We start from the raw sequence: 44,860 nt of genomic DNA, 5'->3' as shown, positions 1-44,860 counted from the left end.
CGGCATCTTGCTGGAGTCGGTCGCAGCTTCAAGTCCGGAATATTTGCTGGGCTGGCGCGGTTGTACCACTAGGACAGGGCTATTGGACGAAAGGTGCCACGGTGGGCGGGGAATTCAGCTTCGATCTTCAGCAGGTTGTCGCTTCGGACATGGTGTGCGCCGACGGCGTGTGCTTCGTGCCTCCTACGGAGCAGACAGCTGATCCAGCAGATAGTCACGCAACACCACCGCGTGATTAGCCTGCTCATCCTTCGCTCCGTAGACGAAGGTGACCACTGGATGCTGGGAGAGTAATTCCAGGAAATCGTCGACCGCGGGATTCTGGTTCAGTTCGGTACGGTAGTGCTGCGCGAATTCATCAAAGCGGGCGGGGTCATGATCCCAGCCCTTGCGCAGCTCGGTGCTCGGCGCAATGCCCTTGGCCCAGTGATCGAGCTGGAGTACCGCCTTGCTTTGCCCGCGGGGCCAGAGCCTGTCAACCAGAATCCTGTACCCGTCCTCGGCGCTGGGCGTTGCGTATGCCCGCTTGAGCAGTATTTTCGTCATGATTCACCTGAAAGTTCCTGATATGGCCTTGCATCGATTTCATCTGTGCGAAAAGATCGAAGTGTTGGCGATCCCAGTGCATCTTCTTCTCTAATGGCATCATGCCACACTGGCCATCCTGCGCATCGGAAAATATGTACTTTCTGTTATCACTTGGGCAGTGAGTAGGCTAATCTGTAAATAGTTTGGTAATACTGACTGTGCCAACGTAGAACACAAGGTCGTCACGCACGAACTGTAAGCAGAATTTTCTGGAGGACCCCACAATGTCGGAACATCGGCCGGTTGACCCGCACAACGAGTCTGCCTCTGAGACGACCAATATCGCTCTTCCTGGGGCGCACAAGGGTGCTGAACCTTCGGTCATCTACACCCTGAGTGAAGATGAGAAAAACGCAGTTAACGCCCTTCCAGCTGGTTCTGCGCTGCTTATCGCCCATTCAGGACCGAATAAGGGCGCACGTTTCCTGCTGGACACCGACGAGAGCATCGCAGGCCGGCATCCGAACGCCGATATCTTCCTGGATGACGTAACCGTTTCGCGTCGTCACGCCAAGTTCTCCCGTACTGGCGAGCGCTTCACCCTCAGCGACATCGGATCGCTCAACGGCACCTACATCAACGGCGACCGCATCGATGAAATCCCTTTGAGCACCGGCGTGCAAGTTCAGATTGGCAAATTCCGCCTGAATTTCTACCAAAGCGTTCCCAACCTTTAAACTGGTAGAGTTCGAGGTTTTGTCCGCCGGCGTCTAGCACGCCGACATATCCATACATCCGAGGTGTAGACCCTTTGCCGATCTTTGACGCAGCCCGCAGCCCACGACTCGAGGCACCACGCCACGAGACCGTCCGGCAGGCCGCGCTGAATATCGGCGAAGTGCTCTCGGAACTCAAGGATGAATTCCCGCGCGTCACCGCTTCCAAGATCCGTTTCCTGGAAGACAAGGGTTTGATCATCCCGCAACGCACCTCAGCCGGATACCGGAAGTACTCCGCGTCGGACGTGAGCCGCTTGCGTTTCATCCTGTCCGTGCAACGCGACCAGTACCTGCCTTTGAAGGTCATCAAGGACCACCTTGACTCGGTGGACCGCGGTGAAGCACCGGCGGCATTGCCTGGGGGAGCCCCGGTGGCCCCCAAGGCAGTCAACAACGACATGGCCGAGGCCGTGGAGCGAAAGGCCCGTTCGGTCTCCATGGCTGAGCTGCAGGGGCTGACCGGTGCCAGCGAGGATCTCATCGGCGAATTGATCAAGTATGGCTTGATCGAACCGTTGGCTGGCCTGTTCGACGCCAGCAGCATCAAGGTCACCAAGTCGGCGGTACAGCTGGCCGGTCATGGCGTCGAGCCCCGCCATCTGCGGCAGTTCCGCACCGCGGCCGATCGCGAGTTCTCGCTGATCGAATCGATTGTCGGCAACGAACTGAAAAAGCCGGAAGTTTCCGCCCGCGCCCGTGCCGCGGAAGAGGCCCAGGAAATCTCCCGCCAGTGCCTGGAAATTCACGAAGCCCTAATGCAACGTGCTATTTCCCAACTAGATCGCTAGGCTGAATTCCAACAGGAAACCAGAACTCTAAGGGGCTAGTATGCTGGAACTGGAGTTTGCCGGGATCCGTATTCAACTGCCGGCGAATCAGCCGCTGCTGCTGCTCAAGTATCCAGAGCGGAATCTCTACCTGCCGCTGTGGATTGGCGCGCCCGAGGCTTCGGCCATTGCCATGTCCGAGCAAGGGCTCACACCGCCGCGTCCGATGACTCACGACCTGTTGATCAGCGTCATTGAAAGCATGGGCGTGAAACTTGAACGGATCGAAATCGTCTCGGTGCACAACGCCGTATTCGTCGCCGAACTCGTCCTCTCCAACGGCAAACGCGTGGATTCGCGTTCCTCTGATGCGGTGGCGCTGGCCGTGCGCGCGCAGTGCCCCATCATGTGCGCCGAGGATGTCCTGGAGGAAGCAGGAGTGGCGATCGAAAACGAGTCAGACGGCGAAGAAGCGCCCGAAGAGCAAATGCGGGAATTCCGGGAATTCTTGGACAACATTGATCCAGAAGATTTCTCCTCATAGAAATCGGACGTTTGGTTTCAGCGGAATACAGGCCTTGAATTGGGTAATTCCCGAAGCTCGCGCGACACGCCTTAAAGTTAAGCTTGAAGGTCTTTGACCATTAGGCATTATCGCCGTACCGTCTTTTCATAGGGACATTTAAATAGAGCTGTATTTTGATAGTCATCACTCGCATCTGCGCGGTTCTTATTCGGTCCCTGGATACTCGTTTAGGAACGTGCTGACACGCAAGGAGCAATTGGATGGAGTCTCGCCAGACTGGACCTCACTATGGGGTCGATGGTGGCACCAAGCAATCCAGTACCCAAGGATTGCTCTTCACCGATGACCTGCCTGAGCTGGACGAGCATGCAGGCTACCGTGGTCCGATTGTGTGCAAGGCGGCAGGCATCACCTACCGCCAGCTCGACTACTGGGCACGTACCGGCTTGGTGGAGCCAGCAGTGCGCGGAGCCAAGGGCTCTGGCAGCCACCGGCTCTACTCCTTCCGGGACATCCTCGTGCTCAAGGTCGTCAAGCGGTTGCTGGACACCGGAGTATCACTGCAGCAGATCCGTTCGGCTGTTTTGCATCTGCGTGAACGCGGTGTCGAGGATCTTGCCCAGATCACCCTGATGAGCGATGGCGCTTCGGTCTACGAATGCACGAGCGCCGATGAGGTCATCGACCTCGTCCAGAAGGGCCAAGGCGTGTTCGGCATCGCCGTGGGCCGTGTCTGGCGCGAGGTCGAAGGATCGCTGGCCCAGCTGCCATCTGAGAGCTCTGCGCAGCAGACCCTGCCTGAAGACGAGCTGGCTGCCCGTCGTGCCGCCAAGGCCGCTCGCAACGTCGGCTAAGCTCGGGACTGGAAACCAATACTTAAACTACTGGCCGGATCTTCCTTCGTGGAAGATCCGGCCAGTAGTTTAAGTTCCAATTTCTCCAGATATCGTCCGGAGATCCTAGGTGTTGTTCGGGCCTGCGGCAGACATGACTTCCTTGAGCAAGGCGTCGAACTGGGCCAGCATCGGGGCGGTGGCTTTCGAAGGCCACTGGTGCACCGAATACGCGGCGCCCTGGATCTGCTGCCACTCCGGGTGCTCGGGAATTTCGGGCTTGACCATGGAATCGCCGAACATCTGGCGCATTTCGCCCAAGCGGAAGGTGTGCTCTGCAGAATCCTTGCGGACCCGGTTGGCGACGACGTGTACCGGTCCCAAGGAGGGAGCGAACTCGCGGCGGAACAGTTCCAATGCGCGCTGGGTGCGCTCGGTGCCGGCGACGGAGAACAGGCTGGGTTCTGCGACCAGCAGGAGCTGATCCGATGCGCTCCATGCCATGCGGGTCAGGCCGTTGAGCGATGGCGGGCAGTCGATGAGCACCAGCTGGTAACCGCTGGTGCGGCTCAGGAGCTGGGAGAGGCGGCGCAGGTCGCGGGTGCGCAGATCAGGGCGATCGTAGATTCCGGTGAAGGCGTCGCCAACAGCAACGTCGAGCACTGGAATGCGGGTGCGGGATTTCTTCTCTGCTGCCTTGGACTGCCAGGCGCTGGCGACAACCTGATCCTGCAGGCGGGCACGGCGAGCGTTCTTGAGCATCTGCCCAATTGGCTGCTTTCCGTTAGCCCGGACTCCGAGGCCAGTGCTGGCATCCGCATGGGGATCCAGGTCAATGACGAGAGTCGGAATGCCGGCGGCAAGTGCTGCTGAAGCCAATCCGAGTGTCACGGAGGTTTTTCCTACGCCACCCTTGAGGCTGCTGATGCTCACTACGTGCACGGACCAGACCACGCCTTTCACTGTTCGTTAGTTTAAACGTCCCACCGAATTTTTAGTCTCTCATCATCATAGTGTGCCGACCGGCGTTTCTCCGACTTCGCAACGTGAGTTTTTGCCATTAGGCACAAGTTAGTGATTAAAACTTCACAGCTCCAATTATTTCATGTGGTCTGACCATAGGATGAAATGTTTGGACGTTCTGGAGATTCCCCGTGTAGGGTATTTCACAGAAGTGGTAAATGCTTGCCGCTTTTCGAGACCCGACACGCTGGTATGGCGGGCAAGCACCTGGCGGAAACAGTCCCGAGGGTGCCGTTGTGCCAGCGTGTAATGATTCGATGTAGGGACACTATGTTTGAAAAGATCTTGGTCGCCAACCGCGGTGAGATTGCAATTCGTGCCTTCCGTGCCGGCTACGAGCTGGGCGCAAAGACCGTTGCTGTCTACCCACATGAAGATCGCAATTCGATCCACCGCCAGAAGGCCGCAGAGGCCTACCAGATCGGCGAAGAGGGCCATCCGGTCCGAGCCTACCTGGATATAGACGAGATTATCCGCGTTGCCAAAGAAGCCGGCGCGGACGCAATTTACCCGGGCTACGGATTCCTCTCGGAGAACCCCGACCTCGCCCGCGCTGCCGAAGCAGAAGGCATCAAGTTCATCGGTCCAAAGGCCGACGTGCTTGAACTGGCCGGCAACAAAGTCGCGGCACTGAAAGCAGCCCGCGAAGCAGGCATTCCGGTACTGGAATCCTCCGAGCCAAGCGACGACGTCGACTACCTGATCGCCGAGGCCGATCGCATCGGCTTCCCGATCTTCGTCAAGGCAGTAGCCGGCGGCGGCGGGCGCGGCATGCGCCGCGTCGACAAGCGCGAAGACCTGCCGGAACTGATGGGGGCGGCCATGCGCGAAGCCGGCACCGCCTTCGGCGACCCAACCGTCTTCCTGGAGCAGGCAGTGCTGCGTCCGCGCCACATCGAGGTGCAGATCCTCGCCGACGAGCAAGGCAACATCGTCCACCTGCATGAGCGCGACTGCTCGCTGCAGCGCCGCCACCAGAAGGTTGTCGAGATCGCTCCGGCACCGAACCTGGACGAGTCGATCCGCCAGGCATTGTTCCGCGACGCCGTGAAGTTTGCCCAAACCCTGGGCTACCAGAACGCCGGTACCGTCGAATTCCTCGTCGATACCGTGGGCGAGCGCGCCGGTCAGCACGTCTTCATCGAAATGAACCCGCGCATCCAGGTGGAGCACACGGTGACCGAAGAAGTCACCGACATCGATCTGGTCCAGGCGCAGATGCGCATCGCCTCCGGCGAATCGCTGAAGGACCTGGGCATCAGCCAGGACGCAGTCCAGGTGCGTGGCTGGGCACTGCAGTCCCGCATCACCACCGAAGATCCGGCCAACGGCTTCCGTCCGGATGTCGGAACCATTACGGTGTACCGTTCGGCCGGCGGCTCGGGCGTACGCCTGGATGGCGGCACGATCTACACCGGTGCGGAGGTCTCGCCGCACTTCGACTCGATGCTGGTCAAGCTCACCTGCCGCGGCCGCGACTACGCCACCGCCGTGGCCCGCGCCCGCCGTGCGCTGGCCGAGTTCCGCGTGCGCGGCGTGGCCACCAACATCCCGTTCATCCAGAATGTGCTCAGCGACCCGCAGTTCCTGGCCGGTGATGTCGCTACCAACTTCATCGATTCCCGTCCGGATCTGCTTACCGGCAACGAGTCCCAGGACCGCGGCACCAAGGCGCTGAACTACCTGGCCCATGTCACGGTGAACCAGCCCAATGGCAGCCGTGTCGAGGGCATCGACCCGCGCAAGAAGCTTCCCGCGTTCCCGGGCGACAAGTCCGACGAGCCGGAGCGTTCGCCATTCGACGGCCCGTCGAAGTCTGCCGCACCGGTTGATGGCTGGCGCCAGAAGCTGCTGGAGCTGGGCCCCGAGGGCTTTGCCAAGGCGCTGCGCGACTCGAAGGCGGTGGGCATCACCGATACCACCTTCCGCGACGCGCACCAGTCGCTGCTGGCCACCCGCGTGCGTACCCGCGACCTGCTCGCCGCCGCTCCGGCCTACGCGCACAACGTGCCGCAGCTGTTCTCCATGGAGGTCTGGGGCGGTGCCACTTACGATGTGTCCCTGCGATTCCTGGGCGAGGATCCATGGAAGCGCCTGGAGCTGCTGCGCGCCGAGCTGCCGAACATCCCGCTGCAGATGCTGCTGCGCGGACGCAACACCGTGGGCTACACCCCTTACCCGACCGAGGTAACCGACGCATTCGTGAAGGAAGCAGCCTCCGCCGGCATCGACATCTTCCGCATCTTCGACGCGCTGAACGATGTGTCGCAGATGGCCCCGGCCATCAAGGCAGTGCGCGAAACCGGCACCGCGGTCGCCGAAGTGGCCCTGTGCTACACCGGCAACCTGCTGGATGCCAACGAGAAGCTGTACACCCTGGACTACTACCTGGACCTGGCCCAGCAGATCGTCGATGCCGGTGCGCACATCATCGCGATCAAGGACATGGCAGGCCTGCTGCGCCCGGCCGCTGCCACCAAGCTGGTGACCGCCCTGCGCGAGCGCTTCGACCTGCCGGTGCACCTGCACACCCACGACACCTCCGGCGGCCAGCTGGCAACCCTGATGGCTGCCATCGATGCCGGCGTCGACGCCGTGGACGTGGCCAGCGCGGCCATGGCGGGCACCACCTCGCAGCCTTCGGCGTCCGCACTGGTTGCGGCGCTGGAATTCACCGAACGCGATCCGGGCCTGTCGCTGGATGCCGTGGCGTCGCTCGAACCGTACTGGGAAGCAGTGCGCGCGATGTACAGGCCATTCGAATCCGGACTGCCGGCGCCGACCGGCCGTGTCTACCAGCATGAGATTCCTGGCGGCCAGCTTTCGAACCTGCGCCAGCAGGCCATCGCGCTGGGCCTGGGCGAGCGTTTCGAAGCCATCGAGTCGATGTACGCTTCGGTCAACGACATGCTCGGCAACGTGGTGAAGGTTACCCCGTCATCCAAGGTCGTCGGCGACCTGGCCCTGCAGCTGGTCGGCTCCGGCGTGCCCGCCGCGGACTTCGAAGCGAACCCGCAGAACTACGACATCCCGGATTCGGTCATCCAGTTCCTCTCGGGCGAGCTGGGCAACCCTCCAGGCGGATGGCCAGAGCCATTCCGCACGAAGGCGCTGCAGGGACGCAACGTCAAGGCCCGTATCGAGGACCTCTCGGCGGAAGACGCGGCGGCGCTGAAGTCGGATTCGGAGACGATCCGCGGCACCCTGAACCGGCTGCTCTTCGCAGGCCCAACCCGCGACTTCGAGAAGTCGGTGGAGAACTACGGCGATTTGTCCGTGCTGCACACCCGCGACTACCTCTACGGCCTGGTTCCAGGCATCGAGCATGTCATCTCGCTGGGCACCGGCGTCCGACTGCTCGTCCGGCTGGTATCGGTGTCGGAAGCTGACGAGAAGGGCCTGCGCACCGTCGTGGTCAACCTCAACGGCCAGTCCCGCCAGGTCAGGGTCCGCGATGAATCGGTGGAATCCACCGTGAAGTCCGCGCCGAAGGCCGACCCTAACGACAAGGGCCATGTCGCCGCACCATTCGCCGGAGCCGTGACGGTCAACGTCAAGGTCGGCGACTTGGTCGAGGCCGGCCAGTCGGTAGCCACCATCGAAGCCATGAAGATGGAGGCAGGCATCACCGCCAACACCGGCGGCGTGGTCAGCCAGGTAACCCTGAACGGCACCAGCCAGGTGCAGGGCGGTGATCTGCTGCTGGTCATCGAACCGAAGTAGCACCCGCCGTACCCGGAGCGCAGGGGCTCGCGACCACGGTTGCGGGCCCCTGCGCTCTGCCGCAAATGATCGTGCGAACCAACTAGCTGAAGGAGCAGGGATGCGCGCACACAAGACGAAGCCCGGGGCTGCGCCCGAGGAGCTGAAGCAACAAGTTGCCGAGCTGGGATCCAGGATCCTGCCCATCTCGGTACTGGTCTTCACCCTCGACACGCATCTGCCATTTTGCGAAATTGCCGAGCACTTGGCCGAGCAATTCGGCGAGCTGGAGTGCCAGGCCACGGTAGCCACGGCCGGGCCGCAGCGCGTGCAATCGGTGATGGAAGGCAAATTCACCGGTGTGAACGTGCTGGTGGCGGTGGGGGATACAAGCGCCGAATCCGAAGACCGGTTGATGGAACTGGTGGAATGGCTGCTGGCCAACGGCCGCAAGGAGCTTGCCGCGAACCTGATCTACGCGGTGCTCGGCCACGAGCACCAGAAGCACCCTGCCCCGGCGTTCAGCCGCGTGGTCCTGCCGCGCAGCTACTATGCCCGGACACAGCAAAGCGGCCTCAAGTTGCCTTGGGCCGCTTCAGCTCGCGAATCGTGGGAGTTGGCTCATGCTGTCCTGGATTATGCAGTGGGCTTGGGAGCCGAGTAGATCTGATCGATCACTGCTTCGTAGTCCTTGAGCACTACCGCACGCTTGATCTTCATCGAGGGAGTCAGATGGCCGGTTTCCTCGGTGAAGTCAGCGGGCACGATGCGGAAGGACTTGATTGCCTCTGCCTTGGAGACCGAGGCATTGGCCTTGTCGATTACCGCCTGCACGGTCTCGAGCACCTTCGGGTGGGTCGACAGCTCCTCCAGCGACAGGTCCTTGTCCATCTGGTGGCGGGCCAGCCAGCCCGGCAGGGCTTCCTGGTCCAGGGTCACCAGGGCCGCAATGAACGACCGGCCCTCGCCGATGACCACGCATTGGGATACCAGCGCGTCGGCGCGGATCTGGTCCTCGAGCAGGGCAGGAACCACGTTCTTGCCGCCAGCGGTCACGATGATTTCCTTCTTGCGGCCGGTGATCTTCAAGAATCCATCGGCGTCGAGCTCGCCGATATCCCCGGTGTGGAACCAGCCGTCGGTGAAGGTCTCGTCCTGGAGTTCCGGGCGGTTGCGGTAGCCGCGCATCACGCAGATGCCCTTGGCGAGGATCTCGCCGTCAGCGGCAATGCGCACGGCGTTGCCCGGCAGCGGCTTGCCGACGGTGCCGATCTTGATGCGGTCAAGCGTATTGACCGAAATCGGCGCGGTGGTTTCGGTCAGTCCGTAGCCTTCCAGAATGGTCACGCCCATCCCGTTGAAGAAATGGCCCAGGCGTTCGCCCAGCGGGCCGCCTCCGGAGACGGCATGGCGGATGTTGCCGCCCATGGCGGTGCGCAGCTTCTTGTAGAGCAGGGCGTCGAAGAGCTTGTGCTTCAGATTCAGCGCCAGCGGAACCTTGCCCTGCTGCGTGGCCTTGGAATACGCCACCGCGACGCTGACGCCGGCGTGGAAGATCTTGGCCTTGCCGCCGTCCTCGGCCTTGAGCATGGCCGAGTTGTAGACCTTCTCGAAGACGCGCGGCACGGCGAGGATGAAATTCGGCTTGAAGGACTGCAGGTCCTCGAGCAGGTGCTTGACATCCGGGGTATGCCCGGTGCGGCAGCCGGCGGCCACGTTGACCACCGAGATGAAACGGGCGAATACGTGGGCCAGCGGCAGGAACATGATGGTCGATGCGCCCGGGTAGACGGCACCGGGCAAGGCAGCCACCGCATTCTCGGCCAGTTCCACGAAGTTGCCGTGGGTCAGCTCGCAGCCCTTGGGGCGGCCAGTTGTGCCAGAGGTGTAGATGATTGTGGCGACATCTTCCAGGGATGCGCCTGCCCGGCGGGTTTCGAGCAGCTGGTCATCGACGTTCTTGCCATCTTCGGAGAGCTGGTCCAGCCCGCCGTCGAACTGCCAGACATGATCCAGGGAATCGAGCTGCTCCTGATGGGCGGCGCGGCGCACGACCGCTTCTTGGGCGGCGGCCTCGACAACCACGGCCTTGGCGCCGGAATCCGAAACGATCCAGGCAACCTGGCTGGGGGAGGAGGTTTCGTAGATGGGAACGGTGATGCAACCGGCGAACCAGATGGCGAAGTCGACCAGTGTCCACTCGTATCGGGTCTTGGCCATCAGGGCGATCCTGTCGCCGGCCTCGATGCCGTTGGCGATGAAGCCCTTCGCGATGGCCCGGGCATCGGCAGCGAACTGCGAGGCAGTGACATCATTCCATGTTCCGTCGGCTCCCGGCTTGGAGAACAAGGCCGGGTTCGCCGCTGAATTCGCGTGGCGCAGCAGCAGATCGGTAATGTTCGACTGCTCTGGCGAATGAATGCGAATTGGCGAGCTGTATTCGCGCATCTGGTCTTCAACTCCTGAAACTTCGTGTGACCCCATTAGCAATTGCGGGTAATCCGCATCACATGTTTATTACTATAGAGTAACCTACGGTGGTTCGTGCTCAAAGCCGTTTTCTAGACTTGCGCCCCATCATCTCCCGGATCGCGTTCAGTGGGAAGACGTTTCAGTAAGTATGCGACTCCGAGCAGGGCGATGATTCCCAAACCGAAATAAATGAACGCCGGAGCCGAGCGGAAAAACAGCACGCACAGCAGCAACCCCAGCGGGCCGCCAGCCGCGCCAGCCCAGGCGAGATTCAGCATCGGATCGCCAGAACCCAGTGCGGCGGGTGCTTCTGGAACGAACTCCTCGCCGGTGTCGTCGACTTCGTAGTCGCGTGGACCGCGAACCGCGGCAGGTCCGGTGTTGAACAGCTTCTCCAGCTGCGCCTTGCGCTCTTCGGCGCTGGGTTCGCGTGGTGCCGCGGCATCGAGCTGGCGGAAGTTCTCGACCAGCTCATCCCATTGCGGGTCTTGCTGGTTCGAAGGATGGGCATCATCTGGATTCATGCGCGTTCCTCCTTGCGCTTCTGCTCCTTGGCGGCCAGCTGCGCGAAGAAGCGGGCCGATTCATGGAAGATCTGCTCGGCATCGTAATCCAGCGTGGCCACATGCTTGGAGTGCAGGAGCATATGGTGCTCGGCCAAGGTGCCCGGGTTCAAGCCCCCGACCAGTTCGCGCACCGATTGCTCCGAGACCACGTTGTCGACGGTGGACCGGAAGAGCTGCACCGGGGCGCTGACCAATTCCAGGCGGCGGCGGGTCTGGGCAAAGAGCGCGTGGAGTTCGGCTACTGCCGCTACCGGGGTGCGCGGGTAGGCCCCTTCATCGACGCCGCGCTTGGCAATGTCATTGCTGATCGGGGCGACAGTGCGCACGGCATGCTTGAGCCAACGGGTATAGGGCGCCAAGCGGGAGTCCACGACCAGTCCCGGGTTGACCAGCGACACACCAGCCACGTTGCGCCGGGTCGCCAGATGCAGAGCCAGCGCGCCACCCATGGAAAGTCCGGCGACGAATACCTGCTGGTGGGTCCTGGCGAGCTCGTCGAACGCTTCTTCGGTGGCACCGATCCACTGGTCGTACCCTCGGCCGACCATGTCCTGCCACTGTGTGCCGTGGCCTGGCAAAAGTGGGACGTCAGTGTCGAACCCGGCCAGCTCCAGGGAATCCGCCCAAGGCCGCATGGCGACGGGGGAGCCGGTAAAACCATGGATCAAGAGCACTGCGTTGGAGCGCACGGGCTCATTGAGCGGAGTATTGCCTTCATCAATTTTCATCATGGTACCCTCCCGAATTCTGCCTACACCTCCGAGCGTAGTGCACAATTGAATGGTGCGGAGTGCGCTTCGACCAGCAAGGTCGCGGTTTCTCTTCCCGCGTAGCTGGTTAACTAGAAGAAGGACTTTTCCCGCCGTGCTGTACGACTTCCTCAAGCGTTTCGCTGTCCGGCCAATTATCCGAATTTTCTTCCGCGTCAAGATCCAGGGCATCGGCAATGTGCCGGAAACCGGCGCGGCAATCCTGGCTTCGAATCACTTGTCGGTGTGCGACTCGGTGTTCCTCCCCGCTGCGTTGGACCGCACCGTCATCTTCCTGGCCAAGGACGAGTACTTCAATGGCACCGGCATCAAAGGCAGGATCACCGCGTGGTTCTTCCGCAACATCAACCAGCTGCCCATGGACCGGTCGGGCGGGCAGAAATCGGCGGCCTCGCTGGCCAGCGCCAAGAAGGCGCTGGAGCAGGGACAGGTGCTGGGCATCTATCCCGAAGGGACGCGTTCTCCGGATGGCCGGTTGTACCGGGCCAAGCTCGGTGTCGCCAAGCTCGCCTTGGAGACCGGCGCACCGGTGATACCGATTGCGATGATCGGTACCGACAAGGTGCAGCCCATCGGCCAGAGCCTGCCTCATCCGGGAAAGGTCGGCATCAAGATCGGCAAGCCGCTGACCTTCGAGCACCTGGGCGGCCAGCCATCGAACCCCGAAACGCTCCGTGCCTGCGCCGACGAAATCCGCAAGGCGATCAATGTCCTCTCAGGCCAGAGCTACGTTGATATCTACGCACCGCGCAAAGCGAAGAAGTAGCAGCGCACCAGCGGCAGTGTTACGGCTTGTTGTTACATTCGTCGCGGTGCTTTGAGCCCACGCCACGTAGAATGGGCAAGGTGAGCGAAGAAAACCGAACCCCATTGCCCGGCTCCTCTGTAGCCGGCCCCGCCACCGATCCGCAACTAGATTTGTGGCGTGAACTGCCAATTGCCCAGCAGCCGACCTGGCGTGAGCACAAGGACTATCAGTCCTCCATCAAGGAATTGGGTTCGCGTCCGCCACTGGTATTTGCCGGCGAAGTCGACGTATTGCGCGAACGCCTGGCCGCGGCGGCCCAAGGCAAGGCCTTCTTGCTGCAGGGAGGCGACTGCGCCGAAACCTTTGCCGACGCGACCGCAGACAAGATTTCCTCGCGTGTGCGCACCATCTTGCAGATGGCCGTCGTGCTGACCTATGGCGCCTCGATGCCGGTCATCAAGATGGGGCGCATGGCTGGCCAGTTCGCCAAGCCGCGCTCCTCGAATGACGAAACCCGAGATGGTGTAACTTTGCCGGCATTCCGCGGCGACATCGTCAACGGCTTCGATTTCACGCCGGAGTCGCGTGCCCACGATCCAAAGCGCATGGTGCAGGCCTACAACACCTCATCTGCGACGTTGAACCTGATCCGCGCCTTCACCCAGGGCGGATTCGCCGACCTGCGCAGCGTGCACTCTTGGAACAGCGGCTTCATGGCCAATCCGGCGCACTCCGCCTACGAGCAGCTGGCCGGGGAAATCGACTCGGCCATCCGCTTCATGGATGCCTGCGGAGCAGACTTCGAGGCGCTCAAGCGCACCGAGTTCTTCGCTTCCCACGAAGCCTTGCTGCTGGACTACGAGCGTGCGCTGACCCGTACCGACTCCCGCACCGGCCTGCCGTACGCGACCTCGGGCCACTTCCTGTGGATCGGCGAACGCACCCGCCAGCTGGACCACGCCCACGTTGATTTCCTCTCGCGGGTGCGCAACCCAATCGGCGTGAAGCTGGGCCCAACCACGGATCCAGAGGACGTTTTGGCGCTGATCGACAAGCTCGATCCGAACCGCGAGCCGGGCCGACTGACCTTCATCACCCGCATGGGTGCGAAGAACATCCGCGAGAAGCTGCCGAACCTGGTGGAGAAGGTCACTGCATCAGGAGCACAGGTGCTGTGGGTTACCGACCCAATGCACGGCAACACGGTCACCAGCCAGAACGGCTACAAGACCCGCAACTTCGAAGACGTCATGGACGAAGTCCGCGGCTTCTTCGAGGTGCACGACTCGCTGGGCACCTTCCCGGGCGGTCTGCACGTGGAGATGACCGGCGACGATGTTGCTGAGTGCCTCGGCGGCGCGGATCCGATCCGCGAGGAAGACTTCGATTCGCTGTATGAGTCGCTGTGCGACCCGCGGCTGAACCACCGCCAGTCCCTGGAAATGGCCTTCCTGGTCTCCTCGGCACTGCAGAGCCGCAGCCGCAATCGCTAGCAGCTAGAAAAGTAATCCGGTTCCCCAAGCGGGAACCGGATTATTTTTTTGTGAACTGGAAGCGCCAACGGCCCTAGAAAGCGTAGATGCTGATCTCGCTGCCGCGCACGGCTTGCTGGTGCAGCGGAGATTGCATGCGCACGGTTTGGCCGAAACCGCCAAAGACATCATGGGTCTTGACGGTAAAACCGGCGGATTCCAGCGTCGTGACGGCTTCTTCCACGCCCATGCCAATCACGGACGGGATCTGGACGTACTCCGGTCCTTGCGAAAGATTTACCGTCACGGTGCTGCCATATGGGACGGTGCCCTGAGCTGGATCCTGGAGTGCGATGAGGTCGTTTTCGACCGTCGAGGAATGGACGGCTTCACCTGCCTCAAGCTCCAGGCCAACCGCCTCAAGCTTCTCCTTGGCCGCCTCCTTGCCAAGGCCGATGACCGAGGGAACGCTGACCGGAGCATGTCCCTTTGAAATGGCAAGGGTGATGATGTTCTTCCTCGGCAATTTCTCGCCGGCGGCCGGGGTGGAACTGATGACTTCGCCCTCCTTGACCGATTCCGAGTAGGCTTCGGTGGTCTTAATGTCCTCGAAGCCGACCTCGGCCAGGGCCGTGGTGGCCTGCTCAAGGGTTTTCCCGGCAACATCCGGAACCGCAAAAAGCTGCGGCCCTTGTGAAACGATCAGGTCGATTCCCTGGAACTTCATGATGTTTTCGCCGGTTCCAGGTTGCGAATCCACCACCCGGCCGATGGCGATCTCATCGTCGTAGGCGGTGCCTATGCGAACGGGAACGCCTTGGCCGTCCATCTGCGCAACTGCCTGGGACTGGAGCATTCCGGTCAATGACGGGATGCGGATAATTGTTCCGGGGCCGCGGCCGAAGAACCATCCTGCGCCGGCCACCAGAGCGACGACGAGGATCCACATCAGCGTGATGACGAACCTCTGCGTTCCGGTGCGCGGCTGGCGCAAACTGTGGGTGGGCACCTGGGCTTCCTTGCGCCACTTCCTTGCGGCTTGCTTCTGCGCACGCTTCTGGCCACGGACCGACAGCGGAGCTTCATCGGCTTCGCCATGTTCTTCGGTTGATTCCAACTCATCGCCACGGGAGTACACCGACGTCGCGGCAATTCCAGGATCCGAGCCGGGATCAGCCGCACGAGGCGGGGCCAAGGTGGCTTGCGCGTCGCGAAGGTCCAGGACCTCGGTGGCATCGGCGGCGGCAATGACCGTCGTACGATCAGGATCGGCTGGAGCATCATCTAGTTCGTAGCCGGCCTCTTGCTGTGCAGCGTTCCGCTCCAGCCACAGCTGTTCACGTTCTTCCTCGCGCTCGCGCTGCATCGCATCAAGGCGCTGCTGCAGCGTCGTAGGCATCTGCGCGAATGCTTGCGGTGCGAGATCTTCGATCCCGCCGAGAGCCTCGGCACCGACATCCAATTGCGCATCGCTGAGCGTGGAGCGGATCTGGATGATCTCCTCCAGCAGCAATGAGGCATCCTGCGGACGCTTTTCCGGATCCTTCTCGGTGCACCATCGAACGAGTTCATCGAGATCTTCGGCCAAATCGGGAACCAGGTCCGAGGGCGGGGGCATGGGGGAGTCCAGATGATGTTTCATCAATGCGGCTGCATTGGTTTCGGTATACGGCAATTGCCCCGTCAGCATCTGATAGATCATGATGCCCAGGGCATAGATGTCGCTGCGCGAATCGGCTGGCGAGCCTGAAACCAGTTCAGGAGAAACATGGGACAGCGTTGCCACGAGCGTCGCCGACTGGGTATGGGCGCTCGCGGCACGGGCCAAGCCGAAGTCGGTGACTTTGACTTCACCGGTATCGGAGAGCAGCACGTTGGCCGGTTTCATGTCCCGGTGGATGATGCCCTCGCTGTGCGCGGCGCTGAGACCGCGGCAAATCTGCTCAAGGACGCTGAGGGCCTGGCGCGGTGTAAAACGCCCGCGTTCCTCTATGACCTGTTCGAGATTGCGCCCGCGAACATATTCCATCACGAGGTACACCAGATTGTCGCTCACGTTGTGATCTCGGATTGAAACCACATTCGGATGGGTGATATTCGCGGCGATGACAGCTTCAGATTCGAATCGTTCACGAACCGTGGACTCGCTGGCGAAGTTGTCATTCAAGATCTTCACGACAACGGCTCGGTGCAACCGCTTGTCCATGCTGCGGTAGATCCGTGACATGCCACCCAGAGCGAGCAGATGGTCGAGCCGGTAGCGGCCATCCAGCGTCTTGCCCAGGTTCGGGTCGGTCAGGGCCGGGCTCATTTTGCGGACGCACCTGCCTGAACGGTGCGCGCGAAGCGGGCCAGAGTCACTAACGGATCCTTTCGAACATGAATACTACTTTTAATGTACCTAGGTGAGCTGACAATTTGCCGTTTAAACTCGAAATCCGCCAGTGGTGTTGACCGCTGGCGGATTTCGTATAGCGTCTCGGGTTGCGAGAATTACCTCGAGCGCAGCTCAATTAGGAAGCGCGGCGAGCTCGTGCTGCGCGACGCTTCAAGGCACGGCGCTCATCTTCGCTCATGCCGCCCCATACCCCTGCGTCCTGGCCGGACTCAATGGCCCACTGCAGGCAGGTTTCGGTTACTTCACATCGACGGCAGACGCTCTTGGCCTCTTCGATCTGCAACAGGGCCGGACCGGTGTTTCCCACTGGGAAAAACAGTTCCGGGTCCTTTTCCAGACACGCCGCGCGGCTACGCCAATCCATGCTTATTGATGCTCCTTGAAATCTGAGAGGGTCTGAAACGCCAACGGCAATCAACACACAGGCAACAATGACCTAGGAGTGAAATGAATTCCTGGTTGCCTAGTGGTTAACTTCTGGCGTTTCGAAAGGTCGGTGAAGTCCATTCGGGCACTTCGTTTAACCAACCACATAAGGTTTTCATGTAACGCGGAAGTAAACAAGAGTCACGGAAGTGAAAAGTTGCTGAATGCCTGAGGGCTTTCTCACATGGCATTTGGCACCTGGATCCGCTAGTTATCGGTGGTGTGGTGCGAACAACAGCGAAAGTCAATTGTTGCGGTTTGAGTTCCTGTAGAAGGTCAACGAAAATTGTTGATGTGAGCAACGAAAATACAACCTCGTCCCGCCCAACCAGTGTTTTCGTGGTTGCCGCGCTGGTCCTGATTGAAGCACTGGCCACCCTGGCGTACGCCATCAGCTACATGCTGAACCTGGATGCCAATGGAACAGTCAACATGGGTGGGCAGCTATTCATGCTGGCTCTTTGCTTGCTGCTTGCTGTTTGGCACGGCTCGGTTGCCATTAACTTCTTCAAGGGAAAAGCGTTCACTCGTGCTCCGATTATCGTTTGGCAACTATTCCAGCTCATCCTCTCCGTTTCGTTCCTGAGCTCCGACATCCCGATGGTGACGGCCGCGGCGGTCCTGTCCATTGTGATCGCGGGAACTACTGTGGTGATGCTCTTCGCCCCGAAGACGACCGCTTTCCTCGGAGACCGGCCGAATCGCTGAAAGCCCGCCAGATAATTCGTACGGAATGTGAATCACACGAGGGTTGCCTCGTTTAGAGATAATGGCGGCCCAATAATCCTTGAACCCTTGGTCAATCTCCGGGTGGATCGGCGGCCAGTTCATCGGTTGAAGATCCTGCGGATGATGGGCTTCGACAACAATCACCTGGCGATCATCTAGCCCGTTGACGCTCATTCCCAAGTCGTAGGCGATCCTGTTGGACGGTGGAACGAATAGCACGACACCGATCCCTCTGGACTTCAGCGCCTCAATGATCGCCGGCAGGCGCGAATCACTAGTGGTTTCCAAGTAGACGCAGAGCAATTCCTGCCGGTCCCCGGATGAGGCGTCATCGAGAGCCCGGACGAACCGATCCAAGCCCGACAAGCCGCAAATATGCATGGCGTTCCAGCGCCCAGCGAGCACATCGCTCAACTGCCCGCGCTGTAGCGTATCGGGACAGAGCACAATGGCTAGTTGCCCTGCTGGTCGAGGCACGGCTTCACCATCAAAGGGCGAGAATCCCAGAAAAGTTTCTGGGCGCAGCGCAGATCCTGCAAAGATCTCTCTGGCCGTTGGCCGGACCGGCCAGGCGCTATCGGCGACGCCAGCCGAATGTGCGTGGGTGAGTTGGAAGACTTGCGGCGGTTGCCCGGAACTTAGTTTGACTCCGCGGCCAGGCAGCGGAGAACAGGCCGGAATCTTGGGCCAGATCATCTTCAACGACTCGGTGGCGTTGAATGGGAAAAACCATTGCTCGGTGCAAAGACCAGTGGACTTCAAGGCATTCTGGTCCCGGTCGACTGAACAAAGAACCATTGGCGATTCAGGCCCGCCGAAGCGCAGTAGCGTACCGAGTGCTTCATCCAAGCGTTGAAAATGCTGGGGGTGGATGTTGGACTGCAACTGGGTGAGTGAATGTACAAGAATGATCAATGCCGGATCCTTCGGCATGGATTCCACGAAGTCGACAGCTTCGAAGAAGTCGTAGGGATCTTCACCGGTGACAACTTTGAGGTTCTTGGCGGCATCAGGAACTGGTGATGGACCGAAGCACAATATTTTTCTTGTCGAATCGGCAAGGGAAGCAAATAGCGTGCGTGCACCGGCTTCAGGCAGGCCGCAGATCAACGTTGATCGTGAACGGGCAGGGTCGAGGACCAGCGGCTCGAGCCGGGCCAGATGCAGGTTATCTGCAATACCGCAGCAGATAGCCCCGCGCTCCTTCCCCTCCCAAGTCGGCGGCGAAGGCCATGGTTCTGATGGCAATGGCAACGCCGGGGCAAAACCGGATGCCGGCAGCTCCGTACCTGACCATCGTGAAGAAAGCTCGGAGGCATGGTCGCGCAATGGATCTCCGGTTGCTGATGCAACGCTCTTCTCGAATTGGCACAGGGGAAGCAAGGTGAGATCTTGGCGATTCCGCTCGAATAATTCGCCGTGCAGAGGTGGCTCGATGGCCAGATGGAATTGCAGGCACCGAGTTGGCTTGGAAGCACTCTTGATGATCGCCTGGCCAGGGAAGAGGAATTTGGATGCTTGGACGGAGCCAACCAGTTCGATCGATTCGCCTGGGTCGTTGACCCTCAAGGCGATTGTCGTGTTCAAGTTCGCCTTGGTTTGCCCGGTCAAGGCGCCAGCCGGTCGTTGCGTACTGAGAATCAGGTGGATACCGAGAGCCCGGCCTACCGCAGCCAAGCGATCAATTCTGGCGCTGGCTTGAGGCAGGGTTTCGATGAAGACGCGGAATTCGTCAATGACGACTACCAAGCGAGGCAGGACTGGGCCTGGTTCAGCGAGATCTTGATATTCGGCAATGTCGCTGCAACCGTGATCCGCCAAAAGCTCTTCGCGCCGATGCACTTCATGCTCCAATTGCTCTAACGTACGCTGAGCCGCGGCTTCATCAAGGTCACTTGCGAAGAGCTGGACGTGGGGCAAGCCTGCATAAACACCGAGCCCAGCTCCACCCTTGAAATCAATGAGCACGAGAGCGAGCTGAGCCGGCGAATAGTTGCAGGAAAAATCTGCGATGATGCGCCGGAGCGCTTCTGACTTGCCCGAGCCGGTCGTGCCGCATACCAGTACGTGCGGACCGTCCTCGTGAAGGTCGAGGAACACGTCCTCTTGCTGGTCATCCAGACCCAGAAGCGCGCGTAGGCACCGGGAGCCAGATGGCCTTGAGTCTGGATTCTCTGTTGCTGCTTTCTTAGGCAGCTGCACATATTGCTGCACCATCTTGTCGAACCGAGCGAGGCTCAGCGTGCCCAGGCTCTGAAGAACTAGCCGTTCGTCGGGCAAATGCGCACAGACGGGGCTTGGAACAATCCAATTCTCCACAGACTCGGACAGTACCGGCGAAATGCCCAGCACCAGTGTGCCGGATATGGGCTGCGGTGATTGGGCAGTGACGTACAGCGTGGCCAGACCGGCTTCCTCTTTCCTGAGGAAGCTCGATTCATCGGAATCGGACAGATGGGACATGCAGACGTTGTTCATCAAGAGCAATGACGCAGGAAGACAGCGAATACTGGGATCGATCACCAGCCGTAGCTGGCCGGCATGTATAGCCGGGAGGTAACGCGCAAGAACTGCGGCGAGAATCGATCCCGCACTTTGCCCTTGCACAGTCTTCAATTGCCAGACGCCCGGGGTGCTTGGGAAGAACACCGGACCAAACCAGGGCGCATCCGTCTTCGTCTTTCTGAGGCCTCGAAATATCTTGCGCACGCCCGTGGGAGAAGGACGAGAGAATTCTTGGGGAGACCACAGGCCCTCGCCCCAAACCAAGGGTGGTATCCGATTACAGGACAGGCCCAAAGACGAAGCATCCAGTCCAGCTACGAACGCTTCGCCAAGGTCCGGGGAGTATCTCGTTCTTGCGGCGATCGCGGACGCCCGCTGCTCTTGCATTTCGCTTTTCCACCGACGCCGTTCCACCACCAGCTGACCCGCAGGTACCAGCCCCATCAGGGCAGAAACGCCGCTCAAGACCAGGAAGAGCATTGAACCGGTAACCACGGCAAGCAAGACGCCGGAAATGATCGGAACAAATGCGGCTAAGGCCAATGCAATCAATCGGGACAGTTCGGGCTTTGAAGGTGCCTGGATTTCCAACTGTTCGGAGGAGACCAGATGACCGGAGTCGGCAGCTAATGGATCGCCTACGGCGAATTCGGTGTTGCCTAGCCGGAAGCGTGATCCCTGCTCCAGCTCGACGGACTGGCGGTGGCTTCCATCTGGCATGGCAATTTCTTGCTCGGCACACGCGTGCAGGTGCAAGCCCTGTGCTGTCACGATGACCTTCGCATGATTCCTGGAAACCAGCGGATCTTCCAACCAGAGCGGGGCAGTTCGTCCGATGGCATGCTCTCCCTTCGTGAGCGGAATCCAGGCACCAGCGTCGGGGCCGCGAAGCACTAGCAACTTGAGGCGCGAAGCAGCGGTGCCTGAGACGAGAGCGGGCTGGGGCAGTTCATGGAGCACGAGGCGATCGGCAGCAGACAGAGTCTCCAATTCTTCTATCCGCGTTGCTCCCGCAAACCATCGATGGTCCGGGAAGTTCCGCTGCAGGAGCGCCGCGAGCTGCTCGCCCAAGATTCGCCCGGACATGACAAGTTCGAATTGTCTCGGATGCTGGAATCTTCGGGAAACCAGAAGCAATTCATAGCGGACCATGAGCCCTCCTGAAGGTGATGGAAAGTAGCCTTTCCCATCAAAACCAGCAATTTGGTCGGCATCGGGAAATATAAATCCCATTGTGGAGAAAGAATTAAGAACTATCCACAACTGCAGCAACCTCTTGAAAGCCGTCTCCGCTGCAGATAGCATCCCTTGTCATACGAATAGGTATGCTGCACCGACGACGCGCTCGCCGATGGTCCCCGACTTCGGGATCCTCCAACAGGAAAGCCAAAGGAGCCAGTGGTGGATGCGCTGTCCATTGTCGAAGACGAAGTACGTGAGCTGGTCCGGCGTCGCGGATTGGACCCAGCCAAGCAGCCAGCGATGATCCGGGCCTTAATCGATGAAGTCATCCGAGACTACGACGAACGCGCATTGCTTGGAGCTGTGCCTTCACTTGGATCGCTAGAGGCCGCCCAACGTTCAGTTTTCGACAACGTGTCCGGTTTTGGACCATTGCAACCCCTGCTGGATGATCCTTCTGTCGAGGAAATTTGGGTCAATTCACCGCATCAAATTTTTTGCGCAAGGGGCGGCCAAAGCGAACTGACCCACATCCGCATGGAAGCGGCCGAAATTGCAGCCCTGGTAGAACGGATGCTCAAGTCCTCTGGCAGGCGCCTGGATCTTTCCCAACCATTCGTCGACTGCCAGTTGCCCGACGGATCTCGTCTGCACGTCGTGATTCCGGATATCACCCACGAGCATTGGGCCATCAACATTCGCAAGTTCATAGCACGCGCAGGAAAGCTCGAAGACCTGGTCGAGCTCGGATCATTGAGCGAACAAGCGGCGAGATTCCTTTCCACCGCCATCGGCGCAGGTCTTAATGTCATCGTGACTGGCCCTACCCAGGCCGGAAAAACCACAATGCTCAACTGCCTGGCATCAGCGATCGGCCCCAGGGAACGAATCATCACCATCGAGGAAATTTTCGAGCTCAATCTCTCGCTACGGGATGTCGTTGCGATGCAAACACGTCTCGCTAATCTTGAAGGAACTGGCGAAATCACCATGCGCCGATTGGTCAAGGAAGCTCTGCGCATGCGCCCTGAACGCATCATTGTCGGCGAGGTTCGCGAGGCAGAGTCCTTGGATATGCTGATTGCGTTGAACTCGGGAATCGCGGGGCTGTGCACCTTGCATGCGAATTCTGCCCGTGACGCGATCACCAAAATTTGCACCTTGCCTCTGCTTGCCGGACCGAACATCACCAGCGACTTCACCATCAAGACGGTAGCCGCATGCATTGACCTAGTTGTCCATTGCGTACGAAGCCCCCAGGGCCATCGCTACGTCAACGAAATTCTCAGTGTGCGCAATCGCGTGGAGGAGGGGCAAATTGAGTCCTCGACGCTTTTCGAACGGCAGGCCGATCGCCTGCAACCGGCCAGGGGTGCTGATTGGTCGCATGAAAAGTTCGATGTAGCTGGCATCAATATTGCCGAACTGATGGCGGTGTAGCGGTGGTTGCTTTCTTTGCTCTCCTCGGCGGGCTGGGCATTGCCCTCATGGTTGACTGGTTGCTGTTTGCCCCGTGGGAGAAATCGCCTAAACGCAGCTCGGCGATCAAGAACGCATTGCTCCATGCGGGCATGAGCAATCTGGCGCCGGCAAAATTCATCGCAATTTGCGCGGTCTGCGGGCTGACTTTCGCGTTGGTGACCTTGGGACTCACCGCTTCGTGGCTCTTCGCCGTCGTGTTTTGCCTCTTTGGGTCATTTGCACCATGGGTTTATCTGCGCCATCAGGCAGCTAAACGCCACGCGGCGTTGCAAGAGCAATGGCCCGAAGTGGTTGACCACTTGCGAAGCGCCATCCGGGCAGGTCTCTCGCTTCCTGAAGCCTTGAGCCAGTTGGCAGTTGTGGGACCGGACGTATTGCGGCCTCTATTCCGGGACTTCGCCTTGGACTATCGAGCCACCGCGAACTTCTCTGTGGCACTGGACCAGCTGGGCGAACGATTGGCAGACCCGGTAGCTGACAAAATTCTCACGACATTGCGCATCACCCGTGAGGTCGGAGGCACCGACTTGGGCCATACGCTCACAACGTTGTCGGCGTTCCTGCGAGATGACGTGAGAACACGAGGAGAACTCGCGGCCAGGCAATCATGGATTGTTTCAGCAGCACGTCTGGCCGTTGCGGCGCCGTGGATCTTGCTGCTGGTCCTGGGCACCCAGGAAGCTGCGAAAGATGCGTATATGACATTCGGGGGAGTGATCGTGCTCGGCCTCGGCGTGGTGGTTTCGTTCGTCTGCTATCGAATCATGCTCCGGCTCGGTACCTTGCCGGTAGAAGAACGAGTGCTGGCATGAGCAGCTATACGTCATGGGCGGCGCTTTGCGGTTTGGGACTTGGTCTGGGTCTATGGCTGGTCTTCGTGAACCTGCCGGGCTGGCGCAGAATGGCCTTCGCTGATCGTATTGCGCCGCACGTCCGTGTTGGCGTTCGAAGCTCGCGCATGCTTGAAGACTCCTGGCACTCGGACTCCGGGCACTCGGCTTTGGGCCAGCTAGCTGCCCCCATGCTGCAACAAATCAAGAAGCTGGCTAGCTTGCACAGTCCTTCTGCCGGTACGCTCCGGAAGCGCCTGAACGCTGCAGGATTGGACATGAGCCTCGTTGACTATCGGTCCCAGGAAATCGTTTATGCTTTGGCTGGTTTGGTAGCAGGTTCTGCATTCATGGCTCTTGCTGCCGTCCAGTATCACGTTTCTTTGTTCTTGTCAGTGCTGGTTGTCATTGGTTTCGGAATTTCGGGCTACGCCTTGCGTGGTTGGTGGCTTGGCGAACAGATCCACCGGCGGTCTAGAAAAATACTGACTCAATTCCCCACCGTGGCCGAGGTGCTGGCGCTAACTGTCGGCGCGGGCGAATCCACAACGGGAGCAATCGAGAGAATCTCGCGAATCTGCCATGGAGTGATCGGCGAGGAATTCACGAAGACCTTGAACGACATTCACGCAGGTACGCCGATGGTCCAAGCTATGCAGAATATGTCTGACCGGATGCAAGTCGGGGCGATGACGCGCTTTGTCGATGCGATCGTTGTTGCCACAGAGCGGGGCACGCCCTTGGCACAGGTGCTCAGAGACCAGGCGCAGGATGTTCGCGATGCGTCGAAACGCGAACTGATGGAAGTTGCCGGAAAACGTGAAATTTCCATGCTCATCCCGGTGGTATTCGGCATTCTGCCGCTCACGATCGTTTTTGCCGTATTCCCCGGCCTAGCGTTATTGGAGATGAGCTACTGAACGGTGCATAGAAAATCTTGAACCTCTCACTTTGAATTCTTTTAGCACGTTGGAAGGGCTGTCATGAACCACGTACAACAAATGATGCTCAAACTGGCAATGCAGATCATCGCGGCCGGTGAACTACTCATTCATAAGCTTTCTCCGAAACTCAGGGATAGCAGAGGCGACGTTCCGGGGTGGGTCATGATCACGCTCATGTCTGCTTTGCTGGTCGCCGCGTTGCTGGCCATCGCAGGACCTAGGCTGCAGGACCTGTTCAACCAGGCAATCGATCGAGTTTCCGGATTGGGATAACCGCGCATGAGCTTTGGTGCGCGGTCATCCGGAATTCTGCGCTCCGTGGAGCCCACGCGCAGCGAGCGCGGGTCTGCTGTAGCGGAATTTGTCATGGTGACAACGTTGCTTGTGGTGATCGCAATGACGCTTGTCCAACTCGCGCTGGTTCTGCATGTGCGAAATACGCTGATTGACGCGGCTTCCAACGGCGCCCACTACGGTGCACTGGCCAATCGTTCAGCGGCCGATGCCCAAGGCAGAACCCGGACATTGATCACCGAAAGCTTGCATGGTGGATTCGCCCGTGACATTGCCGTGAGCACCACTCCAGTAGGGGACAGCCAGTTGGTTACCGTATCGGTCAGCACCCGAGTGCCATTGATCGGGCTCTTGCCCAATGGGTGGGACTTGCACGTGGAAGGAGAAGCAGTGCGTTATGGGTAGGGCCAAGAATCTGGCTACCGCCATGCATCGCAGAATTCGGGATGAAGATCGTGGAAGTGCGGTAGTGGAATTCGTTTTTGCTTCAACCGTCTTGCTGATTCCCCTGGTGTACTTGATACTGGCCGCCGGCCAGCTTCAAGGAGGCAGCTATGCCGTGGTTGGTGCTGCCGATCATGCCGCCAAGGTCTTTGCCGCCGCCGAAGACCCTGTGCAGGCGAGGAACGATGCACACGCTGTTGTGCGAAGAACCATGCACAATTTTGGGTATCGCAACGCCCGCACTTCAATTCGTTGCGAAATGGAATGCTTGAGCCCGGGCAGTGTCGTCACCGTGACTGTAGCCTTGGATGTCCCGCTGCCTTTCGTATCCGAATGGGTCGAGGCGTCCGCATTCACAGTGGATTCCTCCGCGTCGCAAAGGACTGATCGATTTGGCTAGGCCGCAGCGTGCCGTCCGGAATCTGCGGAATGAGGATGGGCAATCCTTGGTGCTGGCAATCGGCCTGTGCGCCATCACATTGCTGACCATTTCCGTGGTGCTGGCAGCCAGCGCCGTCAATCTCAAAGCGCGTCAGCTGTTGTCAATTGCCGACGGAGCGGTCGTGGCTGCCGTAGACAAATTCGAGTTCGTTGCGGACAACGGCAACCCAAGGATCCAGCTCGACGAGCAACGCGTGCAGCAAGCAGTGCAGCAGTACCTGTCAGACGTTGGTGCGGCCGGCCGGGTCGAGAATCTGCGAATCGGCCGGGTCCAGATCATGCCCGATGGCCAAGGCGCGAATCTCCAGTTGAGCGGTTCGGTGCAACCGCCGATAGTAGGGTGGCTAGTTCCCGGTGGAGTGCCGATATCAGTCGAATCATCCGCTCGAACCGTATTGAGCAGGTAATCACCACGTTGGCCGCCGGACTCAATGATCAGAAGCCAAATGACGTAGTCTTAGAAGACCATGGCAAAAACTGACTTCTCCGCTGAAATCCGCTCACTGCGTTCTACATTCTCCGCAATTGAAGACGTGAGCGATGTCGAGCAGATCAAAGCTGACATCGCAGTCCTCTCGGAAGAAGCGGGCGCTCCCAACCTCTGGGATGATCCGGCCGCTGCTCAAATCGTCACCAGCAAGCTATCCCATCGCCAATCCGAGCTGGAACGGCTGACTCGGCTGCAGACGCGAATCGATGATTTGGAAGTCCTGGTTGAGCTTGCCGAGCTCGAAGAAGACGACGATACGCTGGATGAAGCGGACAAGGAGCTCACCAGCATCCAGAAGGCCCTCGCTGAACTCGAGATAGTCACCCTCCTCAACGGCGAATTCGATGCCCGAGGTGCGGTTGTCACGATTCGCTCAGGTGCCGGCGGTGTTGATGCCGCGGACTTCGCGGAGATGCTCCTGCGCATGTACCTGCGTTGGGCTGAACGCCGTGGATACAAGGCCACTGTCATGGACACTTCGTACGCCGAAGAAGCCGGCCTCAAATCGGCGACCTTTGAAATTGATGCCCCGTATGCCTTCGGCACGCTCTCCGTAGAAGCCGGTACCCACCGCCTGGTGCGCATCTCGCCATTCGATAATCAGGGTCGTCGCCAGACCTCGTTTGCGGCCGTGGAAGTTGTGCCGCTGATTGAGCAGACCGACACTATCGAAATCCCGGAATCTGAAATCCGCGTGGACGTGTTCCGCTCTTCGGGGCCTGGTGGACAGAGCGTTAACACCACCGACTCCGCGGTACGCATGACGCATATTCCTACCGGCGTCGTCGTCTCGATGCAGAACGAGAAATCGCAGATCCAGAACCGTGCTGCCGCGCTTCGAGTTCTGCAGTCGCGCTTGCTGCTCTTGAAGAAGGAGCAGGAGGACGCGCAGAAGAAGGAACTCGCCGGCGATGTGAAGGCATCTTGGGGTGACCAAATGCGCTCCTACGTGCTCAACCCGTATCAAATGGTCAAGGACCTGCGAACCGAACATGAAGTGGGCAACACCCAGGCGGTGCTTGACGGTGAAATCGACGATTTCATCGATGCAGGCATCCGCTGGCGTGCAGGACAACGCCGACCAAGCAAGTAGGCGGTCTCGCTGACACTGACCGCGGTGGACGCTTCTGTCATGCAGGGTGTAAGCATCATCACCGTTGCGGATCCTGCTGCGCCAATTACAGCTAGTCATGCCGAAGCTGCGCACTTCGCGTTAGCTGGACGTACGGCATGAATCTTGCAACACGCCTTATATTTCGGCTGGTTCGCAACCTTGCACCGATAGTGTTTGGAAGACTGGCGCATCAATAGACGTTTGATCTCGAGATTGGTGTTCGTGGGTCGCGCCCCGACGAAGACTAGCGATTGAAGACATGATTAAATTCGAAAACGTCTCGATGGTTTACGAGCCGAAGCAGCAGAATGCGGCTTTGGACGATGTAAGCATCGAGATAGACCGTGGCGAATTCGCCTTCCTGGTTGGTGAATCCGGTTCGGGTAAGTCGACCTTCCTCAGCTTGGTGCTGCGCGAAAAGCGCTCCACCGACGGATCCGTCTACGTGGCCGGACAGAACCTCAACCGCATACCGAGCCGTCGTGTGCCCAAGCTGCGCCGCGACATTGGATTCGTTTTCCAGGACTTCCGCCTCTTGCGTGAGCGTACGGTCTTCGACAACGTCGCGTTCGCCATGGAAGTCATCGGTGCCTCCCGTGCCCAGATCCGCGAGCGAGTGCCGGACGCATTGAAAATGGTCGGCCTCGAAGACAAAGCACGCCGCAAGCCAACCGAGCTTTCCGGTGGCGAGCAGCAACGCGTTGGCATTGCCCGCGCCATTGTGAACAGGCCGTCGATCCTGCTGGCCGATGAGCCTACTGGCAACCTTGACCGCAAGAACAGCATCGAAGTGATGAACGTGCTCAATCGCATCAACCAGAACGGCACGACCGTCCTGATGGCAACGCACGCGCACGAGCTGGTGAGCGAATACCGCCACCGCGTTATTGAACTGAAACGCGGACGAGTCATCCGCGATGAAATTGATGGCCAGTACACGCCGATGACCACTGTGGTGAACCAGGACGGCTCGCGTGAACTGCTCGTCGGCGATTCGGCCGTGGAATACGACGAAGAATCGCAGGTTGCCGAGGATAAGAAAGACGAGGACCAGTGAGACTAGGATTTATTCTCCGCGAAGCGGCGAAGGGCCTGCGGCAAAACGTCGTCATGGTTGTTTCCGTGGTGCTGGTGACCTTCGTATCGTTGACCTTCGTTGGCGCTTCGGTATTGCTTCAGCTCCAGATCAACCAGATGAAGGGCTACTGGTACGACCGCATGGAAGTCGCGGTGTACCTCTGCGATGACACGAGCACCTCACCGAACTGTGCCGGCAGTGCGGTCACCGAGGAACAGCGGCAGGACATCGAGGAGATGCTCAAGTCCGAGCAGCTCGCCCCATACATCAAGGAATTCGCCTACGAATCCAAGGAACAGGCGTACGAGAACTTCCTTGACCAATACGAGAACTCCGCGTTGGTCGACCAGGTCACTGCAGAACAACTTCCCGAATCCTTCCGCGTCGCACTCGTTGATCCGGAAAAGTATCCGGTGATCAACGAAGCGTTCTCCACAGTTGACGGCGTTGACTCGGTAATCGACCAACGCGAACTGCTTGAAAAGGTATTCCAGTTGGTGCGCGTGGCTTCCGCTGCCGCCGCCGTCGTGGCAATCGTGATGATTGTTTGCGCGGTGCTGCTCACCGGGACGACCATTCAGCTCTCGGCCATGCACCGGCGGCTCGAAACAACCATCATGCGGCTGGTCGGCGCTTCGAAAGCAACGATTCAATTGCCATTCATCATCGAAGGCGTGATCGCGTCGCTGATTGGCGGCCTGCTGGCTTCGGGCACCCTGTGGTTGCTGCTGAAGTTCCTCGTTGAGGACAAGTTGGCCAACGAAAACGTCGGTGTAGCGTTCATCTCTACCACCGAAATATGGCTAGTTGCTCCGATACTCTTGATTATTGGTATCGTTTTGGCCACAATTTCATCAGTGGTAACGTTGAAGCGTTACCTGAAGGTTTAGCCGAAACGTTATCTAGGCTTGAACTGAAGTACGCAATTTCTTAAAGGAGCTTTATGCTGTCGAACGCCGTGCGACGTAAATTCTTACGCGCCTCTATCGGTGGAGCTATGGCTCTTGCGCTCACTCTGCCAGCAGGCCTTGTGGTCGCTGACGAGCTGGACGACAAGAAAGCTCAGGTCGAGAAGAACATCGAAAACCTCGAGACCGACATGGAATTCCTGGATGCCGACATCCAGGAAACCGACAAGAAATTGCGTGACCAGCAGGCGCAGGTACCCATTGCCCAGCAGGCATTGGCTGACGCGCAAAGCCGCGTAGCCAATGCCCAGGCCACCCTCTCCGATCTGAACAACCGCTTGATCAGCGCGCAGGCGACTCGTGATGAAGTGGCCCAGCAGATCGAAGAAAACGCTGCGAAGCTGTCCGAAGCGGAGGACGCGATGGCGCAGATCGCCGCGGAAGCCTATAAGCGCGGCGGTGTCTCGGGCGGGCTGGACATGATCCTCAACATGGATTCGGCAACCAAGATGGCCGACGGCCTGGACATGGCCAATCGTGCCATGGAATCCCAGAATGCCGCATACAACGATTTGGCCCAGGAACAGGCCAATAACGAAAGCAACAAGCTTCGCCTGGTTGCCGTGGAGAAGGAAATCTCCTCGCTGAAAGCCCAGGCAGAGGAAGCTTTGGCGCAGGAGCAGGCAGCGCGAGATGCTGCGCAGAACGCCAAGAACGAGCTGGATGCACTGGTAGCCAGCACCGAAGCGCTCAGCGCCGAACTCGAAGCGCAGAAGCCGCGCATCCAGGCGAAGCTGGAATCGCAGCAGAAGGAATACGCTGCGGTCAATCAGCAGATCAAGGAACGCCAGGAGCGCCTGATCCGGGAAGCCGCCGAGCGCAAGCGCAAGGCAGAAGAAAAGGCGCGTCGCGAAGCAGCGGCCGAGCGAAAGCGCATCGCTGAGGAAAAGGCCGCCTACGAGGCTGAGCAGGAGCGCAAGGCTGCCGAAGCCCGAGCGGAGAAAAGAACCTACAAGAAGAAGCCCTACGTTGCACCGAAATCCCAGCCGAAGTCTTCGGACTACGCCGAGCCAAGCAGCTGGGGATTGATTAAGCCGACCACCAGCAACCGTTTGACCTCGACCTTCGGATGGCGCCCAACGCCAGCCGGAACCATCGATTACGGTGGCCGCGGCGGCTATGTGCACGCGGGTATCGACTGGGGCTTCGGCGGCCAGTGCGGCTCGCCCATCATGGCGGCAGCATCCGGCGAAGTCTGGATGGCCGGGTGGGGTGGATCCTCGGGCAACAAGGTCACCATTTCGCATGGAGTCATCAAGGGCAAGGCCCTGGCCACCAACTACCACCATATGTCCCGCATCGCGGTCAGTGTCGGCCAGCATGTGAAGCAGGGCCAGGTCATCGGCTACGTTGGCACCACCGGCAATTCGACTGGCTGCCATCTGCACTTCGAAACGATCATCAATGGATCACATGTGAACCCATTGGGACTTCTCTAGCGCTAGACTTGTAGTCTGTGCGCGGGAATCCGCCCGCGACATGCAAGGAGTAACGTGGCTAAGAAGAACCAAGAAGATCGAGTCATCGCGAGCAACCGCAAGGCGCGCCACGATTTTGAAATCCTCGACACCTTCGAAGCTGGCATGGTGCTCACCGGTACCGAAGTGAAGTCGCTGCGCGAAGGCAAAGCTTCGCTCGTTGACGGTTTCGGCCAGTTCTACCGCGGTGAGCTGTACATCGAGAATGTCTACATTCCCGAGTACCTCAACGGATCGTGGACCAATCATGCGGCTCGTCGTCGGCGAAAGCTCTTGCTGCACCGCCAGGAACTGCTCAAGATCGAGCGCAAGATCGGCGAAGCCGGCCTGACTGTCGTACCGCTGAGCTTGTACTTCAAATCGGGTCGGGCGAAGCTGGAAATCGGTGTCGCCCGCGGTAAGCGCGAGTACGACAAGCGGCAGGCCCTGCGCGAAAAGCAGGATAACCGCGAAGCACTGCGTGCCATGCGCGAACGCAACCGCGGCAACGCGTAAGCAGAGGTTGTGGCGCATTTCGCATTGGGGCAACCCGGCGTGATGCGCTATGATTGATGAACACGCCCTAGGGTGTGGTTGCATCCGGGAAACCGGGACTGACAACAAAATACGGGGATGATCGGTTTCGACGGTGTGAGTCGCGACAGATGAAGCGGGCCGAGGACGCAAAGTTATCTCGTAAACGCTCTTTGCAAACCAATAAGTGCCGAATCAAAGCGCACTGACTTCGCTCTCGCTGCCTAAGCAGCCAGACAGTCCGTTAGCCAGGGGACGCTATCGCCCCTGTTCCTAACGTCATTTAGATAGCCAATGTATTCAGCAGTTGTTGCCGCTGCTGGGTACACATTCAGGCAACTGTGCCCGGATCAACCACTTGTTTGCGTGATGGTTGGGGCAGAGAAAATCCACAGCAAACTGCGCCCGGAGAAGACCTGGCAACACCACATCGGACGGGAGTTCAATTCTCCCCATCTCCACTATAGTTGACCCCGTGATCGGCATGATCACGGGGTTTTCTTTATTCATGATGCTTAAAACGGCTTAAATGATGTTTAAACGCCACCCCGAGCAACACAGGAACGTCATAGAACGGCATAGATCAAAGTAGCAGTCATCCAGACTGTCGAGCGCAAGAAGGGCACCGGCTATCGGGTGGTGTACCGCAACAAGGACACCGGCAAGATGACCTCGCGCATCTTCGATGACGAAGTGAAAGGTCGGACATTCAAAGACTTTCTGGAGGCGAACGGGTCCAGCCTCAAGGCAGCCACCGAGGTTAAGCGCATTCACGATAAGCGGATGCCTCGCGTGCATGAAATCGTAACCTCGCATATCGACCAGCTCACCAAGCCGCAATCCGGAACAATCAAGCGATACCGGAATCACAACGCCGGGCACATCATCGGCTCCACCCTCGGCAACATGGCCATCGACAAAGTGACCAAGCAGCACGTGATCGACTGGATGGCTGGCCTCCGGGCGGTGAAAGGCTCCAACAAGCCCATAGGCTCCGAGCTATCCCAGCGCACCAAGAAAAACATCCGCGCTCTACTCTCCAGCGCCTTCGACACCGCCGTGGAGGAAGGCAAGATGGCTAAGAACGTGGCGAAGGGGATAGGCGACCCAGATAAAGGCGAGGCCCGCGAAGCGGTCTATCTATCACTCGAGGATCTACAGATCATCGAGGACGCCATGCCAGACCAGTACAAGCTATTCATTCGGGTGCTGGCCAAGACTGGGCTTCGCTACAACGAAGCGACCGCGCTACGAAAGCGCGATATCCGAGTCGAGAATAAGCGGTGCATCATCATGATCACTCGAGCGTGGAAGTCCACCGACGAGGGGGAACAAATCGGCCCACCGAAAACTGAGATGGCGAAGCGCAACGTCACGTGCAGCTTGGAGCTGTCCGCCGATCTGATCAAGCACATGAATGACCTTCGCCCCGGAGAGCTGATATTCACTCGACCCAATGGCGAGTTCTTGCGCAACAGCTACTTTCACAAGTACACATGGCAGCCGGTCATCAACAAGCTTGTGGAAGACGGAGATCTGGACGAAAAGCCATGGATTCATGAGATCCGCAAAGCGCACACTACGCACTTGTTGCAGGCCGGTGTGCCCGTGAACGTTGTACAGGCGCGCCTCGGTCACGAGGATCCGCAAACCACATTGAAGATCTACGCACGACTGGCGAACGACGATGACCAGAAAGCCGCAGACGCCCTCGGATAGACAAGAACGCCCCCTCGACGCATTAAAGCGTGGAGGGGGCGTTCTCGTGCGTTCTAGGCTAGTTCGTGAACGTCTGGGTGGAATACTCCATGCCTGCGCTTGCGTCCATGGTGATGTCCTTCGGGTCAGCTACTCCGAAACCGATCTTGAATTTCGCCGATTTGCCCGGCTTGATGGTGGTCTGCGGCGGACCGTCAAGCTTGTTGTCGGTGTCGAATACCGCCTCAGCCTCTTCACCATCCGACGATGCGGTGAAGTGAATCATCACCGGGTCGAAATCTTCTTCGGAACCGTTCGCCACCACCACGTCGAAGCTCACGAAATTAGCATCTTCGTTGGTGACAACCATCTTTCCGACTTCGCTCAACTCAAACTTCTTCGGCTTGCTAATTGCCATGGATACGCCGTTGGTCCAGGTGTACTTGTCGCCGAACTGTAGAGTCTCTACCTGCTCGGTGGTTGCGCTCTCCTTGGTCGCCTCAGACGATGCGGCAGGCTCGGCGCCACCCTTCTCGATTTCGCCCGAGCACGCAGTCAGGGACAGGGCTAGCGCGGCCGCGGCAGCCAGCGGTGCAAGCTTCTTCATTCGGGTTCCTCCTATTGATTGATTGAGTGATCAAACTTCACCCTATCCAAGAAATCATTCCCGAAATAAATTCGAAACTGAATCGTTATAGAACCCTCGTAAACAATGAAACGCCCCCGCCGAAATAGGCGAGGGCGAAGCATTAGGCGACATGGCATTCACTCAGTCGCTCGGAAACGACAAGCTTCTGTGAGTACGTGAGTGTTTCCTCGAACGCATCAATCACCCACGGCATAACACCAAGAGATGCGGCCAGCGCCTTCTTGTCGAAAGTTGTTGCCGCGTGCTCTAGAAGCCGTTCGAAGGTGATTAGCCGACATGCGGCCCACCGATTAGCCAGAAGCTCGGTCTTGGGATGATGCCCGTGATGACCGAAGTAGGCGTGCCCAAGTTCGTGGGCGAATGTGGAGTCATATTGCCATCGGGCAAGCTTTGGCCGCAGGGTTATCAGCTTGCGGCGCCGATCGTACACGCCCCACCAGTCGCCGGGCGCGGGTGCGGTGCGCACCCGCACGCCCATCTGGTCGGATAGATTCTCAAGGTTCGTGAGGTAATTCGTCGTGACCAATGTTCGGATCTGCTTCCTTCGCGGCTAGACCATAATTCTTAGCATCCTCCGCCGACATGTTGGAGTAGTCGGGATCTGGCTCAATGAGATGCAGGGGTGCCACATTTTCATTGGCTTCTCGATCGGCGACTCGACGCAAGACTTCTTCGAGTAGAGCGCGCTCGGTAACGTTTCGGAGATTCGTTTCTCCGGCAGCCTCCGTTACTTCGGCATTTGTTATGAGTTGGGCCGCGGTAAGACCTTCGAGGGGGTTTATTCCGAACTGTCGGCATACGGCGATGATTACCTCTGCCGGATCTTCGCAATCTAAGGTGTAGCAGCCTCAACAGATCCCAGATATCAGGTAGCGTGTCACGGCACGGAAAAGGCCGAGAGCTTCACGAGAATGAAAGTTCCTACACAACCAAAGTCGAAAGCTCTCGGCCATGCTCAATGCTACCTACTGCACCCCGGACTTGACGACATTCTGCGGCCTTCAACACCTCGGACTGACAGCCACCGGGCAGCACATCCCCGAAACCCGCGCAGTGATCGAGTGCCGAGTCGTCGAAGACGACAAGTTCTGCCACCTGTGCGGCGCGCAGGGCACCGCACGGGATACCAGGATCCGCCGGCTGTCGCATGCACCATTCGGGTGGCGGCCCACTATCTTGGCTATTCGGGTGCGCCGCTACCGGTGCGCCACCTGCAAGCACGTGTGGGTGCAGGACACCTCCTTGGCTGCCGAACCGAAAGCGAAGATCTCCCGCGGTGGGCTGCGATGGGCCTTGAAAGGGATCGTGTGCCAGCATTTGAGCATGGCCCGGGTCGCGGTCGGGCTGGGCGTTTCGTGGAATACCGCGAACACGGCGGTGCTGGCCGAAGGGCAGCGGGTGCTGATCAGCAGTCCGACCCGTTTTGACGCAGTCCAGGTGATCGGGGTGGACGAGCACGTGTGGCGGCATGGCCGATACGGCGACAATTACGTCACGGTCATCATTGACCTGACCCCGGTGCAGCAGCGGAGCGGACCGGCACGGCTACTGGACATGGTCCAGGGCCGGTCGAAGCAGGTGTTCAAGTCCTCGTTGCAGGAGCGGGACCCGGCGTGGCGTGCCGGGGTTCAGATCGTTGCGATGGACGGGTTCACCGGGTTCAAGACCGCGGCGGTAGAAGAGCTGCCGCATGCGGTGGAGGTGATGGACCCGTTCCATGTGGTGAAGCTGGCCGGCACCGCGTTGGAGAAAGCCCGGCAGCGGATCCAGCATGAGACGCTGGGCCGGCGTGGCCGGAGCAAGGATCCGTTGTATCGGGCACGCAAGACACTGCTGACCGGCGAGGAACTGCTCAGCGAACGTGGCAAAGGGCAACTGCAAGCATTGTTTGCTGATCCGGACCATCAGGTCGTTCAGCCGACGTGGAAGGTGTATCAGCGGATGGTGGCCGCGTACCGGGCACCCTCACCACGCGAGGGGAAGGAACGGTTGAGGGATTTGATCCATGACCTGCCCAAGACCTTGCCTAAGGACATGATCGAGGTGAGGTCCTTGGCTACAACATTGAAGAAACGCGCGTCGGATATCTTGGCGTATTTCGATCATATGGGGTCATCGAACGAGCCAACCGAAGCGATCAATGGCCGCTTGGAGCATCTTCGAGGTTCGGCGTTGGGGTTCGGGAACCTCTCGAATTGCATCGCGAGGTCCCTGCTGGAGTCTGGTGGGTTCAGACCGGTGTTACACCCTTGATTGCGAAGAGCCCTTAAAGGCTATGTAACCAATATCCCCGCTAGCCTCATCAGCGCAAACGAAGTCATCACCTCCTACCACGACCTGTGGCAAGTAGAGCAGTCATTTCGCATGAGTAAAACTGACCTCCGCGCCCGACCCCAGTTCGCCCGCCGACGTGAGGCGATTGAGGCGCACCTGACCATCGTGTTTGCTGCCCTAGCCCTATCCCGATGGGCCCAAAAACGCACCGGGATAAGCATTCGCCATCTGGTGCGGCAACTGAAAACCCTACGGTCGGCAACAATCGCGATAAACGGCGCCGAACAAACCTTCCCACCCCAAATCCCGGCCGAAAAACAAGCCCTCCTTGACTCCCTGAAGCGCAGATAAGTCACGCACTAGGCAAATGAACAAACTCAGGAGAGACGCCTCGAGAATGGGCGTACGATCTCGGACCTCAAGCGAGGAGGGCTGGCTATGGTACAGGCGGCGCTAGATGGATTAGTTACGAATACTACGTATGACCAGTTACAAATAGCCACCGATGAAATCCGCGCAACACCCAGTCTGACGCTCTACCGGCCGGAATCGTGGGACGACACCTTCCGTGCTATCGCAAGAAGCGTTGAAGACGGACAGCGTCCGTCAGAGGCTCTCGCAACTGTTCGTGACCGCGCACGCATGGGTGGGCGTGCCGACCGTCGACGCGTCGCTTCCCGGACGTTGCTAGTGAAGGGACTGGAATTCGATCATGTGATCATTGCGAATGCCCAGAACTTCACCGATCCGAGGCAGCTATATGTGGCTCTTAGTCGAGCCAAGAAGTCGGTCACAGTTATAGGCAAGAATCCCCTACTCCATCTCCAACACGAGTAGAACCACTGCGCCGCTGGGATATCGCGACCGGCACCCAACCGACTGGATGAACCCGTGCTTCAGGAGGCAGGAATCCAAGCTTTGATGAGCAGATGATCGCGTAGTGGTCTGAGTTCGACACGTGTCCCTTGAGCTCCACAATTTCCGGCTCCGGATCCAAGCCCGCAAGCTTGGATCCGGAGCTTTTTGTTTGCCTTGAAGTCAGCCGCCGCATCGCGAGCCTGTTCGCGGGATGGAGAATTTGCACATAGACTTGAGATGAAAGTCGAAGGCTTTGAAATGCCGCGTGCAGAAACGGAGTGAGATTGAAGTCGATGGGTAAAAAAAGTTCCCAGCGGGTATCGCCTTTCCTCTCAGCAACCTATGCCGCAGTGGCTTTCCTCTTGGAAGTCGGGCTGCTGTTCGCGGCGGCACTCGCAGCTATCGCCTTCATCCCCTGGCCGACCATTCCAGCAATACTCGTCGTGGTCATTCCGCTGCTGATCCTGTGGTCGATCTTCTTCTCACCGAAGGCAGTCATCAAGCTGCGGCTGCGCACCCGCCTGCTCTTGATCCATATCATCTACCTCATCGGCGCCTACGTGCTTTGGCTGAGCGTCGACCATTCCTTCTATGACCAGTCCCAGATCTGGGCGATTGCGATGCTCTCGTTGACCGGTATCAGCGCCATATTGGTCATCGCCACCGGAGGGTACGTAGTTCCGCACGATCGCACCAAGCGGCCGCCGAAGGACCTTCCCAACCGGGCCCGGACGGGCGCACCCAAGGGACGCCGCGCAGCACGCTAGCGAACAGCACATGCCAAGCCTTCCGGCTTGGCATGTGCCGTTTCCGGCTAGAAGAGCCCAGCCAGCTGGAAGCCGAGCCACGCGGCAAGCACGGCTCCAACCAGCGTGCCCAGGGCGTTGGCCAGGCTCGCCGCGATGCGGCCTGACTGCAGCAGCCGGACCGTTTCGAAGCTGGCCGTGGAAAACGTCGTGTAGCCGCCGAGCAGTCCCGTACCGATGGCCGCCAGCCATTGCGCAGACAGCAGCTGCTGGGCCAGCAGCCCGGTCAGCACGCCGAGGGCGAAGGAGCCTGAAAGGTTGACCAGGATCGTCCCCCAAGGCAGAGGGGCGGGAAGCCACCGCCTGATCAGGGCATCAAGCACGAAACGCAGGCAGGCGCCAAGGCCGCCGCAGAGCGCAACCGTGAAAAACAAGCCGGGGGAGAGCACTACCGGGCTCCTCCCGCTGTTCGGGCCGCACGCCTCGCCGCGAGGGCAATGCCGCACCAGGTAGCCAAAGCGCCGCAGATCACCGTGGGCAGAGCATAGGCCAGCGCCGGGAGCACCGCACTGGATGAGAACAGCAGCATGCTGTCGGTGGCCAGCGCACTGTAGGTGGTGAAGCCGCCCATGAAACCGGTGCCCAGCAGCAAGCGCTGCCGGCGGCGCCGTCCCTCGCTGCCGCCGCCGTGCGACAGCGCCTCCAGCAGCAGGCCGAGCAGGAAGGCTCCCAGCATGTTGGCGGCGAAAATCGCGATCGGGAAACCGCCAGCGGAAGGCAGCAGCAGGCCCAGTCCTTGCCGGGCGGCTGTCCCGGCGGCGCCGCCAAGGAACACCAGCAGCAGGGAACCCGGGGCCAGGGAAGAAGGCGGCACGGTGTTCTGCGCGCTGCGCGATGGCGGAGGGGTCATGAACTCTGGATCTGTTCTGCTCGGCGGGCGGGGAGTGGCGGGACCAGAAGCACCGGATGGCGCTGGCGGTGCGTCAGATGCAACGCCACGGAGCCGTTGAGCAGCTCGCGGATGACGTTGGCCATGGATCGCTGGCGGACTCCGAGCACGATCAGCGCCGCATCATGCCGCACGGCAAGCCGCGCCAGCTGCTGCCCTGGCCCGCCAGCGGTGGCGTGCGCCTGCCAGTGGACTTCCGTGCCCGCAAGCTGGGCCTCGAGCTGGAGCAGCAGCTCCTGCGGGAAGCGGACGATGGCTTCCTCACCGGATTCGGGATCCAGCGGTGCGCTGCGTACGGTGCCGTCGGGCAGTTCTTCGAGAGGGTAGCCGGTGGCATCGACATGCACGCACAGCAGCCCGGTGCCCAGTGCGCCAGCCAATTGCGCGGCAGTGGCCAGCACGTGGGGATCGAACCGGTCGGGCACGCCGAGAATGATCGGTCGCTGCTCCATCCGGCCTCCCTGGGGTCTTGGGCTGTTCTTCATTCTCGCACAGCCCGCAGCTAGGCCTTGCGCACCCAGATCAGCGAGGCCTCGATGAAATCCAGCTGATGCGGCAGGTCGATGAGAGCCCCGGGCACCAGGCCCTGGGCGGCGGCACGGCGCAGGAACTGCGGATCCTCGTCGCTGATCCGGTCGATGACCGCTCTGCTTCCGGTGAAGCGGTCCAGCCGGATCGCGGCGGACACCGGCAAGGTCCCGTCGGCGCTGGGGATCGCATCTCCGTGCGGGTCATGGCGCGGGTGGCCCAGCCGGGCATCCAGGGCGTTGATGAACCGGTCGGTGACGGTGTGCTCCAGGGCCTCGGCCTCGTCGTGGACCTCGTCCCAGCCGTAGCCCAGCTCGTCGCGCAGGAAGGTCTCCAGCAGCCGGTGGCGGCGCACCATGCGCAGCGCCTCGCGCCGCCCGGTCTCGCTGAGCGTGATCGCCCCGCGCGGCACGTGGTTCACCAGCTCCTTGGCGGCGAGCTTTTGCACCATGGCGGTGGCCGAGGCGGGGGACAGGCCCAGCTGGTCGGCCAGCGCACCCGTGCCGACTTCGGCGTCTTCCCATTCGGTGAGCGCGTACAGCGCCTTGAGGTAGTCCTCTTCGCTGGTGGTCAGCCCGGCCGGTCCGCGGCGTGCAGGTGCCATGATCGTCCCGGCGCCTAGCTGCGGTTAAGGTAGGGCAGGATTGCCTCGTGCAGCTTGCCATTGCTGGCCAGCGCGTTGCCGCCATGGCAGCCTTCCGCCCCGGCCACCGAGGTGAAGCGGCCCCCGGCCTCGCGCACCACCGGCACCAGCGCGGCCATGTCGTAGAGCTCCAGCTCGGGTTCGAAGGCCGCGTCGACCGCGCCTTCGGCCACCAGCGCGTAGGAGAGGAAATCCCCGTAGCCGCGGGTGCGCCAGGCGGTGCCCAGCAGCTCCAGCAGGCCATCTAGCTTGCCGGCGTCCTTCCAGCCGTTCAGCGAGGCGTAGGACAGCGAGGAGTCTTCCAGCGCGCTGACCGAGGAGACGGCGAGGCGGCGGGTGGCGGTGGACCCGGGAACCGCGCCCGGTTCGCTGACGTAGGCGCCCAGGCCGGTGGCCGCATGCCAGCGGCGGGCCATCGCCGGGGCGGAGATGACGCCGAGCACCGGCTCGTCGTCGATGAGCAGCGCGATCAGCGTGGCCCACACCGGCACGCGGCGCACGAAGTTCTTCGTCCCGTCGATCGGGTCGATGACCCAGCGCCGGGCCGAGTCCCCGTGCACGCCGAACTCCTCGCCGAGCACCGAGTCGCCGGGGCGGTGGGCTGCCAGTTCGGCCAGAATCAGCTGCTCGGCGCCGCGATCGGCATCGGAGACCGGGGTCATGTCCGGCTTGGATTCGACCACCAGGTCGTTGGCGCCGTAGCGGGCCAGGGTGAAGGCGTCGACCTTGTCGGCCAATGCCAGGGCGAAGTCGAGATCTTGCTGCAGGGTGTATTCAGCCATGGTTATGCGGCGGCTACTGCGCGCCGAGCTCCTTTTCGTGCGTGGTTTCCTCGGTGGTGACCAGCCGGCGGTAGGAGGCAAGGCGGTTGGCCGCCTGGCTGCCTTCGGACTCGGCGGCCCAGGCTTCCAGCGCGCAGCCGGCCTCGCCGGCCGCATGGGTGCAGCCGCGCGGGCAGCCGGTGGCGATCTCGGCCAGGTCCTCGAAGGCGGCCAGGATATTGTCCGGATCCACCAGCCCCAGCCCGAAGGAGCGGATGCCCGGGGTGTCGATCAGCCAGGAGCCGGGGGTGCCGCCCAGGCGCAGGGCCAGCGCGTTCGAGGAGGTGTGCCGTCCGCGGCCGGTGACCGCGTTGACGTGCCCGGTGGCGCGGGTCGACCCGGTCAGGGCGTTGACCAGGGTGGACTTGCCCACCCCGGAGTGGCCGAGCACCACCGAGACGCAGCCGGAGAGCAGCTGCTCCAGTTCGGCCAGGGCACCGGCATCCAGCCGGGCGCTGGAGCCGTCGGCGCTGCGGGCGTCGATGCCCGAGGCCTCGGCCGCGGTGGTGCGCGAGATGACCACGGGGAAGTCCAGCCCCTCGTAGTGGGTGAGGAACTCGGCCGGGTCCTTCACATCGGCCTTGGTCACGCAGAGCACCGGCTGGATGCCGGCGTCGTAGGCGGCGACCAGCGCGCGGTCCACGAAGCCGGTGCGCGGCTCGGGGTTCGCGGCGGCGACGACGATGACCAGCTTGTCCACATTGGCCACGACCACGCGCTCGGTGGCGTCGGTGTCATCGGCGCTGCGGCGCAGCAGGGTGCTGCGCTGTTCGATGCGCACCAGCCGGGCCAGGGTGTCGGGCTTGCCGGAGGTGTCGCCGACCAGCCCCACCAGGTCCCCGGGCACGATCGCCTGGCGGCGCAGCTCACGGGCGCGGGCGGCGATGACGATGCGCTCGGTGGCGGTGTCCTCGTCGAGGATCGCGGTGTAGCGGCCGCGGTCCACGGTGATGATGCGGCCGATCACCGCCTGCTCGTGGGCCGGACGGTCCTTGGTGCGCGGACGGCTGCCCTTCTTGTTCGGGCGCACGCGCACCGAGGACTCGTCGTAGTCGGAGTAGCGCATCAGCCCTGGGCCTTTGCGGTAGCCGCCATGGCGCTCCACAGCTGCGGGAAATCGGGCATGGTCTTCGCGGTGGTGGCGATGTTCTGCACGCGCACCCCGTCAATGGCCAGGCCCAGCAGGGCGCCGGCGGTGGCCATGCGGTGATCCTCGTAGGACTCGATATCCGCGGCCCGCAGCGGGCCCGGGACGATGTGCAGCGCGTCGGCGGTCGCGGTGACGCGCGCGCCGACCTTCGGCAATTCGGCTTCCAGCGCGGCCAGCCGATCGGTTTCATGCCCGCGCAGGTGCCCGATGCCGCTCAGCGTGCTCGGCGCATCGGCCAGCACGCACAGGGCGGCCAGGGTCGGGGCCAGCTCGGAGGCGTCGGCGTAGTCGATCCCGCGGATTGTTCCGGTGCCGCGCACGCAAAGCACGCCGTCCTCGCCCAGCTCTGCCTGCGCGCCCATCGCGGTCAGGATCTCGACCCACTTGCCGCCCACCTGGGTGGTCTTCGCGGGCCAGAAGGGCACGCGCACGGTGCCGGCGGTGGCCAGCGCGGCGGCCAGGAACGGGCCGGCATTGGACAGGTCGGGCTCGACGGTGACGGTGAAGCCCTTCAGCTGCCCCGGTGCGATGCGCCAGCCGCGCGCATCGGCATCGACCTGCACGTCCACGCCGAGCTCGCGCAGGGTCTGCACCGTCATCGCGATGTGGTCCGGGGAGGCGATCGGCCCTGGTGCGGCGCGCAACGCCAGCCCGCCGGGCAGGGCCTGGCCGACCAGCAGCAGCGCCGAGATGAACTGCGAGCTGCCCGAGGCGTCGATCACCACTTCGGCATCCTGCTTCATGGCGCTGGCATCGATGGTGAAGGGCAGCATGCCGGCGGCGCCGGCATAGTCGATGCGGGCGCCGAGGTCCGCCAGGGCGTCGAGCACCGGGGCCATCGGGCGCACGCGGGCCGCCTCGTCGCCGTCGAAGGCCACCGTGGCGCCGGCGACGGCGGCCAGCGGGGGCACGAAGCGCATCACCGTGCCGGCCAGGCCGCAGTCGATGGACAGCGGGCCGGCGGCCAGCTGGCCCGGGGTGATGACCACGGTGGTGGAGCCATCGTCCTGCGCGATGCGCTGCACACCCACCCCGAATTCGGCCAGGGCGCGCAGCATCAGCTCGGTGTCGCGGCTGATCAGCGTGTTGCGGATGGTGGAGGGGGAGGAGGCCAGGGCCGCAAGGATCAGATACCGGTTGGTCAGCGACTTCGACGCGGGCACCTGCACGGTGGCATCCAGGCCGGTGGCGGCGAAGGGCGCCGCCCACCAGTTCTCTTCTGCCTCGTGCAGCTGGTTGGGTCGGTTGCCGGGGGCGCTTGCGGTGCTGATTGGTAGATCCTTTGGCTCGATGCTTCACTTCGGGGGCGCGGGCAGCGCTTGAAGCACTGTGCGCCCACTGCTTAATCCTAGCCGAGATCGGTGCGGGAATAAGGTTTGCGCCCGGTTGGTTATGCCTAGTGTGACGATACGACAGGACACTTCAAGTGCCGGCGGCACCGCCTGCGCGCTGGCCGAGGCCCCGCGCCCGGCCTTCGCCCGTGCTGGCGCGCGCATAAAGCCGGTTGAACGCGTAGACTCGGCAGTGATGAATAATGAGAGCGTGGACGAGAATTTGCCCGATGCGGCCTCTGAGTCCGAACAGCAGCGCCGCGAACGCTTCGAGCGTGATGCGATGCAGTACGTGGACCAGCTCTATTCGGCTGCCCTGCGCATGGCGCGCAACCCGTCGGATGCCGAGGATCTGGTGCAGGAGGCCTACACCAAGGCCTATTCCGCGTTCCACCAGTACAAGCCTGGCACCAATCTCAAGGCGTGGCTGTACCGGATCCTGACCAACACGTACATCAACCTGTACCGCAAGCGCCAGCGCGAACCGCTGCGCACCTCCACCGACACGGTCGAGGATTGGCAGATGGCCCAGGCCATGGAGCATTCGCCGACCGGCTTGCGTTCGGCCGAGGCCGAAGCGCTGGACCACCTTCCGGATTCGGATGTGAAGGCCGCGCTGCAGTCGATCGGCGAGGATTTCCGCATGGCCGTGTACTTCGTGGATGTCGAGGGCTTCAGCTACAAGGAAGCCAGCGAGATCCTGGGCGTGCCGATCGGCACCGTGATGTCCAGGTTGCATCGTGGACGAAAGAATTTGAGGGAATTGCTGGCGGATTACGCCGCGGATCGCGGGATCGCCACCGGCACCCAGAGCAAGAGCGCCGCCAAGGCCGAACGAGGAGCGAAATAGGATGGATTGCAATTCATTGGGTGATTGCGCCGATGACCGCATCGTCCGCATCTACGAGTACCTTGACGGCGCGCTGACGCTCGATGACCTCAAGGAGGTCAAGTCTCATCTGGAAGGCTGCCCGGAATGCACCGAGCAGTACGATCTGGAGTGCATCATCCGCTCGGTGGTGCGCCGCAGCTGCCAGGAGCATGCCCCGCAGACCCTGAAGGCCAGCATCATTGCGCGGATTTCACAGATCCGCGTGGAGTCGGGGCACTAGCCCGGCACCGCTAGCAAGGCAAAGAGAAACCCCGCATCTTTCGAGAAGATCTCGAAGGGTACGGGGTTCTTTTATGTTCGCTTCGCTTAGCTGTTTGGGCGCTTGCCGTGGTTGGCACCGCCACGCTTGCGATCGCGACGCTTACGAGCGCGCTTCGACATGGTGACTCCTTAGAGGGATCAATAGGACTTCCCGAAAATTCGGGCCGGCTCATAGTCTTTCACACTTCCGGCCCATTTTCCTAACGGACCGGACCGGTTCAGCTATCGCCCGGCTCGGGCAAGTCCAGCCAGGAATACCAGCCGCGGTGCAGCACCAGCCAGGCCATCAGGCCGTACCCGGCCTGGCCGGGCACGCCGCCGGAGGCGTTCAGGTCCGCACGCCACTGGGCATGGGCACGCAGCGGGGTGAAGGTATCGACGTAGTGGTGATTGCGGCGCAGCGCCACATCCGAGTACACCCGGTTCAGCTCCGCCACGCGCTGGTTGCGCGCATCGTCCAAGCCGGGGGCCGGGCCGACCAGCAGCGCCTTGATGTTCATCTGCGAGGCCGAATCCAGGATGTTGGCCAGGTTCAGCCGGCTGCGCGCGGTGGTGACG

Annotated in this window: 45 protein-coding genes, 1 other RNA gene and 1 pseudogene (1 of these 47 running past the window's edge); 28 read left to right on the top strand and 19 right to left on the bottom strand. The window is 60.7% G+C overall.

Features of this window, described 5'->3' with window-relative positions; genetic code table 11:
• Positions 1 to 183: 183 nt before the first annotated feature.
• Complete coding sequence (locus ANI01nite_RS13685; RefSeq protein ID WP_073707675.1) at positions 184 to 546, bottom strand: DUF488 domain-containing protein; 363 nt, start codon at positions 544 to 546, stop codon at positions 184 to 186.
• Positions 547 to 812: 266 nt separating this feature from the next.
• Between ANI01nite_RS13685 and ANI01nite_RS13680 the strand changes: the two genes are divergently transcribed.
• The 4 genes from ANI01nite_RS13680 (at position 813) to ANI01nite_RS13665 (ending at position 3,454) form a co-directional block, all read left to right on the top strand.
• Positions 813 to 1,265: an FHA domain-containing protein gene (locus ANI01nite_RS13680; protein WP_038990347.1), complete on the top strand. Its 453-nt coding sequence runs from the start codon at positions 813 to 815 to the stop codon at positions 1,263 to 1,265.
• A gap of 74 nt (positions 1,266 to 1,339) precedes the next feature.
• Positions 1,340 to 2,095, top strand: a complete 756-nt coding sequence (gene ftsR / locus ANI01nite_RS13675) for a transcriptional regulator FtsR (RefSeq protein WP_255314542.1) — start codon at positions 1,340 to 1,342, stop codon at positions 2,093 to 2,095.
• A gap of 40 nt (positions 2,096 to 2,135) precedes the next feature.
• Entirely contained in the window at positions 2,136 to 2,618 is a 483-nt protein-coding gene (locus ANI01nite_RS13670; protein WP_038990348.1) for a bifunctional nuclease family protein, read from the top strand.
• A 242-nt stretch (positions 2,619 to 2,860) separates the two neighbouring features.
• Entirely contained in the window at positions 2,861 to 3,454 is a 594-nt protein-coding gene (locus tag ANI01nite_RS13665; RefSeq protein ID WP_038990350.1) for a MerR family transcriptional regulator, read from the top strand.
• A 105-nt stretch (positions 3,455 to 3,559) separates the two neighbouring features.
• Here ANI01nite_RS13665 and ANI01nite_RS13660 read toward each other — a convergent pair whose 3' ends face one another.
• The gene (locus tag ANI01nite_RS13660; protein ID WP_038990475.1) at positions 3,560 to 4,375 is read right to left on the bottom strand and encodes a ParA family protein; all 816 of its coding nucleotides are present in this window, start codon (positions 4,373 to 4,375) and stop codon (positions 3,560 to 3,562) included.
• Between the two features lie 351 nt (positions 4,376 to 4,726).
• On the opposite strand from ANI01nite_RS13660, the gene ANI01nite_RS13655 reads away from it, so the two are divergent.
• Positions 4,727 to 8,179 (top strand): pyruvate carboxylase, encoded by a 3,453-nt coding sequence (locus ANI01nite_RS13655; protein ID WP_073707674.1) that lies wholly within the window; start codon positions 4,727 to 4,729, stop codon positions 8,177 to 8,179.
• 100 nt (positions 8,180 to 8,279) lie between these two features.
• On the top strand, positions 8,280 to 8,822 hold the full coding sequence (locus ANI01nite_RS13650; RefSeq protein WP_141358599.1) for a hypothetical protein: 543 nt from the start codon (positions 8,280 to 8,282) through the stop codon (positions 8,820 to 8,822).
• Here ANI01nite_RS13650 and ANI01nite_RS13645 read toward each other — a convergent pair.
• The 3 genes from ANI01nite_RS13645 to ANI01nite_RS13635 all read right to left on the bottom strand — a co-directional run bounded on the left by ANI01nite_RS13645 (position 8,795) and on the right by ANI01nite_RS13635 (position 11,927).
• On the bottom strand, positions 8,795 to 10,606 hold the full coding sequence (locus ANI01nite_RS13645; protein WP_121866514.1) for an AMP-dependent synthetase/ligase: 1,812 nt from the start codon (positions 10,604 to 10,606) through the stop codon (positions 8,795 to 8,797). The genes ANI01nite_RS13650 and ANI01nite_RS13645 overlap by 28 nt on opposite strands.
• Positions 10,607 to 10,719: 113 nt before the next feature.
• Positions 10,720 to 11,154, bottom strand: a complete 435-nt coding sequence (locus ANI01nite_RS13640) for a hypothetical protein (RefSeq protein WP_052253602.1) — start codon at positions 11,152 to 11,154, stop codon at positions 10,720 to 10,722.
• On the bottom strand, positions 11,151 to 11,927 hold the full coding sequence (locus ANI01nite_RS13635) for an alpha/beta hydrolase (protein WP_158024700.1): 777 nt from the start codon (positions 11,925 to 11,927) through the stop codon (positions 11,151 to 11,153). Before ANI01nite_RS13635 ends, ANI01nite_RS13640 begins: the two co-directional genes overlap by 4 nt.
• 133 nt (positions 11,928 to 12,060) lie before the next feature.
• Between ANI01nite_RS13635 and ANI01nite_RS13630 the strand changes: the two genes are divergently transcribed.
• On the top strand, positions 12,061 to 12,732 hold the full coding sequence (locus tag ANI01nite_RS13630) for a lysophospholipid acyltransferase family protein (protein ID WP_066137548.1): 672 nt from the start codon (positions 12,061 to 12,063) through the stop codon (positions 12,730 to 12,732).
• Positions 12,733 to 12,812: 80 nt separating this feature from the next.
• Positions 12,813 to 14,207 carry a class II 3-deoxy-7-phosphoheptulonate synthase gene (locus ANI01nite_RS13625; protein ID WP_369826794.1) on the top strand — a complete coding sequence of 465 codons (1,395 nt, stop codon included), beginning with the start codon at positions 12,813 to 12,815 and terminating at the stop codon, positions 14,205 to 14,207.
• Between the two features lie 73 nt (positions 14,208 to 14,280).
• Here the strand turns inward: ANI01nite_RS13625 and ANI01nite_RS13620 are convergent, their stop codons facing one another.
• The 3 genes from ANI01nite_RS13620 to ANI01nite_RS13610 form a co-directional block, all read right to left on the bottom strand.
• A complete protein-coding gene (locus ANI01nite_RS13620; RefSeq protein WP_141358592.1) occupies positions 14,281 to 16,497 on the bottom strand; it encodes a Stk1 family PASTA domain-containing Ser/Thr kinase in 2,217 nt (738 codons plus the stop codon).
• Positions 16,498 to 16,699: 202 nt separating this feature from the next.
• Positions 16,700 to 16,948: a WhiB family transcriptional regulator gene (locus ANI01nite_RS13615; protein ID WP_013348560.1), complete on the bottom strand. Its 249-nt coding sequence runs from the start codon at positions 16,946 to 16,948 to the stop codon at positions 16,700 to 16,702.
• A gap of 614 nt (positions 16,949 to 17,562) precedes the next feature.
• On the bottom strand, positions 17,563 to 21,396 hold the full coding sequence (locus tag ANI01nite_RS13610; RefSeq protein WP_170214656.1) for an FHA domain-containing protein: 3,834 nt from the start codon (positions 21,394 to 21,396) through the stop codon (positions 17,563 to 17,565).
• Positions 21,397 to 21,645: 249 nt separating this feature from the next.
• Here ANI01nite_RS13610 and ANI01nite_RS13605 point away from each other — a divergent pair, with 249 nt between their 5' ends.
• From ANI01nite_RS13605 to ANI01nite_RS13540, 14 genes are all read left to right on the top strand, one after another.
• Complete coding sequence (locus ANI01nite_RS13605) at positions 21,646 to 22,866, top strand: TadA family conjugal transfer-associated ATPase (RefSeq protein ID WP_141358588.1); 1,221 nt, start codon at positions 21,646 to 21,648, stop codon at positions 22,864 to 22,866.
• Between the two features lie 2 nt (positions 22,867 to 22,868).
• Entirely contained in the window at positions 22,869 to 23,720 is an 852-nt protein-coding gene (locus ANI01nite_RS13600; RefSeq protein WP_038990360.1) for a type II secretion system F family protein, read from the top strand.
• On the top strand, positions 23,717 to 24,658 hold the full coding sequence (locus ANI01nite_RS13595) for a type II secretion system F family protein (protein ID WP_066137554.1): 942 nt from the start codon (positions 23,717 to 23,719) through the stop codon (positions 24,656 to 24,658). Before ANI01nite_RS13600 ends, ANI01nite_RS13595 begins: the two co-directional genes overlap by 4 nt.
• A 63-nt stretch (positions 24,659 to 24,721) precedes the next feature.
• Positions 24,722 to 24,955: a hypothetical protein gene (locus ANI01nite_RS13590; protein ID WP_371858970.1), complete on the top strand. Its 234-nt coding sequence runs from the start codon at positions 24,722 to 24,724 to the stop codon at positions 24,953 to 24,955.
• A 6-nt stretch (positions 24,956 to 24,961) separates the two neighbouring features.
• Complete coding sequence (locus ANI01nite_RS13585; protein ID WP_073707670.1) at positions 24,962 to 25,381, top strand: TadE family protein; 420 nt, start codon at positions 24,962 to 24,964, stop codon at positions 25,379 to 25,381.
• The gene (locus ANI01nite_RS13580; RefSeq protein ID WP_236641105.1) at positions 25,374 to 25,820 is read left to right on the top strand and encodes a hypothetical protein; all 447 of its coding nucleotides are present in this window, start codon (positions 25,374 to 25,376) and stop codon (positions 25,818 to 25,820) included. Before ANI01nite_RS13585 ends, ANI01nite_RS13580 begins: the two co-directional genes overlap by 8 nt.
• A gap of 46 nt (positions 25,821 to 25,866) precedes the next feature.
• A complete protein-coding gene (locus tag ANI01nite_RS13575; RefSeq protein WP_141358586.1) occupies positions 25,867 to 26,268 on the top strand; it encodes a hypothetical protein in 402 nt (133 codons plus the stop codon).
• Between the two features lie 60 nt (positions 26,269 to 26,328).
• Entirely contained in the window at positions 26,329 to 27,444 is a 1,116-nt protein-coding gene (gene prfB, locus ANI01nite_RS13570; RefSeq protein WP_038990407.1) for a peptide chain release factor 2, read from the top strand.
• Positions 27,445 to 27,724: 280 nt separating this feature from the next.
• Positions 27,725 to 28,522, top strand: coding sequence for a cell division ATP-binding protein FtsE (gene ftsE, locus ANI01nite_RS13565; protein ID WP_141358584.1), 798 nt, complete (start codon positions 27,725 to 27,727; stop codon positions 28,520 to 28,522).
• A complete protein-coding gene (gene ftsX, locus ANI01nite_RS13560; protein WP_066137562.1) occupies positions 28,519 to 29,433 on the top strand; it encodes a permease-like cell division protein FtsX in 915 nt (304 codons plus the stop codon). Before ftsE ends, ftsX begins: the two co-directional genes overlap by 4 nt.
• 107 nt (positions 29,434 to 29,540) lie before the next feature.
• On the top strand, positions 29,541 to 30,950 hold the full coding sequence (locus ANI01nite_RS13555; RefSeq protein ID WP_255314541.1) for a peptidoglycan DD-metalloendopeptidase family protein: 1,410 nt from the start codon (positions 29,541 to 29,543) through the stop codon (positions 30,948 to 30,950).
• A gap of 54 nt (positions 30,951 to 31,004) precedes the next feature.
• Positions 31,005 to 31,484, top strand: coding sequence for an SsrA-binding protein SmpB (gene smpB / locus ANI01nite_RS13550; RefSeq protein WP_073707668.1), 480 nt, complete (start codon positions 31,005 to 31,007; stop codon positions 31,482 to 31,484).
• Between the two features lie 113 nt (positions 31,485 to 31,597).
• Positions 31,598 to 31,966: a transfer-messenger RNA gene (ssrA, locus tag ANI01nite_RS13545) on the top strand.
• Positions 31,967 to 32,168: 202 nt separating this feature from the next.
• On the top strand, positions 32,169 to 33,221 hold the full coding sequence (locus ANI01nite_RS13540; protein ID WP_141358580.1) for a tyrosine-type recombinase/integrase: 1,053 nt from the start codon (positions 32,169 to 32,171) through the stop codon (positions 33,219 to 33,221).
• Positions 33,222 to 33,279: 58 nt separating this feature from the next.
• Here ANI01nite_RS13540 and ANI01nite_RS13535 read toward each other — a convergent pair whose 3' ends face one another.
• A complete protein-coding gene (locus ANI01nite_RS13535; protein WP_141358578.1) occupies positions 33,280 to 33,807 on the bottom strand; it encodes a hypothetical protein in 528 nt (175 codons plus the stop codon).
• 142 nt (positions 33,808 to 33,949) lie between these two features.
• On the bottom strand, positions 33,950 to 34,375 hold the full coding sequence (locus tag ANI01nite_RS13530; RefSeq protein WP_141358576.1) for an ImmA/IrrE family metallo-endopeptidase: 426 nt from the start codon (positions 34,373 to 34,375) through the stop codon (positions 33,950 to 33,952).
• A gap of 425 nt (positions 34,376 to 34,800) precedes the next feature.
• Here ANI01nite_RS13530 and ANI01nite_RS13525 point away from each other — a divergent pair, with 425 nt between their 5' ends.
• The 4 genes and pseudogenes from ANI01nite_RS13525 to ANI01nite_RS13510 all read left to right on the top strand — a co-directional run bounded on the left by ANI01nite_RS13525 (position 34,801) and on the right by ANI01nite_RS13510 (position 37,748).
• Positions 34,801 to 36,102, top strand: coding sequence for an ISL3 family transposase (locus ANI01nite_RS13525; protein ID WP_141358575.1), 1,302 nt, complete (start codon positions 34,801 to 34,803; stop codon positions 36,100 to 36,102).
• A 12-nt stretch (positions 36,103 to 36,114) separates the two neighbouring features.
• Positions 36,115 to 36,474: pseudogene (locus ANI01nite_RS13520) on the top strand (IS1634 family transposase); the annotation flags it as partial.
• Positions 36,475 to 36,561: 87 nt separating this feature from the next.
• Positions 36,562 to 36,960, top strand: coding sequence for an ATP-binding domain-containing protein (locus tag ANI01nite_RS17225; protein WP_141358573.1), 399 nt, complete (start codon positions 36,562 to 36,564; stop codon positions 36,958 to 36,960).
• 314 nt (positions 36,961 to 37,274) lie between these two features.
• Positions 37,275 to 37,748, top strand: coding sequence for a DUF2568 domain-containing protein (locus ANI01nite_RS13510; protein ID WP_066137568.1), 474 nt, complete (start codon positions 37,275 to 37,277; stop codon positions 37,746 to 37,748).
• Between the two features lie 47 nt (positions 37,749 to 37,795).
• On the opposite strand, the gene crcB is transcribed toward ANI01nite_RS13510, so the two are convergent.
• From crcB to aroA, 7 genes are read right to left on the bottom strand one after another with little or no spacing between them, the layout of a single operon-like run.
• The gene (gene crcB / locus ANI01nite_RS13505; protein ID WP_141358571.1) at positions 37,796 to 38,176 is read right to left on the bottom strand and encodes a fluoride efflux transporter CrcB; all 381 of its coding nucleotides are present in this window, start codon (positions 38,174 to 38,176) and stop codon (positions 37,796 to 37,798) included.
• Entirely contained in the window at positions 38,176 to 38,637 is a 462-nt protein-coding gene (locus ANI01nite_RS13500) for a fluoride efflux transporter FluC (protein ID WP_073707666.1), read from the bottom strand. Before ANI01nite_RS13500 ends, crcB begins: the two co-directional genes overlap by 1 nt.
• Positions 38,634 to 39,128: a universal stress protein gene (locus tag ANI01nite_RS13495; RefSeq protein ID WP_161567494.1), complete on the bottom strand. Its 495-nt coding sequence runs from the start codon at positions 39,126 to 39,128 to the stop codon at positions 38,634 to 38,636. The genes ANI01nite_RS13500 and ANI01nite_RS13495 overlap by 4 nt, the downstream gene beginning before the upstream one ends.
• Positions 39,129 to 39,178: 50 nt before the next feature.
• Complete coding sequence (locus tag ANI01nite_RS13490) at positions 39,179 to 39,808, bottom strand: metal-dependent transcriptional regulator (RefSeq protein WP_141358569.1); 630 nt, start codon at positions 39,806 to 39,808, stop codon at positions 39,179 to 39,181.
• Positions 39,809 to 39,822: 14 nt separating this feature from the next.
• Positions 39,823 to 40,635, bottom strand: coding sequence for an inositol monophosphatase family protein (locus ANI01nite_RS13485; RefSeq protein WP_371858971.1), 813 nt, complete (start codon positions 40,633 to 40,635; stop codon positions 39,823 to 39,825).
• Positions 40,636 to 40,642: 7 nt separating this feature from the next.
• On the bottom strand, positions 40,643 to 41,734 hold the full coding sequence (gene rsgA / locus ANI01nite_RS13480) for a ribosome small subunit-dependent GTPase A (protein WP_369826792.1): 1,092 nt from the start codon (positions 41,732 to 41,734) through the stop codon (positions 40,643 to 40,645).
• Positions 41,734 to 43,050, bottom strand: a complete 1,317-nt coding sequence (gene aroA, locus ANI01nite_RS13475) for a 3-phosphoshikimate 1-carboxyvinyltransferase (protein ID WP_141358565.1) — start codon at positions 43,048 to 43,050, stop codon at positions 41,734 to 41,736. Before aroA ends, rsgA begins: the two co-directional genes overlap by 1 nt.
• A gap of 295 nt (positions 43,051 to 43,345) precedes the next feature.
• Between aroA and ANI01nite_RS13470 the strand changes: the two genes are divergently transcribed.
• Both ANI01nite_RS13470 and rsrA read left to right on the top strand, forming a co-directional pair.
• Positions 43,346 to 43,999 carry a sigma-70 family RNA polymerase sigma factor gene (locus tag ANI01nite_RS13470; protein WP_168202065.1) on the top strand — a complete coding sequence of 218 codons (654 nt, stop codon included), beginning with the start codon at positions 43,346 to 43,348 and terminating at the stop codon, positions 43,997 to 43,999.
• A 1-nt stretch (position 44,000) separates the two neighbouring features.
• Positions 44,001 to 44,261 (top strand): mycothiol system anti-sigma-R factor, encoded by a 261-nt coding sequence (gene rsrA, locus ANI01nite_RS13465; protein WP_038990421.1) that lies wholly within the window; start codon positions 44,001 to 44,003, stop codon positions 44,259 to 44,261.
• Positions 44,262 to 44,347: 86 nt separating this feature from the next.
• Here the strand turns inward: rsrA and ANI01nite_RS17220 are convergent, their stop codons facing one another.
• Together ANI01nite_RS17220 and ANI01nite_RS13460 are read right to left on the bottom strand one after the other, a co-directional pair.
• On the bottom strand, positions 44,348 to 44,422 hold the full coding sequence (locus ANI01nite_RS17220; protein WP_369299107.1) for a 50S ribosomal protein bL37: 75 nt from the start codon (positions 44,420 to 44,422) through the stop codon (positions 44,348 to 44,350).
• A 98-nt stretch (positions 44,423 to 44,520) separates the two neighbouring features.
• A protein-coding gene (locus ANI01nite_RS13460; RefSeq protein ID WP_038990422.1) for a GDSL-type esterase/lipase family protein crosses the window boundary here: on the bottom strand, positions 44,521 to 44,860 show its 3' portion. 266 nt of this gene lie beyond the right edge of the window; the window shows 340 of its 606 coding nt (coding positions 267–606); the start codon falls outside the window, past its right edge — the gene reads right to left on this strand; it ends in the stop codon at positions 44,521 to 44,523.

The organism is Glutamicibacter nicotianae, assembly GCF_006539525.1.
GTDB classification, from domain to species: Bacteria; Actinomycetota; Actinomycetes; order Actinomycetales; family Micrococcaceae; genus Glutamicibacter; species Glutamicibacter nicotianae.
This window is presented reverse-complemented; position numbering and strand designations above follow the sequence as displayed.

What these genes read in the sequence shown, in the direction of transcription:
- ANI01nite_RS13525 (WP_141358575.1), top strand. Translation starts at nt 34,801, where the DNA reads ATGCTCAATGCTACCTACTGCACCCCGGACTTGACGACATTCTGCGGC.
- ANI01nite_RS13510 (WP_066137568.1), top strand. Translation starts at nt 37,275, where the DNA reads ATGGGTAAAAAAAGTTCCCAGCGGGTATCGCCTTTCCTCTCAGCAACC.
- ANI01nite_RS13615 (WP_013348560.1), bottom strand. Translation starts at nt 16,948, where the DNA reads ATGGATTGGCGTAGCCGCGCGGCGTGTCTGGAAAAGGACCCGGAACTG.
- ANI01nite_RS13495 (WP_161567494.1), bottom strand. Translation starts at nt 39,128, where the DNA reads ATGGAGCAGCGACCGATCATTCTCGGCGTGCCCGACCGGTTCGATCCC.
- ANI01nite_RS13590 (WP_371858970.1), top strand. Translation starts at nt 24,722, where the DNA reads ATGAACCACGTACAACAAATGATGCTCAAACTGGCAATGCAGATCATC.
- ANI01nite_RS13670 (WP_038990348.1), top strand. Translation starts at nt 2,136, where the DNA reads ATGCTGGAACTGGAGTTTGCCGGGATCCGTATTCAACTGCCGGCGAAT.
- ANI01nite_RS13645 (WP_121866514.1), bottom strand. Translation starts at nt 10,606, where the DNA reads ATGCGCGAATACAGCTCGCCAATTCGCATTCATTCGCCAGAGCAGTCG.
- ANI01nite_RS13500 (WP_073707666.1), bottom strand. Translation starts at nt 38,637, where the DNA reads ATGACCCCTCCGCCATCGCGCAGCGCGCAGAACACCGTGCCGCCTTCT.
- ANI01nite_RS13595 (WP_066137554.1), top strand. Translation starts at nt 23,717, where the DNA reads ATGAGCAGCTATACGTCATGGGCGGCGCTTTGCGGTTTGGGACTTGGT.
- prfB (WP_038990407.1), top strand. Translation starts at nt 26,329, where the DNA reads ATGGCAAAAACTGACTTCTCCGCTGAAATCCGCTCACTGCGTTCTACA.
- ANI01nite_RS13540 (WP_141358580.1), top strand. Translation starts at nt 32,169, where the DNA reads ATGACCTCGCGCATCTTCGATGACGAAGTGAAAGGTCGGACATTCAAA.
- ANI01nite_RS13655 (WP_073707674.1), top strand. Translation starts at nt 4,727, where the DNA reads ATGTTTGAAAAGATCTTGGTCGCCAACCGCGGTGAGATTGCAATTCGT.
- ANI01nite_RS13610 (WP_170214656.1), bottom strand. Translation starts at nt 21,396, where the DNA reads ATGGTCCGCTATGAATTGCTTCTGGTTTCCCGAAGATTCCAGCATCCG.
- ANI01nite_RS13685 (WP_073707675.1), bottom strand. Translation starts at nt 546, where the DNA reads ATGACGAAAATACTGCTCAAGCGGGCATACGCAACGCCCAGCGCCGAG.
- rsrA (WP_038990421.1), top strand. Translation starts at nt 44,001, where the DNA reads ATGGATTGCAATTCATTGGGTGATTGCGCCGATGACCGCATCGTCCGC.
- ANI01nite_RS13580 (WP_236641105.1), top strand. Translation starts at nt 25,374, where the DNA reads ATGGGTAGGGCCAAGAATCTGGCTACCGCCATGCATCGCAGAATTCGG.
- rsgA (WP_369826792.1), bottom strand. Translation starts at nt 41,734, where the DNA reads ATGCGCTACTCCGACTACGACGAGTCCTCGGTGCGCGTGCGCCCGAAC.
- ANI01nite_RS13620 (WP_141358592.1), bottom strand. Translation starts at nt 16,497, where the DNA reads ATGAGCCCGGCCCTGACCGACCCGAACCTGGGCAAGACGCTGGATGGC.
- ANI01nite_RS13665 (WP_038990350.1), top strand. Translation starts at nt 2,861, where the DNA reads ATGGAGTCTCGCCAGACTGGACCTCACTATGGGGTCGATGGTGGCACC.
- ANI01nite_RS17225 (WP_141358573.1), top strand. Translation starts at nt 36,562, where the DNA reads ATGGTACAGGCGGCGCTAGATGGATTAGTTACGAATACTACGTATGAC.
- ANI01nite_RS13535 (WP_141358578.1), bottom strand. Translation starts at nt 33,807, where the DNA reads ATGAAGAAGCTTGCACCGCTGGCTGCCGCGGCCGCGCTAGCCCTGTCC.
- ANI01nite_RS13490 (WP_141358569.1), bottom strand. Translation starts at nt 39,808, where the DNA reads ATGGCACCTGCACGCCGCGGACCGGCCGGGCTGACCACCAGCGAAGAG.
- ANI01nite_RS13635 (WP_158024700.1), bottom strand. Translation starts at nt 11,927, where the DNA reads ATGATGAAAATTGATGAAGGCAATACTCCGCTCAATGAGCCCGTGCGC.
- ftsE (WP_141358584.1), top strand. Translation starts at nt 27,725, where the DNA reads ATGATTAAATTCGAAAACGTCTCGATGGTTTACGAGCCGAAGCAGCAG.
- ANI01nite_RS13585 (WP_073707670.1), top strand. Translation starts at nt 24,962, where the DNA reads ATGAGCTTTGGTGCGCGGTCATCCGGAATTCTGCGCTCCGTGGAGCCC.
- ANI01nite_RS13470 (WP_168202065.1), top strand. Translation starts at nt 43,346, where the DNA reads ATGAATAATGAGAGCGTGGACGAGAATTTGCCCGATGCGGCCTCTGAG.
- ANI01nite_RS13555 (WP_255314541.1), top strand. Translation starts at nt 29,541, where the DNA reads ATGGCTCTTGCGCTCACTCTGCCAGCAGGCCTTGTGGTCGCTGACGAG.
- ANI01nite_RS13650 (WP_141358599.1), top strand. Translation starts at nt 8,280, where the DNA reads ATGCGCGCACACAAGACGAAGCCCGGGGCTGCGCCCGAGGAGCTGAAG.
- ANI01nite_RS13680 (WP_038990347.1), top strand. Translation starts at nt 813, where the DNA reads ATGTCGGAACATCGGCCGGTTGACCCGCACAACGAGTCTGCCTCTGAG.
- ANI01nite_RS13640 (WP_052253602.1), bottom strand. Translation starts at nt 11,154, where the DNA reads ATGAATCCAGATGATGCCCATCCTTCGAACCAGCAAGACCCGCAATGG.